Annotated in this window: 42 protein-coding genes (2 of these 42 only partly in view); 26 read left to right on the top strand and 16 right to left on the bottom strand. The window is 47.3% G+C overall.

Translation table 11 applies throughout. The features are described from left to right. Positions 1 to 275: the beginning of a helix-turn-helix transcriptional regulator gene (locus tag HB364_RS12670; RefSeq protein WP_208419942.1), read on the bottom strand. Its footprint begins 733 nt before the window's first position; the window shows 275 of its 1,008 coding nt (coding positions 1–275); the start codon lies at positions 273 to 275; the stop codon falls past the left edge of the window. Positions 276 to 487: 212 nt separating this feature from the next. Here HB364_RS12670 and HB364_RS12675 point away from each other — a divergent pair, with 212 nt between their 5' ends. The 12 genes from HB364_RS12675 to HB364_RS12735 all read left to right on the top strand — a co-directional run bounded on the left by HB364_RS12675 (position 488) and on the right by HB364_RS12735 (position 22,242). Beyond that, entirely contained in the window at positions 488 to 1,030 is a 543-nt protein-coding gene (locus tag HB364_RS12675) for a sigma-70 family RNA polymerase sigma factor (protein ID WP_167288343.1), read from the top strand. Between the two features lie 33 nt (positions 1,031 to 1,063). Beyond that, positions 1,064 to 2,215, top strand: coding sequence for a FecR family protein (locus HB364_RS12680; protein ID WP_167288344.1), 1,152 nt, complete (start codon positions 1,064 to 1,066; stop codon positions 2,213 to 2,215). Positions 2,216 to 2,338: 123 nt separating this feature from the next. Continuing rightward, positions 2,339 to 5,806 carry a TonB-dependent receptor gene (locus tag HB364_RS12685; RefSeq protein WP_246228480.1) on the top strand — a complete coding sequence of 1,156 codons (3,468 nt, stop codon included), beginning with the start codon at positions 2,339 to 2,341 and terminating at the stop codon, positions 5,804 to 5,806. Positions 5,807 to 5,826: 20 nt separating this feature from the next. Then, positions 5,827 to 7,695: a RagB/SusD family nutrient uptake outer membrane protein gene (locus HB364_RS12690; protein WP_167288345.1), complete on the top strand. Its 1,869-nt coding sequence runs from the start codon at positions 5,827 to 5,829 to the stop codon at positions 7,693 to 7,695. 31 nt (positions 7,696 to 7,726) lie between these two features. Continuing rightward, positions 7,727 to 9,040: an IPT/TIG domain-containing protein gene (locus HB364_RS12695; protein WP_167288346.1), complete on the top strand. Its 1,314-nt coding sequence runs from the start codon at positions 7,727 to 7,729 to the stop codon at positions 9,038 to 9,040. A 5-nt stretch (positions 9,041 to 9,045) separates the two neighbouring features. Further along, entirely contained in the window at positions 9,046 to 10,584 is a 1,539-nt protein-coding gene (locus tag HB364_RS12700) for a right-handed parallel beta-helix repeat-containing protein (protein WP_167288347.1), read from the top strand. A 22-nt stretch (positions 10,585 to 10,606) separates the two neighbouring features. Continuing rightward, a complete protein-coding gene (locus HB364_RS12705; RefSeq protein WP_167288348.1) occupies positions 10,607 to 12,139 on the top strand; it encodes a right-handed parallel beta-helix repeat-containing protein in 1,533 nt (510 codons plus the stop codon). 40 nt (positions 12,140 to 12,179) lie between these two features. Then, positions 12,180 to 12,620 (top strand): hypothetical protein, encoded by a 441-nt coding sequence (locus tag HB364_RS12710; protein ID WP_167288349.1) that lies wholly within the window; start codon positions 12,180 to 12,182, stop codon positions 12,618 to 12,620. A gap of 307 nt (positions 12,621 to 12,927) precedes the next feature. Continuing rightward, positions 12,928 to 14,709 carry an SGNH/GDSL hydrolase family protein gene (locus HB364_RS12715; protein ID WP_246228481.1) on the top strand — a complete coding sequence of 594 codons (1,782 nt, stop codon included), beginning with the start codon at positions 12,928 to 12,930 and terminating at the stop codon, positions 14,707 to 14,709. Between the two features lie 102 nt (positions 14,710 to 14,811). Beyond that, positions 14,812 to 16,956 (top strand): alpha-N-acetylglucosaminidase, encoded by a 2,145-nt coding sequence (locus HB364_RS12720; RefSeq protein WP_167288351.1) that lies wholly within the window; start codon positions 14,812 to 14,814, stop codon positions 16,954 to 16,956. 37 nt (positions 16,957 to 16,993) lie between these two features. Then, positions 16,994 to 20,779, top strand: a complete 3,786-nt coding sequence (locus HB364_RS32900; RefSeq protein ID WP_208419943.1) for a glycoside hydrolase domain-containing protein — start codon at positions 16,994 to 16,996, stop codon at positions 20,777 to 20,779. Between the two features lie 107 nt (positions 20,780 to 20,886). Continuing rightward, complete coding sequence (locus tag HB364_RS12735) at positions 20,887 to 22,242, top strand: alpha-L-fucosidase (protein ID WP_167288352.1); 1,356 nt, start codon at positions 20,887 to 20,889, stop codon at positions 22,240 to 22,242. Positions 22,243 to 22,260: 18 nt separating this feature from the next. Here HB364_RS12735 and HB364_RS12740 read toward each other — a convergent pair whose 3' ends face one another. From HB364_RS12740 to HB364_RS12750, 3 genes are all read right to left on the bottom strand, one after another. After that, entirely contained in the window at positions 22,261 to 22,749 is a 489-nt protein-coding gene (locus tag HB364_RS12740; RefSeq protein WP_167288353.1) for an anthrone oxygenase family protein, read from the bottom strand. A 39-nt stretch (positions 22,750 to 22,788) separates the two neighbouring features. Beyond that, on the bottom strand, positions 22,789 to 23,103 hold the full coding sequence (locus HB364_RS12745; RefSeq protein WP_167288354.1) for a c-type cytochrome: 315 nt from the start codon (positions 23,101 to 23,103) through the stop codon (positions 22,789 to 22,791). A 216-nt stretch (positions 23,104 to 23,319) separates the two neighbouring features. After that, complete coding sequence (locus tag HB364_RS12750; RefSeq protein WP_246228482.1) at positions 23,320 to 26,121, bottom strand: M14 family metallopeptidase; 2,802 nt, start codon at positions 26,119 to 26,121, stop codon at positions 23,320 to 23,322. 155 nt (positions 26,122 to 26,276) lie between these two features. On the opposite strand from HB364_RS12750, the gene HB364_RS12755 reads away from it, so the two are divergent. Further along, a complete protein-coding gene (locus tag HB364_RS12755; RefSeq protein WP_167288355.1) occupies positions 26,277 to 27,323 on the top strand; it encodes a hypothetical protein in 1,047 nt (348 codons plus the stop codon). A 53-nt stretch (positions 27,324 to 27,376) separates the two neighbouring features. Here the strand turns inward: HB364_RS12755 and HB364_RS12760 are convergent, their stop codons facing one another. After that, a complete protein-coding gene (locus HB364_RS12760; protein ID WP_167288356.1) occupies positions 27,377 to 27,829 on the bottom strand; it encodes a hypothetical protein in 453 nt (150 codons plus the stop codon). Between the two features lie 207 nt (positions 27,830 to 28,036). Further along, positions 28,037 to 29,539, bottom strand: a complete 1,503-nt coding sequence (locus HB364_RS12765; protein ID WP_167288357.1) for a flavin-containing monooxygenase — start codon at positions 29,537 to 29,539, stop codon at positions 28,037 to 28,039. A gap of 417 nt (positions 29,540 to 29,956) precedes the next feature. On the opposite strand from HB364_RS12765, the gene HB364_RS12770 reads away from it, so the two are divergent. Beyond that, a complete protein-coding gene (locus HB364_RS12770) occupies positions 29,957 to 31,756 on the top strand; it encodes a histidine kinase (RefSeq protein WP_167288358.1) in 1,800 nt (599 codons plus the stop codon). A 27-nt stretch (positions 31,757 to 31,783) separates the two neighbouring features. Then, the gene (locus HB364_RS12775; RefSeq protein ID WP_167288359.1) at positions 31,784 to 32,542 is read left to right on the top strand and encodes a LytR/AlgR family response regulator transcription factor; all 759 of its coding nucleotides are present in this window, start codon (positions 31,784 to 31,786) and stop codon (positions 32,540 to 32,542) included. Positions 32,543 to 32,596: 54 nt separating this feature from the next. On the opposite strand, the gene HB364_RS12780 is transcribed toward HB364_RS12775, so the two are convergent. Next, complete coding sequence (locus HB364_RS12780; RefSeq protein WP_167288360.1) at positions 32,597 to 34,948, bottom strand: response regulator; 2,352 nt, start codon at positions 34,946 to 34,948, stop codon at positions 32,597 to 32,599. A gap of 263 nt (positions 34,949 to 35,211) precedes the next feature. Between HB364_RS12780 and HB364_RS12785 the strand changes: the two genes are divergently transcribed. From HB364_RS12785 to HB364_RS12805, 5 genes are all read left to right on the top strand, one after another. Then, the gene (locus HB364_RS12785) at positions 35,212 to 36,057 is read left to right on the top strand and encodes an isocitrate lyase/PEP mutase family protein (protein ID WP_167288361.1); all 846 of its coding nucleotides are present in this window, start codon (positions 35,212 to 35,214) and stop codon (positions 36,055 to 36,057) included. A 73-nt stretch (positions 36,058 to 36,130) separates the two neighbouring features. After that, positions 36,131 to 36,478: a winged helix-turn-helix transcriptional regulator gene (locus HB364_RS12790; protein ID WP_167288362.1), complete on the top strand. Its 348-nt coding sequence runs from the start codon at positions 36,131 to 36,133 to the stop codon at positions 36,476 to 36,478. 305 nt (positions 36,479 to 36,783) lie between these two features. Next, entirely contained in the window at positions 36,784 to 39,120 is a 2,337-nt protein-coding gene (locus HB364_RS12795) for a GAF domain-containing protein (protein ID WP_167288363.1), read from the top strand. A gap of 82 nt (positions 39,121 to 39,202) precedes the next feature. After that, positions 39,203 to 39,655: a c-type cytochrome gene (locus tag HB364_RS12800; protein ID WP_167288364.1), complete on the top strand. Its 453-nt coding sequence runs from the start codon at positions 39,203 to 39,205 to the stop codon at positions 39,653 to 39,655. A 35-nt stretch (positions 39,656 to 39,690) separates the two neighbouring features. Beyond that, positions 39,691 to 41,058 carry a YeiH family protein gene (locus HB364_RS12805; protein ID WP_167288365.1) on the top strand — a complete coding sequence of 456 codons (1,368 nt, stop codon included), beginning with the start codon at positions 39,691 to 39,693 and terminating at the stop codon, positions 41,056 to 41,058. Positions 41,059 to 41,064: 6 nt separating this feature from the next. Here the strand turns inward: HB364_RS12805 and HB364_RS12810 are convergent, their stop codons facing one another. Next, complete coding sequence (locus HB364_RS12810; protein WP_167288366.1) at positions 41,065 to 43,509, bottom strand: outer membrane beta-barrel protein; 2,445 nt, start codon at positions 43,507 to 43,509, stop codon at positions 41,065 to 41,067. Positions 43,510 to 43,751: 242 nt separating this feature from the next. Between HB364_RS12810 and HB364_RS12815 the strand changes: the two genes are divergently transcribed. Together HB364_RS12815 and HB364_RS12820 are read left to right on the top strand one after the other, a co-directional pair. Beyond that, entirely contained in the window at positions 43,752 to 44,795 is a 1,044-nt protein-coding gene (locus HB364_RS12815) for a sensor histidine kinase (protein ID WP_167288367.1), read from the top strand. 1 nt (position 44,796) lies between these two features. After that, on the top strand, positions 44,797 to 45,510 hold the full coding sequence (locus tag HB364_RS12820; protein ID WP_167288368.1) for a LytR/AlgR family response regulator transcription factor: 714 nt from the start codon (positions 44,797 to 44,799) through the stop codon (positions 45,508 to 45,510). Here the strand turns inward: HB364_RS12820 and HB364_RS12825 are convergent. Further along, positions 45,507 to 47,084, bottom strand: coding sequence for a hypothetical protein (locus HB364_RS12825; protein ID WP_167288369.1), 1,578 nt, complete (start codon positions 47,082 to 47,084; stop codon positions 45,507 to 45,509). The two genes, HB364_RS12820 and HB364_RS12825, sit on opposite strands and share 4 nt — an antisense overlap. A gap of 200 nt (positions 47,085 to 47,284) precedes the next feature. Between HB364_RS12825 and HB364_RS12830 the strand changes: the two genes are divergently transcribed. Further along, on the top strand, positions 47,285 to 48,772 hold the full coding sequence (locus HB364_RS12830) for an NHL repeat-containing protein (protein WP_167288370.1): 1,488 nt from the start codon (positions 47,285 to 47,287) through the stop codon (positions 48,770 to 48,772). Between the two features lie 3 nt (positions 48,773 to 48,775). Here HB364_RS12830 and HB364_RS12835 read toward each other — a convergent pair whose 3' ends face one another. Both HB364_RS12835 and proB read right to left on the bottom strand, forming a co-directional pair. Then, the gene (locus tag HB364_RS12835; protein ID WP_167288371.1) at positions 48,776 to 50,017 is read right to left on the bottom strand and encodes a glutamate-5-semialdehyde dehydrogenase; all 1,242 of its coding nucleotides are present in this window, start codon (positions 50,015 to 50,017) and stop codon (positions 48,776 to 48,778) included. Positions 50,018 to 50,029: 12 nt separating this feature from the next. After that, positions 50,030 to 51,061, bottom strand: a complete 1,032-nt coding sequence (gene proB, locus HB364_RS12840) for a glutamate 5-kinase (RefSeq protein ID WP_167288372.1) — start codon at positions 51,059 to 51,061, stop codon at positions 50,030 to 50,032. A gap of 305 nt (positions 51,062 to 51,366) precedes the next feature. Between proB and HB364_RS12845 the strand changes: the two genes are divergently transcribed. After that, a complete protein-coding gene (locus tag HB364_RS12845; RefSeq protein WP_167288373.1) occupies positions 51,367 to 52,245 on the top strand; it encodes a polysaccharide lyase in 879 nt (292 codons plus the stop codon). 72 nt (positions 52,246 to 52,317) lie between these two features. Here the strand turns inward: HB364_RS12845 and HB364_RS12850 are convergent, their stop codons facing one another. From HB364_RS12850 to HB364_RS12865, 4 genes are all read right to left on the bottom strand, one after another. Next, on the bottom strand, positions 52,318 to 53,178 hold the full coding sequence (locus HB364_RS12850) for a ThuA domain-containing protein (RefSeq protein ID WP_167288374.1): 861 nt from the start codon (positions 53,176 to 53,178) through the stop codon (positions 52,318 to 52,320). Between the two features lie 92 nt (positions 53,179 to 53,270). Beyond that, positions 53,271 to 53,711 carry a VOC family protein gene (locus HB364_RS12855; RefSeq protein WP_167288375.1) on the bottom strand — a complete coding sequence of 147 codons (441 nt, stop codon included), beginning with the start codon at positions 53,709 to 53,711 and terminating at the stop codon, positions 53,271 to 53,273. A gap of 81 nt (positions 53,712 to 53,792) precedes the next feature. Further along, entirely contained in the window at positions 53,793 to 55,256 is a 1,464-nt protein-coding gene (locus HB364_RS12860) for an alpha-L-fucosidase (RefSeq protein WP_167288376.1), read from the bottom strand. 46 nt (positions 55,257 to 55,302) lie between these two features. Next, positions 55,303 to 56,235, bottom strand: coding sequence for an SMP-30/gluconolactonase/LRE family protein (locus HB364_RS12865; RefSeq protein ID WP_167288377.1), 933 nt, complete (start codon positions 56,233 to 56,235; stop codon positions 55,303 to 55,305). 131 nt (positions 56,236 to 56,366) lie between these two features. Here HB364_RS12865 and HB364_RS12870 point away from each other — a divergent pair, with 131 nt between their 5' ends. Beyond that, positions 56,367 to 57,170, top strand: a complete 804-nt coding sequence (locus tag HB364_RS12870) for a type II toxin-antitoxin system antitoxin SocA domain-containing protein (protein WP_167288378.1) — start codon at positions 56,367 to 56,369, stop codon at positions 57,168 to 57,170. After that, a complete protein-coding gene (locus HB364_RS12875; RefSeq protein ID WP_167288379.1) occupies positions 57,167 to 57,511 on the top strand; it encodes a hypothetical protein in 345 nt (114 codons plus the stop codon). The genes HB364_RS12870 and HB364_RS12875 overlap by 4 nt, the downstream gene beginning before the upstream one ends. 27 nt (positions 57,512 to 57,538) lie before the next feature. Here HB364_RS12875 and HB364_RS12880 read toward each other — a convergent pair whose 3' ends face one another. Beyond that, positions 57,539 to 57,671, bottom strand: the 3' portion of a protein-coding gene (locus HB364_RS12880; RefSeq protein ID WP_167288380.1) for a nucleotidyltransferase family protein. The gene runs 458 nt beyond the window's last position; only the last 133 of its 591 coding nucleotides appear in the window; the start codon falls outside the window, past its right edge; the stop codon is at positions 57,539 to 57,541.

Below are 57,671 nucleotides of genomic sequence, written 5' to 3' on the forward strand. Positions count from 1 at the left end.
CTGGTAATGGTTTCCCCCATTACTTCGGTATGTACCTGTGTGGGTTCATCAAACTTCATATCGGAATACAGCAGGAACAGCCCGGCGCTGCTGAGCTGGAAATTGGCCATCTTGACCGGTTTGCGTTCAATAGCTACCCGTTTCTCGTTCAGGGTATTATTGGGCGAATAGACATCCGGGATATCTTCTATAAATAGCCAATCATTCAGCCCTTTGATTTTACTTTTAATGATCATGGATACAAAGACTTTGATAGCAGGAATTAATGCAGCCAAGATACGTCTTTGCGTTTGGGCGCCTGGGTTAAATACCCGAATTCGAAACTGAATTTCTTGATAGCGTAAACTCGAAGTGACTTCCGGGGCCGGATTTTAGCTTGTTTTCTATTCAAAATAGCGCAAACGTTTGTGGCGTTTTTGTATCTAAAATGCGGGTATATTTAGGTCCATATTATTCTACAACGAAGCTGCTAATACGGAACTGCTGCATGTATTGTCAACAGGATATAGAACTCGTTCAACGGTTAAAGGAGCATGATTTGGCGGCCTATGATATCATATACCTTAAATATTATAAACTGCTCTGTGTAAATGCTTACTTTTTTTTGAAGAATGAACAGGAATCGAAAGACCTGGTCCAGAACCTCTTCCTGGATATCTGGGAAAAGAAACTGTACCTGCAATTTCATGAAGACCTGAAAGGGTACTTGTATCGCGCCATCAAAAATCGTTGTCTCAACCAGTTGGAGAAACTGCAAACACAGCAGAAGGCCAAAAAAGGATACGCCGGTTTACAGGAAGCGGAGGAGCGGCAATATGCTGAAATACAGCCGGAATATGGCCAGCAACTGACCACCGCCCTCGAAAATATGCCTGCACAGAAAAAGACAGCCATTCAAATAGTGTACCTGCATGGAAAACGTTACCAGGAAGCTGCCGCCGACATGGGGATCAGCATCAATTCTTTAAAAACCCATATCAGAACCGGGTTGAACTTTTTGCGGACCGAAATAAAAACAAGAATAGATTAACCCTTTTCCGGTTAATTGCTGTAGCATTAACAGATGAAGCATAGTTACGAGCAGGTATTTCAATTGTTCATGGAAAAACTGTCAGGCAACCTTTCTCCTGAAGAAAATGAAGAGCTGGAGAAAATACTGTCAGAGGACGCCTCATTTAGGGAAATATGGGGTTCACTGGAAGCCGAGGCCCGGCAGCTCAAAGTCAATGAATTCCTGGAAGGGGCCGATGCTGAAGCCGGATTGCACGCCTTAAAAGCGCAGATTGCTGCCGCCGGCGAAGTCCGGCGCAGGAAAAGGCGCAACATACGGAAAGCCCTTACAATGGCCGCTGTACTCCTGGTCATCCTGTCTGGCGCCTGGCTCACTTTCTTTAAAAACGACGAAATAACAGGCAAAGAGAAAATAGCAGCGATCATTCAACAGAAAAAGCAAACCGTAAACCTTGTCCTGGGTGATGGAACATCAATAGGACTTGATAAAACCAGTCATAACCAGACAATAGCGCTGGACAATGCCACCCTGCAGGCGGCCAATGGCGCCTTACAATACACATCTGAAGACACCCTGCAGAACACCTTGTCGGTACCGGCCGGAGAAAATTATAAGATCGTATTGTCCGATGGTACCGAAGTATGGTTAAATGCAGAGACCCGCTTGCGGTTTCCATTTCGTTTTGCCCTGGCCTCAAGGGAGGTATATGTGGAAGGGGAAGCTTACTTTAAAGTAGCAAAAGATGCCCGGCATCCTTTTATTGTGCATACACCGCTTACACAGGTAAAAGTAACAGGCACTGCATTTAATGTAAATACCTACCAGGCTGGTAATGTAACAACATCGCTGGTAGAAGGTAAAGTAACCACACAAAGCAAAGACGGTAAAAATGCAGCACTGGAACCAGGCATGGAGGCCGGCTATACTACCGGTAAAGGGTTTACAACCGGCAGCTTTGATGAAGAGGAAGTACTATCCTGGATCAATGGCTTATATTATTTTCACAATATGCCGGTAACAGAACTGGCCCGTGTGGCCTCCCGTTGTTACGGTGTTAAGATCATTCTGGACAAAGACAAATTTGCCGGTAAATCCATCACAGGCGTAATGGATAAAAACAAGCTCATCAACTTTTTAAACGACCTGCAAGCCGTGGCAAATACAACGTATTCCTTTTCCGGTAATGAGCTTTATCTGAAGTAACGAAACCGTTACAGGAAAAAAATATTATTTTCTTCACCCATTCTTCGCAGCAGCCTGTAGCTTCAATAATACTGCTACCTGAACAGGTACCTCACCAAACATTAACATTCTAAAACTGCTATGATGCAAAAACTCCTGGCCAAAAGTTGGGTTTCCCTGCGAAGCGTGTACCGTGTATTCATTCCGTGTTTTTTAATGATGCTCTATTGCATTACTGCTGTTGCTCAGGTGAAAGAAGTCAGCGTACTTCAAAAACCGGTTACCGTAACAGGCAAAAACATATCGCTCCTGCAGGTGTTCAAAACCATAAAAAAGCAAACAGGGCTCACCTTTTTTTACAGTAACCAGTTATTGGATGATAACGAAAAAGTAAGCCTCAACTTTGAGCAGGCAAAGCTGGAAGCAGTACTGGACCATTTATTCAAAAACAGGAATATCAGCTATGAGGTACGTGAAAACAAGCTGTTATTAAATGAAAAGCCGCCAGCCGGAAAAACAACAGCGGCCGGCTCTGGTGAGGTGGCAGATAATAAAATAACAGAGCTATACAAGGAGATTGTCAGGGGCCAGGTGCTGGCTGAAGATGGCCAGGTCATCGTAGGGGCTACGGTAGCAGTAAAAAATAAAGAAATCTATACCACTACCGATGAATTGGGGACTTTTTATATCAAAGCTGTTGCCGGTGACACCCTCGTTTTTACCATGGTGGGTATGAGTGCACAGGAACTGCGGATCATGAACGCCAAAGTGCTCAAGGTTACGCTATCGGCCAAAACAGACAAGCTGAATGATGTGGTCGTGGTAGGCTACGGTAAGCAAAAGAAAATTACTGTTACCGGTTCTGTGGCTTCCGTAAATATGCAAGACATGAAAACGCCGGTACCCAGTCTTACCAATGCACTGGCTGGAAAAGTAGCCGGCATTATTTCTGTGCAATCCAGCGGTGAACCCGGGTATGATAATTCCACCTTTACGATCAGGGGTATCGGGACCTTTACCGGCAATACTTCGCCGCTGATCATTGTGGATGGCGTGCAGCGCGATGATGTAAACAGCACCTATGGTGGTGCTTTCAATAATATAGATCCCGAAGATGTTGCCAGCATTACCCTGCTCAAGGATGCTTCTTCCACCGCCATCTATGGGGCCAAAGGAGCCAATGGCGTACTGCTCATCACTACTAAAAGAGGTGTTGCAGGTAAGCCTAAGATCTTATTGAAGGTGGAAACAGGGATGACGGGATTTACCAAAACGCCTGAAATGCTGGACGGCGTTAATTATATGAAACTCCTGAATGAAGCAAGGGTTAACATGGGGTTGCAACCGCTGTATTCAGAAGAGCTGATCAAAAAAACCGCCAGTGGCCTCGATCCCTACCTCTATCCGAATGTAAACTGGATGGATGCGGTGTATAAAAAGAATGCTTCGCTAACCAATGCCAACCTCAATATCAGCGGGGGTGGAGAAACCGTTCGATATTATTTGTCAGCCTCTTTCTATAACCAGGAGGGACCTTATAATGTATCAAAACAAAATGGTTTCAACCCCAACCTGAATTTCAAACGCTACGACTTCCGGACCAATGTGGATGTAAATATCACCAAGACCACCTTGCTGCAAATGAACCTGGCGGCTATGCTTACCAATGCACGGTATCCGGGCATATCGGCCGGCAGTCTCTGGTACCTGTCCTATGCTACCACGCCGGTAGGTTTCCCCATTGGTTATCCTGATGGAAAATGGGCAGGTCCCACCAATAATGGTGGCAGTAACCCATTGAATGAAGTACAGAACAACGGGTACACTACTGAGTTCCGTCCCTCTGTTCAATCTGTATTCACCGTTACCCAAAAATTGGATGCTGTTGTGAAGGGCCTTGAAGTATATGGGCGTTTTTCATTTGATAGTTACGGAACGTTTAACAACATCAGGAGCGGCAGGAATGATCTGTGGATCGCAACCGGGCGTAAGGAAGACGGCGGGTTGGTATATTCCCCCACAAGGACCGGGCAGCAGTTTTTAGGATATAGTCAGAGTTCTTCCGGTGAGCGCGTCATGTACCTCGAAGGGAACATTAGCTATAACAGGCACCTGGGCGATCACGAGATAGGGGTGATGGCCTTATACAATATGCGCAACCGCCTGGTGAGTACCGCGGGGGATGTGATCGGCTCCATTCCTTTTCGCAACCAGGCCATGGCAGGCAGGCTCACCTATGCATTCAATAGTAAGTACCTCGCAGAGGTGAATGCGGGGTATACAGGTTCTGAAAACTTTGAACCGGGTAAAAAGTTTGGCCTTTTCCCTTCGGTATCTGCCGGGTGGGTCATATCGAGAGAGAATTTCTTTGATCCATTGGCCAATACGTTCAGCCTGTTAAAGGTCAGGGCTTCGTATGGGGTAGTGGGTAATGACAATATCGGTACTGCCAATGGAAGCAGGAGGTTTCCTTATTTAACACAGATTGCCGGCGGCAACTCCACTGGTTTCGGTTTAAATGGCAATTGGGCAGGTGGTTTAACCGAAGCCCAGATAGGCGTAGAGAACCTGACCTGGGAAAAATCATATAAAACGGATATCGGCTTCGAGATCGGCCTGTGGAATAAGGTGAACATTATAGTAGATCTTTTTAAGGAAAGAAGGAAGGATATCCTGATCCAGCGTGCTTCCATTGCGCCCATAGCCGGGTATGGCGGTACTGCCATATTTGCCAACCTCGGCGAAATGAATAACAGGGGCATGGATGCCAATATTGAATACAACGATCGTTTTGGCAAATTGACTGTACGGCTATATGGTAATGTAACCTATAGCAACAACAAGATCGTATTCCAGGATGAACCACTCCGTAAGTATGATTATCAGCGCGGGACCGGGCACCGGTTTGGAGAATTTACCGGTTATATTGACGAGGGTTTGTTTGTTGACCAGGATGATATCGACAGACACCCCGAACAGAAGTTTAACCTGGTGTACCCCGGCGATATTAAATACCGGAACCTGAATGGAAAAGACGATGACGTGATCGATACATACGACTGGCAGTATCTTGGCAAATCATGGTTTCCGGGATGGTTATATGGAGCAGGGTTTTCATTGAACTACCGGAAATTCGATCTCTCCATGTTCTTCCAGGGTACCGCGGATGCAGCCATTATGGCCAATGGTTCCTGGATTGACGGAGGTGGCATGGGGGCCAGCGGCGTAGGTGTGTTGCCTTTCTCAGGGATCGGGCAATATCCCAACAACACCTTGGCGAATGTGCAGGACAGATGGACGCCCGACAATCCACGCCAGGATGCTTACTATCCCCGTTTAACGCAGGCCAGCCTTTCCGACAACAATTACCTCGGTAGCACCCGGTGGCTCAAAGACGGATCGTATGTGCGGTTGAAACAGGCGTCCCTTGGTTATGCACTCTCCTCACCTGCATTAAAAAGAGGCGGCCTGACGGCCCTTTACTTCTACCTCTCAGGCCAGAATTTATTAACCTTCAGCAAGTTTAAACTGTGGGATCCCGAACTGGGTTCCAATGGCGCCAAGTATCCTGTTACAAGAATGGTAACGGTAGGAGTAAGAGCTCAATTTTAGTATCCTTCAATCAAAAGAATATGAATACAATAGTCAAAAATATTTATTCTTTCAGTCTGGTTATTTGTCTGCTGCTGGTATTGGGTTGCAGCAAATACCTGGATAAGAAACCGGACAATATCATTACCTCCGACATGCTTTGGCAAACAAGGGCCAATGCAGAAGCTTACTTATACCAGGTATATGGTTATATCCAGACCTCTATGGATGATTATACCATGCTGGGTGCAAGTGATGAAAGCTCCTGCAGCATCCAGGGCGTAAATGTGCGTAAAATGGTGGTGGGCAACTGGAATGCACAAAGCGGGTATTGGTATAACTGGGGCGGTTATTATTCCGGCATCAGGCAGTCGTTTGTGTTTGAGAACAACATCGACAAAGTGCCGGCTACTGCATTAAGCGATGAACTGAAGCAGCAATATAAAGCGGAAGTGCTTTTTTTAAGAGGCTGGTTCTATTGGAAGCTATTGCGCCAGTATGGTCCTTTTGTAAAACTAACCGGTACATTAAGCCTCAATGAAGACTATAATAAATATCCCCGCGCTCCATTTGATACCTGTGTACAACAGATCAATGAGCTCATGGACCAGGCAGCACAGGGCTTGCCGGCTATATGGTCTTCTTCCGCCAACTATGGAAGGCCTACCAAAGGAGCCTGTCTGGCAGTAAAATCACAACTGGCGTTGCTGGCTGCCAGTCCTTTGTGGAATGGCAATTCCCGCTTTGCCGGTTTGAAAAATCGTGATGGTGTGGCGCTGGCGCCTGCCCAATACGATGCCAACAAATGGAAAATAGCCGCTGATGCAGCCAAAGCAGTTATTGATCTGAATGCTTATAAACTCTTTACCAATGTAGATGAAGGCGATCCGCAGTTCGATCCTTATCTCTCCTGCCGTAATGTGTTCTTAACTCCCTGGAACAGCGAATTGGTATTCTCTACCCACATGGCCGACACCTGGCAGTGGGGGCATGAAAAACGTTGCGCCCCGCAACCTGGCGGATACAATATGGTAAATGCTACGCAAAACGTGGTAGATGCCTTTTATATGCGCAATGGCAGGACCATTGATGATCCTTTATCCGGTTATACGGAAACCGGTTTTGTACAATCCAACGATCCGGCCAACTATGGAATAAGCAGGGACGGTGTGAACAGGGGCTATGTAACGGGCAACTCGAATATGTATGTAAATCGTGAGCCCCGTTTTTATGTAGACATACAGTACAACGGAAAACCGGTATTGCCGGCTCCTACCACCGACGACAGAAATTACTTTTCATCGGATGCCAACAGGGATAACAGTGGCAGGGCTGAATTTTATTACAGCGGTAAATCCGGCGTAAGTATCACCAGTAATGGAGATATAACGGGTTATAGTGTATTAAAAAATGTAAGTCCTGCAACCAATATCAGGATTGACCGGGCTGCTTATCGCCCCTTTATACACATCCGCTATGCCGAAATATTGCTCAATTATGTAGAAGCATTGAATGAATATGATCCTGCCAGTGCCGACATTTTAATTTACCTGAACATGATCAGGCAACGTGCGGGCATTCCCAACCTGGAGACTGTATATCCCACTGCCGCAGGCAACCAGGTTGAAATGAGGAAATGGATACTGCGTGAAAGACAGATAGAGCTGTGCTTTGAAAGCGACCGGTATTTTACCCTTATCCGGAGACTGATGATGGGTAATCCCGAAGTAAAGGCCATTTACAGAATGAATACCATTACCAATGATAACGGGCTGGGTTTTTCCTTTGCCGGTTATTATACCCGGACCTTGTTCCAGACCAGGTATTGGGACGATAAGATGTATTTGTTCCCTATTTCGCAGGACGATATTGATAAGGACAATGCGCTGGTGCAAAACACGGGATGGTAAATCTATTTGACAATGCTTTCAACTAACTATTATGATAAAGCAAATCATTCACTATACATTGATCGGCTGCCTGTTTTTGTTCATAGCACTGGCAGGCTGTAAAAAAGATAGCGGCTATAAACATGCAGCCGGAACACCCATGACCATTGATGACTTTACACCTACCGAAGGAGGTGGCACTACCGAGATATTGATTACCGGCAGTAATTTTTCTACAGACACTTCCGAGATCAAAGTATTCATCAACGGTAAACAGTTGGCGCTCGTGGGCGCCAATGGCAACCAGGTAATGGCAGTGGTCCCTAAAAAATGCGGATCGGGACATGTGGTCGTAAAGATTGGCAATGATAGTGTAGTAAGTACCGGCATCTACAATTATATGTTTACCAGGACCGTCACTACGCTGGCAGGTAATGGAACAGCCGGTTTTGCCAATGGACAGGGTACAGATGCCATGTTCAATTTCAACGGGGAAGCCTGGTATCGCAGTGGCGGTATCACGGTAGATGATAACCTGAACGTATATATTGCCGATCCCGGCAATCACTGTATCCGCAAAATTGACAGTACCGGAAAAGTAACCACCCTGGCCGGTAATCCAAATGTTTCCGGCTATGCAGATGGACAGGGAACGGCTGCGTTGTTTAGTCTGCCTTATGCGCTTGCCATTGATAACGACGGCAATATATGGTCGGCCGATCCCGGCAACTGGGACATCCGTAAAATAACGCCCGATGGTATCGCTACCACCTGGTTATGGGGCGCACAGGCGCCATGGAGTATAGCTTTTGATAAAGCAACCGGCTATATGTACTATTCCAGTTGCAGTAATCCCGGCAATATATACCAGATTACCGGGCAATGGACGGCCGGCGAAGTTGTTACGGGGCTTAACTACCCGGCCGGTATTGTGTTTGACAAAACCGGCAATTTATATGTATCTGTTAACGGCGATCAGGTGATCAGCAAGTTTACTGCCGGCGCCTGGGACGGAAGCATTATAGCAGGTCAGCAGGGATCTGCAGGTTACCAGAATGGTGTGGGTACTGCTGCCAGGTTTTCAAGCCCCTGGTACATGGCTTCTGATGCTGATGATAATTTGTATGTAGCGGGCAATGGCACCTGGGACGGCGGTACTTATAATCCCGACCAAAGCATACGATTCATAGAAGCCAACACCTGGAAGGTAAGCACTTTTGCAGGCAGTGGTGTGGCCGGTTTTGCCGATGCCATTGGCGCTGCTGCCGCCTTCAGCGCACCTACCGGTGTGACGGTTGATAAAAATGGTACTGTGTATGTGCTGGACAAGAACAATAATCGCATAAGAAAAATAGTATCCGAATAGCCCCCATGAAAACAAGTATAATTTTTAATAGCATCAGGAACTTATTGGTATGCCTGTTTTTAATACCGGCATGTGGCAGTAAAAAGGTAGATACCCCAACGCAGGCTACCTCCTCCAAAACCTTGTATGTATCACCCGGTGGAAACGACAGCAATGCCGGAACGATCAATGCGCCCCTGCAAAGCATCAATATGGCATTGGGCAAAGTGCTTTCCGGTGATACGGTAATGGTAAGGGCAGGTACCTACTATGAAAAAGTAAAATTCCCCAAATCAGGCCGGTTAGATAAATGTATCACCCTGAAAGCCTATCCCGGTGAACATCCTGTGATCAGCGGGGAAGGGTTGCCTATTACTGGTAAGGAAGCATTGGTTACTATTAGTAATGTGAGCTATATTATATTCGAAGGCTTCGATGTATGCAATTATAAAAGCACCATACCCTGGGTAAATATCAACGGCATACTGGTGAATGAAGGATCGGGCAATATCACCCTGCGGAAAAATAAGATATATAATATAGAGCACAATGTAAAACCTGAAGACGGAAGAAGCGGTCATGGCATTGAGATCATTGGCAATACCAGTGTGGCCATGAAAAACATTTTGGTAGAAGAGAATGAGATCCATGACTGCAACACAGGGTACAGCGAAAACCTCACGATCAATGGCTACGTGGATGGCTTTGTGATCAGGAAAAACAAAATATACAATGCGGAGAATATTGGTATTGATGCAGCAGGTGGTTACTGGGCCAACCCAACACCTGCATTCAATTATGCCCGCAATGGTATTATCAGTGATAATGAACTGTACAATATTGATATGACCACCGGCCCAATCGGCGGCAGCACCGGTCATGGCGCTATTGGTATTTATGTAGATGGGGCAAGAAATATTACCGTGGAAAGAAATAATGTGCACGAGTGCGACCGGGGCATTGGTATTGTTAGCGAAAATGATGCTTATCCTACCAGCAACTGCCTTGTGCGCAACAATTTTGTAGCCAATTGCTGGCGCACCGGCATCTACCTGGGGGGCTACCTCAATTATACCAGTGGTGGTACCAATGATTGTTATGTGATCAACAACACCCTGTATTTCAATAATAAGGTATTGGGCCATTTTGGTGAGATAGAAGGAGAGATCAGGCTCACCGAACGCTGCAATAACAATGTGATCAAAAACAATATTGTCTATGGCAGGCCGGTGGATGTGTTGGTGCATAAGTACACGGCAACAGGGACCAATAACATCATAGATCATAACCTCTACTACACTACCGGCACCCCTAAATGGATATGGAATGGTACGGAATATACCAGCTATGAAGCCTGGAAAACTGCCTGCGGTGGCGATGCCAATTCCTCTAATGGAATTGATCCTTTACTGATCAATACAACATTGCCTGATTTACATATTCAGTCCTCTTCTCCTGCAAAGAATACAGGGATCGTAATTAATGCAGATGTACATGGGAGTACGGATATAGATGGCAAACCGCGTATTGTGAATGGCAAGATCAGCAAGGGGGCACAGCAATAAAATATAATTATACAACAAACCCATGTTCACACACTTAATGACCTTCCTCTTATTGGTTGGTGCAGGTATCGGCTGTTCAAAGAGTAAGGGCGCCACTACATCTTCAGAAAATAATACAAACGTCTGGTATGTATCTGCCACCGGCAACGATGCCAATGCGGGCACCATCAATGCTCCATTCAAAAGTATTAATGCCGCCTTAAGTAAGGTACTATCCGGCGATACGGTTTTCGTGAGAGCAGGAACTTACTATGAACAGATCAGCTTCACCAGGTCCGGCCTGCTGGATAAGAACATCACCCTAAAAGCATACCCCGGCGAAAGGCCGGTTATAGATGGCAGCCATCTCTCTGTAAGCGGGTGGATGGCAATGGTCACCTTCAGCAACGTACGGTTTATATCCATGGAGGGGTTTGATATCTGCAATCTTTCTACGGCTGCCTTTAATGCTGATCCGGAAGGAATATTGATCAATGGGAATTCCCATCATATAACCATAAAGGATTGCAACATCTACAATATAAAAAGCAATGCCAGCTTAAATGACTGGCGAAGCGCCCATGCTATCCTGGTGATCGGTAATGGAACAAGTGCCATCACCAACCTTACCATCACCGGCTGCACCATTCATGATACACAAACAGGCACCAGTGAAAATGTTACGCTGGCAGGGAATATAGATGGCTTTGTGTTTAGCCACAACAAGGTATATGATACTGAAAATATCGGGATCATTGTTGCCGGTGGCGATAACCTGCACCCCGGCGGGAATGTGGCTACCAACTATGCCCGCAACGGGACCATCAGCGATAATGAATTTCACCACAATACCATGACCAGGACACCCGATGTATGGGGACCAGACAGGTATGGCGCTATTTCCATTTATGTATGCGGCGGCGCCGGGACCATTATAGAAAGAAACATCGTGCATGACAGTGACCGGGGTATCGGCCTGGTCAGCGAAAGCAATATCTATGCAACCAGGACCACTATTGTAAGAAACAACTTTGTATATAACTGTTGGCGTACCGGTATTTACATGGGCGACTATTTAAACTATACCAAAGGAGGAACTAAAAATTGTTATGTGGTGAATAACACCTTATACCAGAATGACCGGGTGGTGGGCGCCTTTGGTGAAATAGAAGGGGAGATCCGGTTAACGGAAAATTGTGACAGCAATGTGATCAGGAACAATATTGTATATGCCCGGCCCGACGATGTGTTTGTACATAAGTACACGGCAACAGGCAGTCATAATGTAATTGACAACAACCTGTATTATACCACCGGTACTGCCAAATGGATATGGAATGGTACAGCGTACACCAGTTATGCAGACTGGAAAACTGCCTGTGGGGGCGATGCTGGTTCCACCATCGGTACAGACCCTTTATTGGTGAACACCTCTTTGCCCGATTTACATATTCAATCCTCTTCCCCTGCGAAGAATACAGGCATAATTATTAACACAGAGATACATGGGAGCATGGATATAGATGGTAAACCACGTATCGTGAATGGCAAGATCAGTAAAGGTGCGCAACAGTGAGCAGCTAACTGCGTTTTTTCTTAACCTTAAATAAAAGTCTATGAAAAAGAAATGGATCCTATTCGCTTTATTATGCGTTACCACAGGAACGCTGTTCTTAACTTCCGCATTTACTGTACCGGTAAGCAATGCAAAAGAAGTACACAAACGGCTACCGGATTATCCCTTACCCTTTAGCGGAGGCGCTGTCCGTCACGGCAGCCCGTTAATTGTAACAGTACAGTGGAATGAAATTAACCTGGCTACTTATGGTATTTCAACACGTCCATTGGCAATTGTAGTGAGAAAATACGATCTCAATGGCTTCCCGATTGCAGGAACCGCCCGCACTTACTATGTAACCTCAAACAGCAATGCCAGCAACGTGTATGACACCGACTATGTTCATGTGGGCAATGAGATCATGAAGGCTACCCTATACAACCAGGGGTATGAAAATGTCAGTGGGGCCAACTCTGTTACCTTCAATGTTCAGCCGTAGTTCCGGCAGGTGATCAAAGATGTCCCTTTTAAAGCCGGTCAATTCCGGGTATAGACCGCTTATACCTGGAATTGATTTGTATGATAGCCTGTGGAGATTTCAGGCAACCGGTTGCGTGTCATTCTGTAAGAATAACGAATTACATTAGACCGGTAATACGCATTGGCTGGCAGTTGGGGTAGCTGGGCCGTTACATGCACATGCTGAACGGTCTGTTTGGCAAGCCGGGCGGACCTACTGAATACCGGTGTTGTAGATCAGAAAAAATAGACAATAGAACATGGTTCAGAAAAGGTGTAAATATATAATGCTGGTTTTTCTCTTGTGGAGTTTGTCAGTACATACTGCAGCACAAACGACAGAAACCTGGAAGTGGTGGAACCCTGCTGCTAATAACTTTCCCGTCATTGAAGGACAAGCATGGCCCGCTGAAGTCGCTGCTTCTTATGATCGGTTTCCCGCACGGGCGCAAAAAACACTCCCTCCAAATGTTTGGAATATTTCGCGCAGCAGTGCAGGCCTGTATGTAAAGTTTAAGACCAACGCTCCTGCCATTATTGTTCGCTATGTAGTGAAAGGGGAGTTGGCAATGTCGCATATGCCGGCTACCGGCGTAAGCGGTATTGACCTGTATAGCATTGATCCCAATGGTATATGGGGCTGGGCGCCGGGTAACCGTTCGTACGGTGATACCATTGAATACAGGTTTCAAAACCTGGTGGTAAGTAAGATATTCACTGGCCGTGATTATGAATACAGGCTATACCTTCCTTTATACAAGGCAACAGAATGGTTGCAAATAGGTGTTCCTTCAACGGCCTCATTCATTCCCATGCCTTTGTCGTTGGAGAAACCCATTGTGGTATACGGCACTTCCATTGCACAGGGTGCTTGTGCTTCAAGGCCCGGCATGGCCTGGACAAATATCCTGCAACAGCGACTGGATCGTCCTGTTATTAACCTCGGCTTTTCTGGTAGCGGTAAATTGGAAGCATCGGTCATTGACCTGATGGCTGAAACAGATGCCAAACTGTATGTGTTGGACTGTATTCCCAACTTAACAGCTGGAGCCGGCATTACAGGAGCGGAACTGGAAAGAAGGATACTGGCAGCAGTAAAGCAATTGAAAGCAAAGCAGCCGCATATACCGGTACTGTTAGCAGAGCATTGTATCAGTCCGGAAATCGGTATCATGGATGCTGCAAAAAACAAGGAATATGCCGAAGCAAACAATACACTGCAACAGGCATATTCAACATTGAAAGCGGAAGGTGTAAAAGGTGTTTATTACTTGTCGAACAGGGATATAGGGTTCTCCATCTACTCAACAGTAGACGGTCTGCATCCCAATGATGTGGGTATGATGGAATATGCCAATGCTTATGAAAAGATCATCAGGACCATTATTCATGAGCCTGCAGGGAAGCATGCTACAACAATGCCTGTAGTACAAAGCAGGGATGGGTATTATGACTGGCGAAGCAGACACCGGGAAATATTAATATTGAATAAAACTGATGCGCCGGCCGTTGTTTTTCTGGGCAACTCCATTCTGCATTATTGGGGAGGAAATCCAAAAGCCCCGCTGGTTCGTGGTGCAGACTCATGGAATGAATACCTGGCGCCTGCCGGTGTTGGCAATTTTGCTTTTGGGTGGGATAAAATAGAGAATGTGCTGTGGCGGGTATATCATGATGAACTGGACGGCTTTGATGCAAAACAGGTACTGCTAATGATTGGAACGAATAATTTATCCGATAACAGCGATCATGAAATAGTTGACGGGCTAACCAGGCTGGTGGAGGCCATACAATTTCGTCAGCCCAAAGCAGTCATCCTGTTGTCGGGAATATTGCCGCGAAGAGATCTGGAAAACCGTATTCTGGTATTGAATAGCCGTATCGAAAAATTAGCTAAAGCAGAAAAGGTACGCTATATCAATCCGGGTGTAGCATTGCTGAACGGCAGGCAGAAGATTGACGAGTCATTGTTCAGTGATGGATTGCACCTGAACGAAAGGGGGTACCGAAAGTTGGGAGTACAATTGAAAACGTTACTTTCCGCTGCCACATTTCGACTGAGGTATTAGTGACATCAAATATTACGAATAGGCGGCGTCGCGGGAAACCCCGCAAAGGGGGGACAAGTACTGCGACCGAAGCACATGCCTTGTCAAAAACATAATTCAGTAATGAATAAACGTCTTTTACTTTTATTATTGTTCTTTCCCCAGAGCCTGATAGCTGGAGACTTTGAAGGTATTCGGGCATTGGCTAAAAGGCGGGTACCCTGGTTAAGCAGTTCCCTGGTATTCAAAAAGCTGGAAATGGCTGGTAAGAAAGACTGCTTTGTATTGCGGTCACAGGCTGGTAAAGTGATCATTGAAGCCAATGGCCCTAATGCGGCAGCGGTGGGTTTAAACTGGTACCTGAAATATTATTGCCACCGTTCCATGTCGCATACGGGTGATAATCTTTCCCCCGTATCACCATTACCAATGGTAAAAGCGCCCGTAAAAATAACAACCAATGCCGTATATAGATATGCATTGAACTATTGCACGTATAATTATACCATGAGCTTTTGGGGATGGGAAGAATGGGAGCATGAACTGGATTGGATGGCATTGCAGGGCGTTAACCTCATGCTGGCGCCCATGGGAACAGAAGAAGTATGGCAACAGGTACTAACAGCATTGCATTTTACCCCGGCCGATATACAACGATACATTCCCGGTCCTGCCTTCAATGCCTGGTGGCTGATGGGCAATGTGCAGGGATGGGGCGGACCGGCAAGTAATGCGATGATCCATCACTGGACCACGCTGCAACAAAAAATGCTCGGGCAAATGAAGGAGCTGGGTATACAACCGGTATTACAGGGTTTTTGTGGTATGGTCCCATCCTCCATCCGGCAATATTTTCCGCATGCGCAGATCGTGGACCAGGGTAATTGGGGCGATGGGTTTAAGCGCCCTGTCTTTTTGCTGCCGCAGGATACACTGTTCAATAAAATAGCTGCCTTGTATTATAAACACTTGCGCCAATTATATGGAGAGGCGTATTTCCTGGGGGGCGATCTTTTTCATGAAGGTGGCACTACCGGCAATATTGACCTGGGGAAAACAGCGGCTTTGATACAGGCGAACATGCAGCAATATTATCCGCGTAGCACGTGGATATTGCAGGCGTGGCAGGATAATCCTAAAAAAGATTTCTTAGCGGGACTGGATAGCAGTCATACACTGATACTTGATCTTAGGGGAGATGCTGATAATAACTGGGAGCGCACCAATGGGTTTTCCGGTTATCCATGGATATGGTGTTCCATGGTTAATGGAGGTGGAACGCTGGGCATGGAGGGGCGTTTGACACGTGTACTCACAGAGCCTGCCCGGGCAGCAACCACCATGGCCGGCCGGTCAATGGTAGGAATAGGTATTGTGCCGGAAGGCATTGCCAACAATGATATCATGTACACTTCCCTGTTGCAGTCAGCCTGGCAGGCGGATACTTTTTCCATTGATGCATTTTTGCGGCATTATATCGTTGCCCGTTATGGAAAATATGATCCCGATATCTATGATGCATGGCAGTTGCTGTTGCAGTCGGCCTATATATCGCATACCAATGAGCTGACAGGTGCTTACGAATCCATTTTTTGCGCAAGGCCCGATACCAATTTCATCACGAGCGTATCTACCTGGGGGTCTAAGAAATTAGCTTATGACTCCGTCGTATTTTACAAGGCTGCTGGGTGTTTTGCCAAAGCGGCTTCCCGGTTTACCGGTTCCAACACTTACCGTTATGACCTGGTGGATATATGGCGGCAGGTTATTGCATTAAAAGCGCGGCAATCTTACGCAGGCTTTATGAATGCGTATTACAACAAAGACTTCAGGGGTTTTGAAACAAACAAAGAACAGTTTATAGCCTTGTTGAAACTGCAGGACAGGTGGACTGCCACCCATCCGGATTTTAGTATGGATACCTGGGTACAGCAGGCAAGAGATCTGTTGCCTGATGCAACTGATAAAGCAATGGCTGAATGGAATGCAAAAGTGCAAGTCACTTATTGGGGGCCTGCTACCAACCCGGCTACCCTGGTACATGATTATGCCCATAAAGAATGGAGCGGCTTGTTAAATGCTTATTACCTGCCCAGGTGGCTGCATTTCTTTGAATATGCAACAGCCAGGTTTAAAGGGACGCGGGCAGCATGGCCCGATTTCTTTTCTTTCGAAAAGAAGTGGACAGAACAACCCTACACGGTAAGTGATAAAGCAAGAGAAGACTGCATTGCCATTTTACCGGTGGTGATCAATACGTTTTTTTAACAGCTATCCGAAATGGTAATTATAATAAGGAAAGTATATGATTTTAACGGGTAAAAGAAAGATCATTGTAAGCTTTGTGTTTAGTGCATTCATGATGATGGGTGCGATGGCACAATCATACCCTGGCGTACAACAATTGGCCGCACGCCGTGTGCCCTGGCTGGCTCCTCATGTTACCTTCAGTGTAATGGCCAGGGAAAAGGGTAATGACGTGTTTGAGGTCTCCACCAAAGCCAATAAAGTACATATAGCGGCTTCAGGGCCCAATGCCGCGGCAGTAGGGCTTAACTGGTACCTGAAACAATATTGTCATCGTTCCCTCTCTCATATGGGCGACAATCTTTCCCCGGTGTCCCCCTTGCCGGTGGTGCCGCAACCCGTAAAAGTAAATGCCAGCGCTTTATACCGCTATGCATTAAACTATTGTACCTATAACTATACCATGAGCTTTTATACCTGGAAAGACTGGGAGCATGAGCTGGACTGGATGGCGCTGAATGGGGTAAATGTAATGCTGGTAGCCAATGGGGAAGAAGCTGTGTGGCAAAACGTATTAAAGCGATTGAATTATACGGAAAAAGAGATCAGTGATTTTATAACCGGGCCTGCTTACAATGCCTGGTGGCTGATGGGCAATATTCAAGGCTGGGGCGGGCCTATGCCGCAAAGCCAGATTGATAGTCGTAAAGTGCTGGTGCAAAAAATGATCGCCCGCATGGAGTCATTGGGTATAGAACCAGTAATGCCGGGCTTTTATGGTATGGTGCCTTCCACGTTAAAGAATAAAACAAAGGCCCATATTATAACACAAGGTAACTGGGGCGCTTTTACAAGGCCCGATATACTCGATCCGACAGATACCGCTTTTAAGCGCATTGCCGGTATCTTTTATGAGGAAACGAAAAGATTGTATGGTAAGCAAATCCGTTTCTTTTCCGGCGATCCTTTTCATGAGGGTGGTATTACAGCAGGTGTAGACCTGGGAAAAGCCGGTGCTGCTATCCAGCAGGTCATGCAACAGCACTTTCCCGGCGCTATATGGGTATTGCAGGGATGGCAGGATAATCCCAAAAAAGAATTACTGGCCAATGTTGACCGGTCAACTGTTCTGATACAGGAATTGTTTGGAGAGAATACCAACAACTGGGAGACCAGGAAAGGCTATGAAGGCACGCCCTTCATTTGGTGTATAGTGAACAATTTTGGTGAAAGACCGGGCCTGCAGGGCAAGCTGGAGCGTTTTGCCAGCGAAGTTCCCCGCATATATAATAGCCCCTACAATTCGTATATGAAGGGAGTGGGCATTATGCCGGAAGGGATCAATAATAACCCGCTAACCTATGAACTATTGCTGGAAACGGGCTGGCATCAGCAGCCATTGAACGTCAATGAATGGTTAAAGGACTATGCAGTTGCGCGGTATGGAAAATACAATGAAGACATTAATCAGGCCTGGAAGTTACTACTGCAAACCACCTACAGTAACCCCGGATACCAGGAAGGCCCTCCCGAAAATATCTTATGCGCCCGCCCGGCTTTACAGATAAAGTCTGTATCCAGTTGGGGCAATTTGAAGAAAGGATACAATACCACTGTGTTTTTACAGGCCGTAAAAAGTTTTGCTAAAGCAGCACCTTTGTTTGCAGGGAGCAAAACGTATAAGATAGACCTGATCAACCTTGTCCGCCAGGTATTGTCGAACCGGGCAGATAAAGTATTTGCACAGTTTGTAGGCGCTTACCAGAAAAAAGATATAACCGGGTTTGAAGAAGCAGCCCGACAGTTTTTAGCATTGGCTGCAACAACAGATTCCTTGTTAAATACGGATGCCTGGTACCGTCTGAGTACTTATCAGCAACAGGCCATGCTGGCGGGCAATACGGAGCGGGAAAAGAAGAACAACCTGCTGAATGCGATGATGCTGATCACTTATTGGGGCGAACACAATCCGAAAGAAGATTACCTGCACGAATATGCCTATAAAGAATGGGGAGGTCTGATGCAAAGTTTTTACCGCAGGCGATGGGAATTATACTTTGACTATTTACGCAAACAGTTGAGGGGACAAGCCGCCACAGCGCCGGATTTCTTTGCGTGGGAAAGGGATTGGGTTAACAGGAACCTCGTTATTCAAAAAGGCCCTGCCCCTACAAGCCTTGAAAAGATGGTACAGAGCATTTTGTATGGAACAGCAGATGCCATAATAGGATTTGCGAGTCCGGATAAGCGCTATGAAAAGACAATCGCTCCTGCTGTAACGGATATAAAAACACAATGGACAACCACTGCCTGGAAAGGGGAAAAGATACATACACAACTGTTGGTCTGGAGTGCTCAATCCCTTAAAGGGCTACAGATACAGCCAGGTCCATTACGCCATAGTAAAGGCACTGTGATACCTGCTTCGCGCATCACCGCCGGTTTTGTGCGTTATGTACTATCCAACGGCCTCAATAAAGAAGGACATGGATGTGGCATAGAACCCGGCAGCGATTCATTCCTGGTGGCAGACGGCATAGACTTCATGGCACCCAAAGAAGTGGCTGCTAATACCGCCCAACCTTTGTGGTTAAGCATCAACATACCTGCTACTATTCCTCCGGGAGAATATACAGGTAGCCTGCAGATCATAGCGCAGGGGCTGACCCGGCGCCTTGCATATACTGTAAAAGTGCAGTCCCATACGCTGCCTACTCCGGCTGCCTGGCGCTTTCATTTGGACCTCTGGCAAAATCCGTATGCAGTGGCAAGAATACACAATGCCAAAGTATGGTCGGCAGCGCATTTTGAGGCGATGAAACCCTATATGCAAATGTTGGCCAACGCGGGACAGAAAACCATTACCGTGAGTATGATCTATGATCCCTGGCGTGGGCAGACCTATGATGTTTATGGCTCCATGATCAAATGGATCAGGGAGAAAGACGGTACCTGGAAGTATGACTATACCATTTTTGATCAATGGGTAAGTTTTATGATGGGGTTGGGAATAGACAAGCTCATTAACTGTTACACCATGGTGCCCTGGAACAATAAGTTTTATTATTATGATGAAGCACTGGGAAAGGATACCCTGCTGATCGCTAAAACGGGAACGCCGGAATATACCGCTCACTGGCGTCCCATGCTTACTGACTTTGTACAGCACCTGAAGCAAAAAGGCTGGTATCACAAAACGGCCATTGCCATGGATGAGCGTCCGTTGGAAGACATGCAAAAAGTCATTGCCCTGGTAAGAAGTGTAGATAAAGCGCTGAAGATATCCCTGGCAGGAAGCTATCATACCGAAATAGCCCATGACATATTTGACTACTGCGTTGCCTCCGCCGAAAAATTTGATACAGTGGTGCTGGCCAAACGCCTGCATACAGGATTGCCCACTACCTATTATACCTATTGCTGGGAAGGGCATCCCAATACATTCACCAGTTCACCGCCGGCAGAAGCTGCCTGGCTGGGCTGGTATGCAGCAAATAAAAATTATAGCGGTTACCTGCGCTGGGCCTATAACTGCTGGCCCCGGGATCCTTTGCAGGATGCACGGTTTAGTACCTGGTCGGCCGGTGATACGTATTTAGTATATCCTGGTCCGGGCAGCTCTATCCGTTTTGAGCGACTGATAGAAGGTATACAGGATTATGAAAAGGTCCGCCTGCTGAAGGAATTGTTTACCCAAACAAATCAGCAACACCAATTGCAACAGTTACAACAGTTGACCAGTATGTTTGAAATAGCGGCGTTGGAAAAGACAACCGCCGCGGAACAATTGCAGCACGCAAAGACAGTGTTAAACCGATTATCTGAATCATCAATTAACCAATAACCTACATTGTCATTTCGAACCCACCATACGTTTTGTCGCTGTCAGCAAATAATGTGGGTGAGAAATCTGCTGTCGAAGCAATGCCTATTCATCAATCAAGTAATAATATGTATAGAACAATCAGTTTAATATTTCTTTTCGTTGTATTATCAGCAGCCACTTTACAGGCGCAAAAAAGGATATTCAACGAAACGGCACAACAAAAAGAAAAACGTATGGCCTGGTGGGTACATGACCGCTTTGGCATGTTCATCCACTGGGGGCTTTACGCCTTGCCCGCCAGGCATGAATGGGTAAAAAGATGGGAAAGGTTGAATGATACGCAGTACCAGCCTTACTTCGAACTGTTCAATCCCGATATGTTTGATGCCAAAGCCTGGGCAAAAGCTGCCAAAGCTGCTGGTATGAAGTATGCTGTGCTCACCACCAAACACCATGAAGGTTTTTGTTTGTTTGATTCCAAATACACGGATTATAAAGCTACCAATACACCGGCAAAACGCGACCTGGTAAAGGAGTTTGTAGAAGCGTTCCGGGCAGAGGGGATCAAGGTCGGGTTTTATTATTCCCTGTTAGACTGGCGTCATCCTGATTTCACGATTGATGTATTGCATCCGCAGCAACCGGCCAATGAGGCGGATACTGCCTATGCCCGGTTGAACAAAGGCAGGGATATGGAAAAATACCGGCAATACATGCGCAACCAGGTAACGGAATTGCTTACCAGGTATGGCAAAATAGATATTATGTGGCTGGACTTCTCTTATCCCGGCAACAAAGGTCATGGTAAGGATCATACCGACTGGGGTTCGGTGGAATTATTAAAACTGATCAGGAAACTGCAGCCAGGGATTATTGTAGATAACCGGTTAGACCTGGGCGCTTATGAAGATGGGGAAGATTTCCTGACGCCGGAGCAGGTGAAGGTAGAGGAGCTTGACCAGTTCAGAGGAAAAACATGGGAAACCTGCCAGACATTCTCCGGGTCATGGGGCTATTTCAGGGACGAGGATACCTGGAAAACACATAAACAATTACTGGCTTTATTGATTGGCGCTGTGAGCAAAGGAGGTAACCTGATCCTGAATGTAGGTCCCACTGCCAGGGGCGTATTTGATGCAAGAGCCTCAAAGGCGTTGGACAGTGTCAGCCACTGGATGAAATACAACAACAAATCTGTGTATGGTTGTACGTATCCGCCCACCGGTTTTGAGACGCCCGCCAATACGATGGTTTCCTATAATCCACAGACAAAGCGCTTGTACGTTCATCTGTTTGAATACCCCGGTAATACACTTACGCTGCCAGGTTATAAAGGAAAAATAAAGTATGCCCATTTCCTGCACGACAATTCGGAAATACGTTTTAAAACAGCGGAATCAAACAGCAATGATCTGGTCCTCAGCCTGCCCAATAAAAAACCGGGATTTGAGGTCCCGGTGATTGAATTGGTGTTGCAATAGGAGGTTTTGACAGGTGCTTTATTTGACCTTTGCCAGGCAACCCAGTATGGCTAGCAACGCACTTACGATATTGGCGATGGTGCGAACAGTATGGAACATGTTCCACTTTGCTTCAAACTGCAACCGGAACTGTGACAACTGTTCAGCTGAGGCGCCTGCTAGATTGAATTTATCTAATGCTTCATTAAGCGGCACATTACCGCCTATGGTTACCCCAAATACGCCCACGATGTAAACAACGGCGGCGGCGAGGAAATACCAGAACCGGATAGAAGGTTGTTCATGGTAGCTGAACCATGCGGCCAACGGTAATAATATGACGGTACCCATGAAGGTCATAAAGAATACAGGATTCAGAATGGCCCTGTTAATGGACTGCATGGCTTTCAGGTACTCTGCATCTGCCAGCCGGCCCAGGCCGGGGTTTACAGAACAAGAGTAGGCGTAGAACAGGCCGGCTATCAGGCCCGTTGATAAGGTGGCTATGGCAAATACAAGGTGAGTCATTGGTTTATTTTTCATGGTTTAATCAAATGTCGTTTAAATTTATTTACGCAAAGTTTTCACATAAGTAACTACGAGGCCCAGTTGATTGGCATCCAGCTTTTTCTCCCAGGCCGGCATTACCTTCCGCCCTTTGGCGATGGTGGTATACAAAGCCTCATCAGACAACTGGCTTGTTTGTAAGTTTTTGGCGCCAAATAAGCCCCGGGTGCCATCTTTACCATGGCATTGTTTGCAATAGCGTTCAAACAGTTCCTGGCCTGTTTTCTCCGCCCGGGGTTTTTGCTCAAAAGGGGTAAAGGAAAAGAAGGTCAGCATCCCTGCCAGGCCCGCGATAAATATTAATGATCGTTTCATATTGTATTATTTACCACAAAACTATAGACGGGGCAAGCGGGTAAATAGAACAAAACCGACAAAGTAAGGCAATGAGGCATTAAGGCCGCAAGGCAACGAGGGAACCCACCTTCGCCAAGGCTCCGGCGGGCGAAGAAGGCAGTGAGTATGAGGGGTATAAGCAAAAAGAGACCGCTCCAGGAAGGTACGGTCTCTTTGGGGGATATATTATTTCTATTAATTGGCAGTGCCCAGCAACTGGTTAAACAGCATCTTGAAGGTGCCATGTGTTTGTGCGCGGAAAGTGATCTCCGGACCGAAAGCATACAATTTGCCGGAGCCTACAGTAGCTTCAAAAGCTGTTACGCCGCCTTGTAAATAAGCTTGTCCCCAGGCCCAGCCGCTGCGCAGGGGCTTGCCATTGGAGAACCATAGGAGGGGCTTTACCGTACCTTTTGCTACTGCTTCGGGCGCCAGGTTGAATACCGGGCTAGCATCGAAATATACATCACAGGCTGCCGGCAATCCATAAGTGGCTTGCCGGGTAGAGTCGAGGCTTACCTGCAAAATGCTGCCGGGAATATAATACTTCTCATTGGGCAGCCTTTGTTCTTCGCCGTTGTTCATCTCCACCAGGGCATTGCGTACCGGCAACTGGAGATGATAGGCCAGGCTGGTGCTGGAACCAATGGTTACAATATGGCCGCCGGCTTCGAGGAATTTCTTCAGCTCCGGGACCGACTTTTCCGGCGTGATCCTGCCCCGGCGTCCCTTGTATTCGGCGGGAATAGTGCTGTCGGCAGGTTGATTGCCAAAACCACCGCCGCCAAATCCTCCGCGGCCACCCCCTTCAGCAGTAAGGCCCGGAATAGCGCCGCCTACAAACACGATCACATCATACTTTGAACGCAGGTTACCGGAATCAATGGTAGGAGGATAGATCACCTCAGCCTCAAAATGGAATTGTTCAAACAGGAAGCGCAGCCAGCCGGATGGCATGGAGCCGCCGTACGTATCCCATAAGGCAATGCGCAAACGCTTTACCACACTAAGGCCGGCGGGGCGTTTGGTGACAGTGCCTGTAGAACCCCCATAATCTGTAACACTCTTATCTATAATTGCTTTGGCTTTGGCCGATGCCGGTACGAAGAAAGAGCCTGCCGCAAAACCAGTAACGCCTTCTTTCATGCGGAATACCGGTACACCTGCTTTCAATAAATCGTTCACAACGAGGAAGGAATTATTGGCGGCGCTGTTCAATACATAACCGGCGGAGGCCTTGGTAGTCCATCCTTTGGGCAACTGGGCTTCGCCATAGGGTATACGCTGAAAAGGGCCATCGAAGTCTTCCGTAAAGCGGTCAAACTGTACGCCCATCTGGTAAGCGAGTGTCCAGCCGGCTGCATCATAAGGTGCTACGGGAGGACCGCCCGGATAACGGAAATCATTGGGGTGGTCCTGTGGTTCAAACATGTCCAGCACGTGCGGACGGAAGGCTTGGTTGGTTTTTACGATATACGAGCCCGCCGGGTATTTCTTTCCTTTCACCGTGAAATCGGCAGTAGCCTTATGCACCAGTACGCCTGTTTTGATCAGGGCATTAATGAATTTGGTAGCAGTAGGAAAATCGGCCTGGTCGGCAGGCAGGATAAAACCACGTGGATCACGGGTGGCCGGATCTTTCATCACAGAATCAAAATAACGTACCGGCATACCTGCTCCCCTGGGTCCGCCACCGCCGGCGGCTTCCGGAGTGGCGCTTGGGCCACGGCTGCTGCTGGCATTTCTCTTTTGGTCATTTTGATAGGCTGTATTAATGGCATTAATGCGCTTAGGTGAAAGGCCCCAAAAATCCTTGCTGCCACGCTCAATGGAGTTCTTGCCCATCTTGTAAAAATTATACAGCAACTCATCACGGTACCGTACGGCATAATTCAATACCGCGTAATTGAGGGAAATAGAATAGTCAATAGACTGGCGGAAATGCCATTTCTGTGGGGTTACAGGGAAAGGCGTAGCGCCATCAGGGATCAGGCGCTGAGGCACCAGGGGAACTTCTGAAGGCGTAGGGCTGCCAATGATCTCGGTAAGCAGACCAATAATATTATGAAAATAAGTGGTGGTGCGCAGGCCGCCATTATACCAGGTGGAGAAGGTAGAGCCGGTACGTTGTGTGTAGCCGGGTTTCCCTTCTGCATTCAGCCGGTTGATCATGGCCGCACCAACTGCATCAAGGCTGGTCATCAATAAAGGATCAAACACATAATTGAACGGATCGCGGTAAGGAGCGCCTGCTACTACGGAGCCGGCCGGGCCAGCCTGGTGGTGGTTATACATGATCTGGGGCAACCATTCAATGTACAACTGGCGGTTCATGTTCTGTGTTTCCTTCAGGTTCATCATGAAGAAATCGCGGTTGTTATCATGGCCGGCATATTTCTCATACAGGCGTGGCACTCCCTGTAACGTACGTTTCTTAGTATCTGATTCCCGCATATACCAATTGCTCACCAGCTCCTGGCCGTCGGGATTGGCATGTACCAGCAGGATGATGGCATTGTCGAGGATGCGTATTGTTTCCGGGTCTTTTCGACTGGTAAGCTGGTACGCGGTTTCAATCAACTGGTGCGCGCCTACTGTTTCGGTGGCATGCAAGCCGCCATCAATCCAAATGATCGCTTTACCTTCTGCTGTCAGTGCACGGGCCTGTTCATCGGTCAGGTCTTCTGCATGGGCCAGCTTTTGCGAAATGGTTTTATACCGGTCCAGGTTCTTATGGTTTTCCGGCGAAGTGACAATCAGCATCCATTGGGTGCGTCCTTCTTCGGTAAGGCCCATGTCCACCATTTTCACCCGGTCGGAGGCCGCATCCAGCTTTTTGAAATAAGCTTCTGCCTGTGTGTAGGTAGTAAGCTGGTAATCATCTCCAATATTAAATCCGAAATGTTCTTTAGGAGAGGGGATGGATTGGGCCCGGGACAGGGCGGTTGTGAGCATAAAGATCAGTGCAAACGTAAAGCAGCGTTTTGTCCAACTCATTGGATGATAAGTTTATGAATAATAGTGTTTTCTCATGTGGGCTTAAAATAACAAAAGTCTGGTTATTCGCCAGGTATTTTATGGGACGTTTCTTTAACCGGCGTCTTTTGGGGCTTGTATGGTAAGTTATTAACACTTTTTCAATAAATTGAAAAATGAAAGCATCCATTGTTCTGTTAGGTATGTTGTTCCTGTATGCCTGTAAGGGAAAGGGAGAAAAGGAGAAAACCATAATTAATAATGTGGAGGAAGTCGCATATCCCGCTGGTATGGAAGGAGTGGACAAATGGTTCTCCGCCTGGGAGTTTGTCTGCACCCATAAATTTGAACTGCCACCCGCGGCAGCACCTGCCATATTGTTGTATGATGATCAATTCCTGTATACAACGTCGACGGTAAGTGCTGCTGATACAGCCACCTCTTTTGAAGGCCCTGCCTTATTGGGACGGCCCTTGCCCTGGAAATGGAACAGGCTTTCCGGAGAGCTGACCATTCCTGATGGTAAAAAAGTGCCGGTGGGATTAATGTCATTTGCAGCATCTGATTCAAATGGTCATCCTTTTTTTGTGATGGCTGCTCCCGCATTCTGGAAAACTGCCGGTGTTGAAAGTAAAGAGCTGGGATTGGATAAACTGGTAACGGCTGTTTTCTTACATGAGTTCACCCATACCCGTCAACAAACAGGTATGGGTGCGATGGTGAATGCCATTGAGAAAAGTCATACGTTCAAAGACCCTGAACTCAGCGATGATATTGTACAGCATACTTTTCAAAAGGACAGTAACTACGTCAGGAGCTTCCGGGCAGAGGCCAATAAATTTTACCAGGCGGCATTTGCCAAAGACACGCAGGCAACAAAAAAGCTCACCCGGGAAGCATTAGCGATGTTAAAGAAGCGGCAGGCTACGTATTTCACAAAGGATAAGACCATACTGAAACCGCTGGACGATATTTTTCTTACCATGGAAGGCTTGGGACAGTTTGCTGGTTTTTATTGGCTGCAGCATCCTTCAGGGGCCAAAATACCTTTTAGTCAGGCGGTAGAAGGGATGCGCAGGAAACGCAACCAATGGTCGCAGGAAGAAGGGCTGGCTATGTTTTTGATCCTGGACAAGCTGACCAAACCTGATTGGCCGCATGACCTGTTTGGTGATAAACCAAAGTCTATCGTTGAGTTGTTAGAAGTACAGGTAAAGAAGTAGCTAAAAAAAGCCGGGTTACCCCGGCTTTATCAGTCATCGTCCTTTTGGTCCTCTTATTTATTTCTTGCGGCTGCTTCGCGTACTTTTTGTACAGCAGGTAACAACAATGATATATTAAAATCTTCGCCGCTGCTCAGATCGGTAGGCTTGCAGATGCACATACCAATAGACTGATTGTTGGGAATACCAAAGCAGGCATCCGGTATGGGGTACTTACAGGATGGCTTGGGTGCAGTGCCGGTACCGGGCTGAATGGGGGAGAGACGGGTAGCCTTTCCGGCTGCATCGGTGTATACTACATCGCTGAAACGATCGCCTCTTTTTACGAATGTAAGGGTGCCATTGTCATTGGGCACGCGCACTGTATTCTTACCTTCAGTGGATTTAAAATGGAAATCCTGATAATTAACTTTTCCAGCACCGGCGCCTGTTCCATGTGACTGGGCCATCAGGTTGCCGGTTACAGCAAATACAAGCATCGAAAGGATTAAACTTAGCTTTTTCATAATTCGGGTTGTTTAAAAATGATTATTGTTATTGATTACGATACAAAGATGTGATGATGCCAGGGCGAAAAGAATAGTTGTTTAATGAATGCCGTGGTTGACTTAACGGAATAGTGAGTAGTGAGTGGTTAGTGGTGAGTGGGCGTTTGCTTCGACAGCAGAACCGGCGTTGTTACTGGTTGCTGGTTCCGCTGGGATGCAAATACTTTAAAAGAACTGGTATCCCGGCGTGGGCACCGGTTTTACAGTCGCTTCCTTTTTACTGCGGCGCAACAATTGATGGTAATCGGCCGGGTTGATAGGCTTCAGGTATTCATGCGGCCAGCGGGTGCACTTCGTGGGCAGTCCCATATCCTTCATCAGCCTATCCAGGTGCATGTAATTGAACGGAGCAATACAGGTGCCGCTAAACTCTGCGGCAATCGGCCTTCCATGCCGGCGCCATTGATGCATGTATTCCATCTCTTCGTTACTAGCTTTTACAGATGGTAACGGTAACCTGTTTTCCATATACCGCACCAGCCAGTTGGCGGCCACTTCGGAGGTAAGCGTGGTGAACAGGCTGGAATTAAAACCTACAAAGCCCAGTTGGGGCACCAGTGGATGGATGATATTCCGGAACAGGCGGTAAGGTCCGTGTGAGGATACGATCAGCTTGCGGTAACCTTCTTCCAGGAAAGGAAGTTCCTGTGTAAAGCCTGTTCCGAAAATCAATACGTCGGGTGTAATTGTTTCGCCATTGTTTAAAATGACCTGCCTGCCTTCCATCCGCAGGATCTCCGTTTTTTTCGCCTGTATCCGCCCGCTTCTTACTTTCTCGTAAAAGCCTTCAGGCGCTACGCCCAGGCTGCAACTGATCTGGTCTTCTATGCGGTGTTCCGGCACCATGCCACAGTCTTTGAGCTTGAACTGCATCTTCAACAGTGCTTCCAGTCCGCGCCATTGCGCCCATACCAGCGGTTTACCGGCAGAATGCAGTATTTTCTGGAAGCCGGATTTATGCGGCGCATTAAAGAAGGCTTCCGACAGGCGGGAGAACAACAGGTACCGCATATTCACCTTATTGCCAAAATAACGCGGCACTTTCCATTGTGCTTTGCGATAGAGCAGGGTAGCGCTCTTGCTAAGGTCGGCAGCGAGGGTGGCGATATCTGTGGCCGATTTGGCAAAACCTACTACCGCCACCTGCTTGCCTGCCAGCAACGACATATCTTTTACCTGGCTGGAATGTAGTATCTGTCCGCCGGCCCGTATAAAACTGTCACTGCCGGGGAAGTCGGGCATATAGGGTTTATGAAAAGTGCCTGTACAGACCGCTACGAAATCAAAAACCAGGGTCTGCCGGGTATTATTGGTGAGATCGGTAATCTCCGCTTCCCAGGCCGGTTGTTTATACTGCAGGTTATTCACCTGTACATTGAACCATATATAGGGTCGTACATTAAAGGCAATGGCATACCGGTTCAGGTAAGTCTGCACCTGTACACCGGAAGGCCATAAGGGATAATCCTTGGGCATGGGGAAATCGGAAAACGCATACTCATCCCGCGTGGTTTGGGTGGCCACGCCTACATAAGAACGGCTTTTTTCCCATACACCGCCCAGGTCGGCTCCCTTCTCCAGCACCGTTACCCGGTACCCCCTTTCTATAAAAGCCTTTGCGGTAGCCAGTCCGCTGATGCCCGCGCCTATAATACCTACATGTTTCATATTGCTCGTTTTTTGATTGATGCGGCTAAATTATTAGCGGGGGAGGGCTGGCGGAAGCGAGAGTTAATGAAACCAGCCTATGGCTTAACGGATGGTAAGGGAATGCACTGGAAGTGGCAGCCAGGTACTTCAGGTTAGGGATATAAGAGCCTTATTACATATTTAACCTTCTTTACTGCTTTCCTTAAACTATCATTTAGCATAGATACAGCATACCTATATAGGGAAGTTGTATCTATGCTGAATCTATACTGTATATATGCTGCATCTATGCTGTATCCTATTATAACCCCTTGATTATCTATAAGGGCGCTTGCTGCTACCCCCAGGGCTATCTTAGTGCTATTGCAGAGCCTTCCCCTACATTCCCGGCCAGGTACGCCACCAATCGGTTAAGTGAAACCCCGGTTTCGTTAAATGAAGGGCCGGTTTTATGGTTCTTTCCCCATCTTTGCTCAAAATCAACCCAATACGATGAGGAGCCCGGGAATTGTAAGAAGGTTAAGTGTAGTAGTGCTGTTATTGACAATGGCCACGGCTGCCGTGGCCCAGTCAATCAGGGGCATGGGCGATTCCTGGCAGGAGGTCTTTAAGAATAAAAAAGGCACTGTTACCGCCTTATGGGATGATATTGAGCCGTTTATTTATGTAAACAAGGAAGGGGTGCTGGAAGGGGTGGAATATGAGATCATGGAGTCCATGAAATCGTACCTGAAACTTAAATATGGTATTGATCTTACCATTGAATGGGAACCCGCCGGCTCTTTCGACAGTATTTATTATAAGGTGAGGAACAGTGTGCAGCCCGGCATATTCGGTTGGTCTTACTTTTCTATAACGCCGACCCGGCAGAAAGAGGTGCAATTCAGTCCTCCCTATATGCCCGACCTAAATGTGCTGGTGACCAATAACCTGGAACCTATGTATGCCAGCTCACAGGAGTTTACGGCGAAAATAAAGGAGATGAAGGCCTATACAATGGCCAATACCACCATGACGGAAGACGTCCAGTCGTTAAAAAGTAATTTCTTTCCCGGCCTGCCGGTCATTTATAAAGAGCAGGATTATGATGTCATGAAGCATATTGCGGCCGACAATAAAGGCTTTGGTTATGTGCCGCTCTCGGTTTACATCGTGGCTTTACAAAAAGGGATAAAAGTAAAAAGGCAGCAGGTGCTTCCCAGCCGCCGGCAGGGATTTGCGGCGATCATGCCTTTGCATACCGACTGGAAGAATGTGGTAGATGAATATTTTGCGTCGGACCTCTTCCGGGCGAAGGCTGGCGTTATCGTTACCAAGTACCTCGGATCAGAAGTGAAGGACCTGGTTTTTGAGAACGTGCAGGAAAGCGCCCCGGCACTGGACCTGGTTTCGCTGGAGAAAGAGATCGTTACCAAAAGGCTGATGGATACGGCGGTAGAAGTACAGAAGCACCGTTCGTTCAGGAATATCATGCTGGTATTGTTTGTCTCAGTGGTCCTGTTATCCCTGTTGCTGTACAACCGTTTTCAGACCAAGCAAAAATTAAACCGGCAACTGAGCAGCAAGAATAACCAGATAGAGCAAATGAACCAGTTGCTGAAGTTAAAGATATTACAGGCGCGGATGAACCCGCATTTCCTGTTCAACTCACTCAACTCTATCCAGTATTTCATCACCGGCGATGATAAAAAAGCCACTTTGCAATACATTGGCCGCTTCTCCGCCTTCCTGCGTAAAGTGATCAACTTTGGTGATGAACTGTTCATCAACGTTAAAGATGAGGCGGCGCTGTTGACGGAATACCTCTGGTTGGAACATTGCCGCTTCCACGATAAATTTGAGTATGAGATCAAAGTGGCGCCCGGTGTGCAGGAAGCCACTACTTTGCCTTTGCTTACGCTTGGCCTGGTAGAAGAAGCTTTGTACAGGGGCGTGCTGAATATGGAAGCCGGGCAAAGGGGAAAGCTGTGCATTGAGTTCCTGGCAGAACAGGATGTCCTGGTAGTAAAAGTAACGGATAACGGCATCACCCGCAGCGAGGCGGATAAGCTGGAAAGAAGGAAAGGCATGTTGAATGGTGATGATACGATGCTGCTTCACCGGATTGACCTGTTCAATGCACAGAGTAAAAGGAAAATAACGAGGCACAAAGCAGTGGTTCAGGAGAATGGCACAACGCTCAATATGGCCACCCTTGAGATTCCACAGCCTTTGTTTGAACAGGTCCAATTTTAAAATATATTAACCGTCATAACCACTACTATGAAATACAAAGCCGTAATCGTTGAAGACGAAGTAATGAACAGTGATTTTCTCCGTCACCTGCTGCAGGAGTTTTGCCCCAACATTGAAGTGGCCGCCGCCGCCACGAACCTCGAAGAGGCAGTAGCGGCTATCAACGGGCAGCAGCCACAGATCGTTTTCATGGACATTGAACTGCAAACATCTACCGGTTTTGATGTACTGCAACAGGTACAGTACCGCGACTTTGAAGTCATCTTTACCACCGCTTATGATCATTATGCCATTAAGGCCATTAAATTCAGCGCCATAGACTACCTGCTGAAGCCTATCAGTTTTGAAGAGTTGCAAGAGGCGGTTAACAAGGCTATCGAAAGCTTACAGGTAAAAGAAAAAGAGAATAAGCTGGAACTGCTCATCAGGAACGTGCGCAGGCCGGCAGGAGAAGATTTTTCCATTAGCCTCTCCACGTCGGAAGGGGTGGAGTTTGTACCGCTCAGCCAGATCATCCGGTTAGAGGCCAAAGGTCCCTATACTACCTTTTTTATGAAGAGTGGCGCCAACCTCATGGTGTGCAAGAACCTCAAGGAATATGAGCTGTTGTTAACGGAGTATGGTTTTTTCCGCTTGCACAACTCCTATATGGTCAATATGAAAGAAGTAAAGAAAATGATCAAGGCCGATGGGGGATATGCTGTGATGAATGATGATGCGATGATTGCGATCTCTCCCAAGAAAAAGGATGAATTCCTGTCTTTGATGGCCCAAAGGCTTGTGTAGGTATTAGCAATTAGGTATTAGCTGTTAGCACTTTTGCTTCGCCAACGCTAACAGCTAAAAGCTCTTCAGGTCAGCCACTGCCTGTTTGCATACTACGCTCACTTTCTCAAATAGCTGTTTTATCCGCTCCGGATCTTCTGCAGCCATGGCCAGCTTCTCCATAGTCAAAAGTTCACCTCCAATGGCAGGCGTCAGTCCGAAAAAGCCAATTGTGTTGCGCAGGGAGTGCGTGGTTTTATAGATCGTTTTAAAATCTTCTTTGGCAATAGCCGTCTTCAGGCGGGCAAGGTCGCGGGGATTTTGTTTCCTGAAAATATTGATCATCTCATGAATGAAAGCGCTGTTATTCCTGGTTTGCTGCTTCAGGAAAGAAAGGTCAATACGCGGTACCGGACTGTCCGCTGTATGTGAGGCGCCATTACCGTTCAGTTGCAGGGCCCAGTAAGCTATCTTATCCAATAGGTCGGACTCTTTAAAAGGTTTGGCCAGGTAATCATTCATGCCTGCCTGCAGGCATTTTTCCCTTTCGCCCGATAAAGCATGCGCTGTCATGGCAATAATGGGTGTGGCAAGGTGCAGTTCATCCCTGATGAGTTGGGTGGTCTTATAACCATCCATCACCGGCATCTGGATATCCATGAGGATGAGATCGGCCGGCTTTTCTTTTAAGTACTCCAACGCTTTCTTGCCATTCCGGGCTATTGTTACCTCAAATCCCTCATTCTGTAAAATGATGGACGTTAATTTCTGGTTCATCAGGTTGTCTTCCACCACCAGTACCTTTTTAAGCGAAAAGAATTGCCGGTGCTGGTTTTCCTTTTTGGTGGAGGATTGTTGTTGTTCCTGTGCTTTGCGGTAAGGAATGATGAAGGTGCACTCGGTTCCTTTTCCTTCCTTACTGATGATGGAGATCGTGCCGCCCAGCAATTCTACCAGTTGTTTGGTGATGGCCAGTCCCAGTCCCGTACCGCCATACTTGCGGGTGATATGGGTATCTACCTGGGTAAACCTTTCGAAAATGGTGGCGATCTTGTCTTCCGGAATGCCAATGCCGGTATCCCTTACACTGAAGCATAATTCCACTTCCTCTTCTGTCTCGCGTTGTATAATACAGTTCACATATACGCCGCCCGACTCGGTGAATTTAACAGCATTGCCCATGAGGTTAACGAGGATCTGCGTCAGCCGCATCGGATCGCCCAGTACCGGAAAGTTGATGGCCATGTCTACACTGCAGCTCAGGCGCAGGTCTTTCCCGGTGGCTTTGGTAGAAAACATCACCTGCAGGGAATGCATCAGTTCCGGTATGCTGAAAGGGATCGTCTCTGTAAGGAACTTGCCGGCATCCAGTTTCGACAGGTCGAGAATATCATTGATGATGGACAGCAGGCTTTTGCCGGAAGTATGGATGGCTTCGAGGTAATCCTGTTGTACAGCATCGAGCGCTGTTTTCTGCAGCAGGTCGGTAAAGCCCAGGATAGCGCCCAGGGGGGTACGTAACTCATGGCTCATATTGGCCACAAAATCGGCTTTGGCATTGGCCGATTCCTCTGCCAGTATCCTCGACCTTTCCATTTCTTCCTCTACCTTTTTACGCTCAAAGAAGGTGGGAATATTGTATTTGCTGCCCGACTGATATTGCTGATGGTGCGTGGCATTGAACCGTTCCAGGTGTTCCTGTATTTTATGCGGGGGCGCCATGATGAAGGTGCAGCGTGCATCGCCTTTGGCGGTACAGCTTACTTCTACAGCGGTCAAATCGAGGCCGAAGCTTTCCCCGCACCAGCCGGATGAATAGCCGGCATTCATGATGCAAACGGGTTCCTTCGATGGAATCCCTCCCCGTTTCCAGGAATCAGCCTCGAAAGAATAAGGGTGGTCATAAATAAGGCAAAAGTTTTCGTCGGGAGAGGGATGGCTCTCGGGTGATATATCTACAAAAGCCCACCCCGACCAGGCAAAGTGAACAGGGCCGGCTGATAGTTTGGCGATGGGATCTGTTAAGTTCATCTTATGGTGAAATACCCGGGCATCATCCCTGCCTATCACATGCGCATAATCAAACAGGAAATTGCGGCCAATAGCAAAAGCTTCGCTTTCCCCTTTATCGGCATACAGCCGCTGAATGGTTTCCAGGAAACCTTTGGAAAAAGCGGAGGCCCTTACCAGCACATACCGTTGCTCATTGATCTCGATGGTGCCATGGGAGGGGTCCATCCGGAGATCTTTAAAATATTCCCGTACGGTTTGCTGCGCCACGTCGAACAGCGGGCGCATGTCGTTGGGTACGGTTACGGAAGGTGCGGCAGGCAGCAGGCTAAGGTCGCGCCTGAGCAGGGCATTTTCCCGTTCGAGGGCTTCCACGCGTTGCTGAAGGTCTGCTAATTCTGGTACTGATTTGGCCATACAATCTGTTTACGTTGCTGCTATCGGGTAATAGGAGGCGTAAAATTAATGGCTGCGGCACAAAATACAGGCAATGGTTAATAAAACGTTCATCTGACTTAACGGATTTTAAGATGGCCGTCCGGAGTTATTCTGTAACTTTCCTGTTGCCTTCTCCGCAGAGTCCTCCCGCAAAGCGGGACAAGCTCTACGGGAGACTCTGCGGGGAAAATAAAGGGGACGCTGCGGAGAAAAGAAGTTTCACTCAAAATAGCTATTGAAAAATGGAAGCCATTTATACAGCGTTACAGGTTAACAAAGCCGTGACATTTAAAGCCCTGCATGAACGTGCTGGTATATTCGCGTTTCCCAACCCGTGGGATGCAGGATCGGCAAAAATGCTCACGGCGCTCGGATTTGAAGCCCTGGCCACCACCAGTGCGGGGCTGGCTTTTTCGCTGGGAAAACCCGATGGGGAAGGAGCGCTCACCCGGGCGGAAACATTGGCCAATGCCCGGGCTATTGTTGATGCTACGCCGCTGCCCGTAGCGGCCGACCTGGAAAATGGGTATGGCGATGAACCCGCGGCCTGTGCAGACACTATTCTGCTGGCCGCACAGGCCGGTTTAGTGGGTGGTTCTATCGAAGATTCCACCGGCCGGCCCCAGGACCCCATTTATCCTTTTGAGCTGGCTGTGGAGCGGGTAAAAGCGGCTGTACAGGCTGCGCGTAGCCTGCCCTTTCCGTTCACGCTCACCGCCAGGGCGGAAAACCTTATTTACGGGCGTCCGGATCTGGCAGATACCGTGCGTCGCCTGGAAGCCTATGCCGAAGCGGGGGCTGATGTGCTCTTTGCGCCTGGTTTAACAACCAGGGAGGAAATAACAACCGTGGTGAAGGCGGTAGCGCCTAAGCCTGTCAATATAGTAGTAGGACTTGGTATTACCGGTTTTTCCCTGGAAGAATTGGGCCGGCTCGGGGTGAAAAGGGTGAGCCTGGGGTCCTCGCTGGCCCGTACTGCCTACAGCGCCTTTCTGCGTGCTGCGGAAGAGATCCATGGAAAAGGAACCTTTAACTTTACACAGGCAACAACTTCTTATGCTGATATAAACCAGTTGCTGAGATCATGAGGATCGAAGCAAGGTCATCGGTTTAATCAGTCTAAATAGATCATTTTAATAGTCGCTCATTAATTTAACAGACATGATGGGAAGAAAAGTAAACTCCACGAATTACCTTAACCAGGCATTCCTGGAAGAAAAGTGCTCACTCAATGAGCTATTGTACCTGCTCAGCAAGCGCTGGATCACGGAAGTACTCTTTGCCATTGAAGAAGGACATAACCGCTTCACGGCTATCAGTCAGGAACTGGGCAATATCAGTGATCATATCCTGGCCGACCGGCTGAAGCTGCTGGAGAAGGAAGGGTTTATCAGCAAACAACATTTCGATGAAGCGCCGCCGCGGGTGGAATATAGTTTAACGGCAAGAGGAGCGGAATTAAGCAATCTGCTGGATATGTTATGCACGTTTTCCGATGCTGGGAAATAGCCAGAAGAATGGATACAGGTATGGTGATAAAAAAAGAAGCCCCGCATGGAAATGCAGGGCGAACACTAATCAAATTCGTTAACCATTAAACCTTATCCTTTAATATAATAACAAGTTTTCCGGCATTTGATACTAAAAGAAAACCGGATTTATTTTTTTTAGCACATGACCGGGACAATTACCAATCCGCCTGTTCATAACTAAAGTATTCATAAATAGGCAGGTGCATTTTTTAGGGGGTAACTTCGCACCTGTTTATACTCGTCTGTGTAATTACTACACAAAACATAATTTGAATCCATGCCATGAAGAAACAGGTTATTGATTATTCGGGCGATGCCTGGCGCGCCCAGGAACTTACCTGCATCCTTTCATTCCAGCCCTTTCTTAATTGGTTGAAAAAAAGGGTGGCGGAGGAGTCTTCTGTCAAAGTGCATTTCTACCGGATGGTGCTGGAACGCTTAGAGGCCTGTCCTGCCGCCCAGGGCGATATCCCGGTGGAAAATATTTACGACTATGAGGAACTGCTGGAATGGATGTATGCCTGTCTAACCCCGGCTGCCGAACCGGAACAGGACATTATGTGGGGCCTATGGACGCCGGTGCTGCCCATCATGTTCTATGGTACAGATATTTTTTATGAGCTGATCCAATCGTATAAGATAGACCTTCGCCACCGTACGCCGGAAGATTTCCGCCGGGAGCAACTGCAGATGGTATATTCCTTTATTCTTAAAAAGCTTTACCAGTTTTCACCGCGGCAGAATGAATATGCGCATGCCTATCTAAATCCTGCTACTGACCTGCTTCAATATTATACGATTGACATTAACGCCGATTTTATTGATGTTACGCCCATTGGTCCGCTGCCGGAGCTTGACCTGCAAAAGCTGAGCAATCTCTTGCAGGAAGGGGCTGGTTATGAGGCACTGGAAAATATACTTCCCCTGCATTTGTTCCGTTTCAGGGGCATCTCTGTATCCACCATCACCGATATTACTGCCCACCACGCACTCGATAACCTGCGGCAGGTGCGGTTTACCCGTGATCCGGGCGAACGGGAAACCGCTTACCAGCATGTGATCCGCTCTCTTAAAACACTCGTGCGCAATAATAAGATCCAGTTTGATCTTTTCCCGTTGGTATTGGTGAATGGGCGCTACGTATATGGCTATGAAGTAGGGGGAACCGGTATTTTATATTCCGTGTGGGGCGACCGGACACTCACCCCCGAGGAGTTTGAGCAGCAGGCTGCAGCCTATGCCGCGCATCCGAAATCCTTCTTCTCGCCCGATGTACGGAAGGAAAGCCTGGAAGTCGACAAGTGGCTGATACATTTTATTAATGCCGGTGTATGTTCCCTCGCTACCATGCCGGTATTTTATGCGCAAAAAATGGTAGGCACCCTTTGTATGTACACACTGGGGGAAGAAACATTTGATGAACAGCGCTTTGCCTTACTGGAAACGGCGATGCCTGCCATCGGGCAAATACTGCAGGTATTCATTGATGAGTTCAACCTGGAAATAGAAGACATTATCCGCGAAAAATATACTTCTGTACAACCTGCTGTGCAATGGAAATTCAGGGAAGCCGCCTGGCAACACCTGTACCATGTTAAAAAACAACTGCCGCCGGCGAGGTATCCTATCCAGTTCAGCGAACTTTATCCTTTGTATGGGGCCGTTGATATCAGGAATTCCAGCGTAGAAAGAAATAAAGCCATTATAGCCGACCTCGGCGCCCACCTGCAGTTGCTGCACAATACCCTCGACAACCTGCAGCTTTTGCATCCTTCCATGCTGATGGAGCAAATGCGCTATACCATCCAGAAGTGGCAGCAGGCACTGACGCAGGGCATATTGTCTGCTACGGAGGAGGCCAGCCTCAATGATTTTCTTGCCCGGGAAGTAAGTGCGTGGCTCGATCACCTGGCGGAGCAGCATATGGAGTCGCGTAAGGCGATTGAACATTACCGGCAGGTTATCCAGGATAATGAAAGTGTGGTCTTTGCCAACAGGCGTGCGTTGGAAACCTCCATGCAACTGATCACTAACAGGGTGAGCAATTACCTCGATACAGAAAATGCCCAGTTGCAGCAGCAATATCCCTGTTATTTTGAGAAGTTCAGAACCGACGGCGTAGAATATGATTGCTATATAGGCCAGTCCATCGCTCCCGGCAAACACTTCAATCATTTCCACCTCAAAAGCCTGCGGTTGTGGCAGCTTTCCTCCATGGCCGCTATTGCACGGCTTACCCGCTCTCTGTTAGCCGAAATGCCGGTGCCGTTACACACTACGCAACTGATCTTCGTACATGATCAAACCATTGATATCAGCTTCCGCGCTGATGAAAGACGGTTTGATGTGGAAGGCGCTTATAATATCCGTTACCAGGTGATCAAAAAAAGGATTGATAAAGTCCATATACGGCATACCCGTGAACGGTTAACACAGCCCGATACACTGGCCATTATTTATTTCCATCGCAGTGACCTCGATGATTACATGCCCTACCTGCAATACCTCCAGGAAACGGGCGTCCTGATGCCCAATATCGAAGAACTGGAACTGGAAGACCTGCAAGGTGTTACTGGCCTGCGTGCCCTGCGCGTAGGAATTGCTTTCCTTAAAGAATAGATAAAATTAATGCCTCTCCATAAAATGCCTCAGCAATTTGACCAAAGATTTGTATTTTTCTGGAACGCTAATCAAATAATTCATGAAAATAGTTGCCGGAACACTTATCCTGTTGATGTTTATTATGGCAGTCAATGGTAAATCGATTAGACAGCAACAAGTCTGTAATATAACAGCTATGCAGACGGATACCACGCCCGTCCATGCAAAACAGGCCAAAGCGCCGAAGAAAAATTCAGCCAGGAAAACTGAAGCCATCGTGAAGGCAGACTCTGCAACTATAAGCGAAGGCCTTGAATTGATAGGTACTTCGGATTGCACCACTTGTCACAAGGTAGAAGAGAATTTCATTGGCCCCTCTTATAAAGCGATTGCCGGGAAATACAAACCCACCCAGGCAAATATCAGCCTGCTTGTTAAAAGAACCATTGAAGGAGGTTCTGGCGTATGGGGGCCGGTACCTATGACCCCTCATCCCGATCTGTCAGCAGCCGATGCGAAAAAAATGATGCAATGTATTCTTTCCATGAAATGATCCCCATTCCTGAATAATAGACTATTAATATTACGATGTCATACGAGAATATAGTTGCAGCTTCCCGGAATAGTGCAGCACTGCAGCCATCAACCAAAAAATCCTTTTTTTCCTCCCTCACTGAAGACTGGTGGGCAGTGCTGATTGGCGGTACGATTATCATTGCTGCCTTAATCATTGCGTTTGCTGCTACAGGCTTTAAATTCAGCGTGCCTGTTTACCAATGGGCCACTAAGGATGATCTGTTAAGCAAGGTATTGACGGGGTCTAATCTATTATTGATTGCCGGTATTGGAATCCTTTTTGCCGTCTTGTCTTCTGTAGCCATTGCACTATCAGGTGGTAGTGTGCGGCGATACCTTAAAGGGTTTGGCCTTGTATTCATCTTAGGTATAATTTCCATCATCATTGCCGGTAATAAAACGATCAACTACTATGGTATTGAATATGTCATATTCGCTTTGATCATTGGTCTGCTCATTGGCAACCTTACTACAGTCCCCAACTGGCTGCGGGAAGCTGCTCGTTCTGAGTTCTTTATTAAAACGGGATTGGTAATTCTGGGTACCAATGTATTGTTTACCGATATTGTAAAAGCCGGGGTGCCGGGCATCCTGCAGGCGGTGCTGGTGGTAAGCGTGGTATGGTTCTTTGCGCTGTGGCTTAGCCGCAGGCTGAAGGTTGACGATGAGTTTGGGGTGATCCTGGCCTCTGCAGTGGCTATCTGTGGTGTATCGGCCGCTATTGTAGCCAGTGGCGCTATTAAAGGTGATAAAAAGAAACTCTCTTATATTACTACACTGGTATTGCTGGTGGCCATTCCTATGATGGTGCTGCAGCCCTGGCTGGTAAAAATACTGCACATACCCGAAGTGGTGGGCGGCGCCTGGCTGGGTGGTACGCTCGACACTACGGCTTCTGTAACGGCCGCTGCTGCATTGGTAGGTCCTGCTGCATTAAAAGCGGGCGTGATTATTAAGTTCTCCCAAAACGTATTAATTGGTGTAGCTGCTTTTTTCATTGCCATCTGGTGGACATACCGGAAGGGTGCCAACGCCGATAAACAATCCCCTGCAGAAACGCCGGGTCTTGGAGTGGTATGGGAGCGCTTTCCCAAATTCGTATTGGGCTTTATTGCAGCCTCCCTTCTGTTCTCTTTCTGGATACCCCCTGATACGGCCAAATCGGTGGGGGGTATTCTCAACAGCCTGCGTACGGTGTGGTTTGCCCTGGCTTTTGTGGCCATCGGCCTGGAAGCAAGGTTTACTGACCTGGTGAAGATCGAAGGCGGGCGCCCGGCCATTGCCTTTATCGGCGCCCAGCTCTTTAATATTATTTGGACCTTATTATGGGCCTGGCTGCTCTTTGGCGGCATATTGCTGGCAGTGCCGGATATAAAATAAGAGGGGTTATTGTGCCCGTTCTTTTACATCATCGGCCGTATTATCGTTGTACCTGCGTTTGCGGGCGAAAGTTTCTTTACCAAAACTATAACTGAAAGCAATACCCACCCTGCGGGTATCATTAATGCTGGTGCGATAGGACATCGCCTGTTTTAAACCTTTGGTTTCCTCTTTCCACCGGAGGGTATAGAAGATGTCTTCTACATTGACCTTCAAGGAACCTTTGCCTTTCAGCACTTTCTTTTGTACAGCAGCATTGACCCAATACCTGGCTTTCACAATACGCTGCCAGTTAATATTGGGTGCGTTATAGGCCGCATAGATCTCCGCACTCCAGTCTTTAGGAAACCTGAACTGGCTGAGGAAGTTGGTGCGCCAGGTATATATGTGCAGGTCAAGCCTCTCTGTATATACCTGTCCGGTTGTTGAAAACCGGGCGCCGGCAATATGATAATTGAGGGTCCACCATTTGGTGGGTTTTAAATTCAGGTAAAAGAGCAGGGCCATCATCTGCCGGGCGGCAATGTTTTCCGACCGGGTGATCAGGATATTCTCCTCCATCCGGGTAGCACCATAAACACCGTCGGTATTGCGCTCAAACATGAATATGGTATTCGTCAACTGCTTGTACCGGTAGTTTACCTCTATGCGATTGCCATAAGAGGGTTGCAGGTAAGGGTTGCCGGTGGTGTAGGAGTATTGGTCTACAAAAAACAGGAAGGGATTGAGTTGCTGGTAGCCGGGCCTGTTAATTCTCCTGGCATAGTTCAACGTCAAAGTATGCCGGCCCGGGCTATCCAGTTTATACGAAAAGAAGGCCGTAGGGAACAGGCTCGTATAATCATTGGTAAAGGTGCTGGCAGGTACCATGGCATTGCCCAGTTGGCGGCCTTTGGTTTGGGTGTTTTCCAACCGCAGGCCAAGCTGCATACCGAACCGCTTCCAGTCTTTCCGCCCATTGATATAGGCCGCATTGATGTTCTCCCGGTAAATAAAGTGGTTCGATCTGCCGTAATCGGGAACAGCGGTGCTGCCATCCACCCCAAAATAATCTGATTGATTATCGTTCTCCACTATACTGGTTTTAAGACCACCGGCCAGGGAAGCCTTGTTTTTTAACGGGTGCGAATAATCGGCCTTGGCCGTATATATATCCATATTGGAAGGCAGGTTGTACAAAAACTCATTATGGCTGAGCTGTCCGGACGACTGGCTCACAAAATTCTGTAATACCTGATTGCCTTTGTTGTTGTAGTTGATGTAATTGATATCGGCTGTCAGTTCTTTACCTGCATTGTCGAACCTGTGCTGCAGGTTGATATTGCCGCCCAACTCCCGCCAGGTACTTCTGCTATCCGTATTTCCCCAGCCTATGGAGTCGGGTATATTACCTGTGCTGTAGCTGTTGCTGATGTAATCCGATAATTCTTTTCTGCGGCGGGAAGCGGTAGTTCCGATAAAACCGATGGTAGTTTTGGACGATAGGGTGTAATCCATGCCGAGCCTGCCGTTCCATTCATTACTGCCTGAAGAAGAATAGTTCTGTAATGTTACGGCTGCAATTTTTTGTGTACTACCTGTATAGAATGACCTGTTGGTGATGTCGTCATTATAACCTGCATACCTGCCGTAGCTGAAATTACCAAACAGGTTGACTTTTCTGTTGAGGTAATTCAGGTTGAGTGAATTGTAGCTTCTGGCCAATTTACCCTGGTTGTAATTGATGGTGGCGCTGCCGGCATAACCTTGTGTTCTTTTCCTTTTGAGGCGGATGTTGATAATGGCCCCGCCATTGGCATCATACTTTGCCGGCGGATTGGTCATCAATTCAATTTTGTCCAGCATGCTGCCGGGTAAAGACCTTAGGTAAGCGGCGAGGTCGCGGCCGCTCATATACGTGGGTCTTCCATCAATGAGCACATTTACACCGGTGGCGCCGTTCAGGCTGATCTCCCCATTGGCATCCACCGTTATGCCGGGTGTTTTTTCCAGCACTTCCAGGGTATTGCTGGTGGCGCTGCTGATCATAGCCTCCACATTCACAATTGTTTTGTCAATGTCCTGTTCTATCAATGGCTTTTTGGCGGTCACCACCACTTCCTTCAGGTCGATTTTCTTTTGGGGCAATAAAATGATAGCAGGAAGCACCAACCGGGCACGATCTCCTGCAAGGGTAAGCGGGGTACTGGTATATTGTTGGGTGCCGGTGGCTGTGATGGTAAGGATATACATACCATCAGGCAGGTTGGCAAATTCAAAACGGCCATTATCCTTCGCTGTTTTTGTTTGGATAAGGGCAGAGTCGCCGGCGTTCCGTAGTTGGAGGGTGGCGCCTGCTACGGGTTCATTTTGTATATCTTTGACCTGGCCGCTGATGGTCTTGCCGGTTGACTGAGCCAGTGCATGCACCGTAAGGAATACAGTGCAAAGGATAGTAATAAATGATTTCATGGCGTATTATTTAGGATGGATGCAGGTTTAGGGCAAATTTGGCCCAGGGATAGGGCCCTTTGAAATAATCATGTTGTATGCCGGTAAATCCATGACAGAAGGCCGTTTGGGAAGGACAAAAATATTCATCAGTTGACAGGGGGAGTCTGTCACAAGTGCGGCCCGGTTCATCAGGAAAGTTTTCCTACATAAATTTCGATGATCAGCTTTGCAGGTAATACATCAGCTAAAAAATAACTAATATGAAGGTTTGGAATAAAGCAGGAAATGGGCGGTCTGATTCGAATACACAGCACCTGTGGTTGATCCTTGCGGCAGGCATTCCCATCTTCCTGACCGCCGATTTCTATGTAAGTGCGCTTATGAACAGGAACTCAGAGCAGATTGCTTTTCTCATCACCATTTATATCCTGATAGGTGTTTATATAGGACGTTACGTATCCCAGATATGGATCAACAAATACCGCGTGGTTCCCCGGTGGATTTTTATACTATTTATTGTGCTCATGCTTGCCTGTACGATCATCGTGTTCATAGTTGCCGGGCTTACGATCACCGGTAGCAAGCATTTTATGGGCTTTTTATTTTTAGGATTGCCGTTGTTGATATTAAGTATTTCAACAGGCATTCTTATTAAACTGGTGCGTACCACTGTCAAGAACCAGTTGCAGGATGCCCGGGTTACTGCCGAACAAAGCCAGAGTGAACTTAAGTTGCTGCAAAGCCAGTTGAGTCCGCATTTCCTGTTCAATACACTGAATAATATTTATGGTATTTCCTTATCGCGGCACGAAAATGTGCCCCCTTTATTGTTAAAGCTGTCTGACCTGCTTCGTTATTCAGTATATGACGCACGGGAGCAGTTTGTGCCGCTGGTGAATGAACTGGAGTACATGCACAATTATATAGACTTTGAGAAAATACGGATCGGGGAGAAGTTGCAGTTGGTTACTGAATTGGAATATCATATTGATCCGAAAATAAAGATAGCGCCACTGTTGTTGATCGTGTTCATTGAGAACGCCTTCAAGCATGCGAAGAACACCACGGAACAGGAGGTTTTCATAGATATTAAACTGAAGATATGGGGTAAAAAGATATTGTTTGCTGTTAAAAATTCAAGTAACGGTGTGCGGGATGAAAAGAGTATCTTGGGTAATAATAGCGGCTTTGGTCTGGACAATGTTACAAAAAGGCTGGAGCTGTTATACCCCAGAGAGCATGACCTGCAAATAATAGAGGAAGATGGGTTTTATAGTGTCATGCTGCAGTTAAAAGTGAAGTGAAATGAACAGGTTTAATTGCCTCATTGCGGATGATGAGCCCATCGCCCGGGAAATAATCCAGGGTTATTGTAATCATTTACCTGTGCTGAACGTAGTGGCTGCCTGCGCCAATGCCCTTGAAGCCAAAGCAGTACTGCAAGAGCAACCTATTGATATTCTCTTCCTGGATATCAATATGCCGGTACTGGATGGCATTGCTTTTCTGAAAACAGTCAAAGACCCTCCGCAGGTAATATTTACCACTGCCTATAAGGAATATGCCTTGAACGCTTTCGACCTGGCAGCCTGCGATTACCTGCTGAAGCCGTTTTCCCTCGACCGGTTTATTGTAGCAGTAGATAAAGCTATCAATCAGTTGAACAAACCTGTTCCGCCTTCTATTGGCGGTCCGGTAGAGGTCAGAGGAGAGGACTTTACGTTTATCAGGACCGATAGTAAGATCTATAAAGTTTTATACAGCCATATTCTTTATGCGGAAGCTAATGGCAATTATACCAAAATTGTGATGCTGCAACATACGCTGATGCCGGGCATGACATTCTCCGCTATTGAGCAACAATTACCTCGTTCCTTATTCATCCGGGTGCACCGCTCCTTCATCGTGAACAAAGCGGCCATTTCCCATATAGAAGGCAACAGGGTATACATTGGTAAAACAGAGATCCCCATCGGCAGTAATTACAAAGACGATTTCCTGAAGCAGTTGGGGCTTTAAGGTTTTGAAGGATTTGCCATTCTTGCCGGAATTATATTTTCTGAGGCCGCCGTTGTTATCTTTACTGCTTCGATCAGTTTTCCTGCCTCTCTTTCAGGACCTATGGGAAAACGCATATCCGCAAAGCGGGAGTTCACCCTGCCATTGGCTTCTTTGGTGTCGGCCCGGTTGGCAATAATCTGGTAGCTGAAAGAAGTATTGGAAGTGCCACCTTGCAGTTCGATAACATCAAAGCCCGAAGCCGATTTATTGGTAACATACACGCCTTTGCAATCGCCTTCCAGTTGTATGAATACTTTTAAGGGCCTTTCCTTACTAACAGAAATATTGCGGGCTAAAATAGGATCAATAGTTACGTGGGCTTTACCATTCACCAGTTGTGCCGTGCCAATATCCTGAAATAATACTTCCGGTGCTTCTGTACAATACATGATGCGGTTCCTGTCCTGCTCATCCTTTACCATGGTCGATTTTGTACCGCTGGACAAAATAGCATAATCCGTATTTCCGGTGCGTCCGCCTATATACGCAAAACCATTACCTGATGGCAGGTAATCAAAATAACCAGCCCATTTTCCGTTCGTTACTGCTGCACCTGGTGAACTGGCATAAGCTGTCAGGCCAAAATTTTCACCCTGTGCTACTACACCTGCCCCGCCGCCTACATTGTTATAACTTGTTATGCCATTGCCCAGACCGATAACACCGATACCATTGCCGGCATCCAAACCGGTAGAATAAGTGCCGGCATAGCTTCCATTAGCTGCCAGGCCTGAACCGGTAGGATGGAGCGTCATAGCCGTCATGTTATTACCCGATCCCAGTACGCCTGTACCAGACATTTGGAAGTTCGTGCCGTGAACACCCGGATTGGTTGCAGCGCTGGTTCGTCCGTCTACTCCAATTCCGTTCGTCGCGGTGCCCATCACGCCGGCTCCGCCAGCACTATTACTGCCGTAAACACCGGATCCCGTACTGTTATTAGCTCCCCATACTCCCTGACCCGTGCCTTGATTTTCTCCATAAACACCGGCAAAAGCGCCTGCACTGTAACCATTGATGGGATAACCAAAGTTACTGATAGCACCATTGGCGCCTGTTCCGAATACTTCCAGCGCATCCGATGATGATCTCAGAATAGTTCCGTTGATTATCACCTGCCCACCAGCCCTTGTCCGCACACGCTCTGTGTTGTTGGTTTTGGTGATCAGGTCCTGTGCATCAGTAGTGCCAATAAAATGAGTTCCTGGCACGGTGCCGCTATTGCCTGCAGTTTGCCAGGTGGCATTGGTGGTGGTCAAGGCTATCCAGTTGGGCGTGCCGGGCGTACCGCTGTTGTAATAAAAACCAACGGGGGCATCGGTTTGAAAGACAAGCAGCCCAGTAGCGGGAGCAGTGATAGCGGCTTTCTGTGCCGCTGTCATCGATGGGATGAGCAATCCTTTGGTGGTGCTTTTAATATCCAGCATGGCGCTGGCCTCCGGTACGCTTCCATCGGTATTAATGCCTACCTGGGTAAAGGCCGCAGTTGATAAAAAGAGGCAGCCGGTGATCAGGAATAATCTCAGTCGCATAAGGGAACATTTATATAAATGTTAAAAGTATGATCTATGGCGGCCGGATGATAAGGATGTATGTGAACGACGGGATTTTGTAGGTGAACGAGAGAACTACATCATCATGTAGCTCCCTGTTCTTATAACCCACCTATCTTTGAAGGACCCTCCTTATGTAAACGTTTCCGTTTTTATTACTTCCAATAAATGATTATTGTATGAAACGTTTGATCGTATCAACCGGCCTTTTCCTGTTGTTGCTCACTTCCTGTGTCAAATGGCCTTTTTCAAAAGAGGATGCTCCCTCTGCCACTATAGAAGATGTTACGATGTATGATTCATTGGGAAAGGCTATCAAGGATTTTTATGCCGGCCGGCTGATCAGGCTTGTATCCGATAAATTTATTGCCCTTAACCAGGCGGGTGATCTGGTTAAAGAAGGGTTTATACAGTTTGATACCATAAAGGTTCCCATCCTAAAGGCAGAAAAGAACTATATCCTTACCCGAGTACCGATCATGTTGTATACGCTTTCTATTAATGTATCCATAAACCTGTTAATCGGCAATCAATTACTGAGGCTATGTCCGAGGTGCAATTTTACTTACAGACCTACTGTAAGAGGCCAAATCCTTGCCGGGTATGCGAAAGGTATGCCGGACGGCACTTTCCGGGAGCCTGCTGAGATGACGCTGGATGGAGATGGAAATATATATGTTATTGACCAGGATGCCTCGCATGATGTTATATTGAAAGTTACGCCCGCGGGAGCAGTTACACCGTTTGCGGGATCGGGCGGTGAATTCGGGAGACTGGTGGGCATCGGGCTTGACCGCAGCCGGAATTGTTTATATGTTGCGGATGCCACCGTACAGCGCATCCTGAAAATAGATATAGGAGCACCCGCAACAATTAATGTACTGGCAGGAAGCGGTATGCCTGGCAATACAGATGGTACAGGTACGGCGGCCAGCTTTAAATTTGGCAGCGAGCGGGCTTATCAGCCGGGAGGCAATGATAAAGGGCAGGGATTGGCATTGGACGCAACGGGCAATATCTATGTAGGAGAGGTGTATAGAACTGACCCGAATGCTTCCCAGATCAGAAAAATTACTCCTGAAGGTATTGTTTCAACGCTTCCCGGAAGCCGGACCAGTCCCACTGGTGATGCGGAGGTGCGAATACCTGCCGGTTTGACGGTTTCCAGCACTAATGATCTATTTTATGTAAGCGGGTTCTCCGGCGTTTTCCAGGGTATTACCCGTATCGCCCCTGATGGTACGCGTTCCTCCCTGGCTGGTTTAGTACATGCTGAAAGTTTAAACGATGGCACCGGTGCTGTTGCACAATTTTCTTATCCCAAGGCAATCGCTTCTTATGGTACGTATTTATATGTGGCTGATGGATCCAATGGAGCATTGAGACGTATTAATAACTCATCTGGTCAGGTGATTACATTGGCGGGAGTTGGTCATCGCAATACCAATTCCCAATGTGCTGGTGGTTGCCCTCCCGGAGGATTGCCTCCCGTGGAAGGATCGTATTGGATGCCGGTATCCGTGGCGCTGGTAGGACCCGATTATTTTGAAGAAGCTGCCCGCGCTATCCGCATGGACATTGTTGGTGGGGTAGCCGCACGAAATGATGGACTAATTTATGTCTCCGATGATGGTTACAGGTGTATCTGGAAGATTACGGTATATTAATTGTCATCTTACCTGCCCATTACCCCGTACTACCCATTTTTCTGTGACCAGTTTTTCCAGGGCAAAGGGGCCGCGGGCATGCAGCTTTTGCGTGGAGATACCAATTTCTGCACCGAGGCCAAACTCTTCTCCATCCGTAAAGCGGGTGGAAGCATTGGTATACACAGCAGCGGCATCCACGTCGCGGATGAAACGCTCACAGGTTTTTTTATCTTCCGATACAATGGCTTCGGAATGTTTGGTAGAGTAGGTGGCTATATGGTCCAGTGCTTCCTCTATTCCTTCCACTACTTTAATGGCGCATTTCAGGCTCAGGAATTCGCGGCCAAAATCGGCTGTTTTTGCGGGCTGTAAATGAGGATAACCTTTCAGCAGGTCATAAGCGGTCTTGTCTGCAAATATTTCTACGGCATGCGCTTTAAAAGCTGGTTGTAATTGTTGCAGGAAGGTCCTGGCGATCTTCTTATCTACCAGTATGGCATCTGCGGAATTACATACTGATGGCCGGGATGTTTTCGCATTGACTACAATATCCACTGCCTTCTTCAGGTTGGCTTTACCTTCTACGTATACATGGCATACACCGGCGCCTGTTTCAATAACCGGCACCAGGCTGTTCTTACGCACATATTGTATCAGGCTGTCGGAACCACGAGGTATTAATACATCAATGTATTTGGTGGCGGTAAAAAGCTGGTCCACTACTTCCCTTGCAGGAGGCAACAAGGTTACTACATCGGGGTTAACGCCGTGTTCTTTCAATACTTTTTTAATGAGCTTAACGCCCAGTTCATTGGTATCGGCTGCTTCACTGCTGCCTTTGAGTACGCTGGCATTGCGGCTGCGCAGGCAAAGGGCGGCAATGTCAAAGGTTACATTGGGCCTTGATTCATAAATAGCGCCTACCACACCCAATGGCACACTTATTTTTTGTAGCTGCAAGCCATTGGGCAACGTTCTTTTCTCCAATACTTTGCCCGTAGGGTCGGGTAGTTTGGCTACCTTTTTTATACTGTTGGCAATGTTCTTTATCCGTTGTTCCGTTAAGAGCAGCCGGTCGTTACGGGGATTATCAGGGGCCTGCCGGGCCAGGTCTTTCGCATTGGCTTTCAGTAAGGCCTTTGTTTGCAATACGAGTTCATCGCCCAATGCCCGCAACAACTGCTGTAATTGCTGGTTGGATAGTGCCTGCAGACTGGTTGCTGCCCGGTGTGTTTTTATCAGTAAGGGTAATACTGTTTTCATTTCCTGCGATCATTAAAATAAAACGATGTCATCAGCATGCGCTGCAATTACATTCTTCACGGTAAGCTGGGTATTGATGGCTTTCGCATCAGCTTTGGTTTTGGCTACGCCAAGCAGATTGCCTTCCTCATCAATCAATTGCACCACCTCTCCGGTTGCAAATTTACCGGCCACGGAGGTAATACCTACTGTGAGCAGACTTTTCCTGGACAGTAAGGCTTTAGCCGCACCTTTATCTACATAAATTGTTCCCAGGGTAATAGAGCCACTGGCCAGCCATTTCTGGCGGGCGCCAAGGGTAGAGGATTGTGGTACAAAACAAGACCCGTTGCGCTCTTCCAGTGCTGCTGTAAGCGGCGCTTCTCCCTTCAAACCACAAATGATCACCCGTATGCCCAATGAAGTGGCCAGCCGGGTAAAGGTGAGTTTGGAAAGCATACCGCCCAGGCCCACGCCACTGGTCTCTGTGCTTACATATTTCATGACGGATGTTACCTTCTCGATACGAGGAATGATCTGTTTCTGATCGTCCAGCAAACCACCGGTGGAAGTGCATAAAATAAGAGAACTGGCATCGAAGCCAATTGCTATCAGGGTAGCCAGTTCATCATTGTCAGAAAACTTGATCTCCACATTGCTCACCAGGTCATTCTCATTCACGACGGGTATAATCCCGTTTTTCCAGAAAGTAATAAATGTTTCTTTTAACTGCAGGAACTGGTTGCGATTGGAAAAGTGCACGCGCTCACAAAGGGCCTGGGCCACCGTAATGCCATGCTGACTAAAATACCGGGCATATAGTTGTATGAGAATGGGATTGCCCACCGCTGCTGCTGCCTTGCGTTCGGATAAAGTGCCTTTATAATCCTGCAGAAATTTCTTACCGCTGCCCACTGCACCACTGGAAACCAGTACCAACCGGTATTTACGGCTCAGCAGGGCTATCTCATCGGCTACTTTTTTGATAATACCTGTGTCTATATTCCCTTCCTGGTTGCTGATCACCGCTGTTCCCAGCTTAACCACTAAAACTTTCGCGGACATTTCTACACTTCTTTTATAGAGTAATGGCGGTAAAAATAACAAATAACCCGGTAATGGCGGCTCTTTAATTCAGGCTATAGGAATATACAGCTTACTAAAATGCCAACTGGTGTTATCATTGGCAAGTAGTAGTTGTGTATCTTCCCTAAGATCGTGTGACTGAATGCCTCATTGGCACCCCATGATCTTCTTTTTCTCCAAGTGATTTGCTGCTAAAACGCCTGCCTGGGCGTGGTCAAGACCACCGATCTGTTGATGATCGCTTGTCCTTATTTTATATTTTCTATCCAATTAAATGAAAAGAAATGCAAATCAAAATCAATGCACATTATGCAGCTATGCTACTCCTATTTCTGGGCATGGCCACTCTATCCTGTAAAAAGCAACCTGTTCAGGAACCGGTTACCAATGAAACGCCCACTATCGGCGCTACACCGGAAGAAACGGGCCTGGATGCCATTAACAGCACTTTCTCTGAAAACTGGGACGGTTATGCCCACGGCAGTACTTATACTACCGCGCAGGCATCAGGCGATTTTGGAAATATCAGCGGGTGGAATGAATCCCGTTCTATGATCTCCAATGGCAACCTGCGGGTAACGCTTGAGCCCAATGCCCTTTCAGGGGCCGGCGGGATTGTGAGCAATATTGATGTTTCTGACGGCTCTGCTTATGAGCTGGATTTTTCCATTCGTTTTCACAGCCAGTTCGACTGGAGCCGGGGAGGAAAAGTTGGCTTCGGCTTTGCCATTGGTGAAGGCAATGCCGGCGGCGATCCTGCCTGGGATGGTAATGGCGGTACCCTGCGCCTGATGTGGTACAATAACAATGGCCGCGTTTATTTCCATCCTTATGTGTATCACAGGGACCAGATTGATGAGTATGGAGATAATTTTGGTAAGTCTTACCCTTCTTCAGGAAGCCTTGTCAAGGGACAAACCTATAATGTACACATGTATATTAAGAGCAATACCGGCAGCAGTACCAATGGCCGGGCGCAGATACTGGTAGATGGCAATACGCTGCTGGATATTCCCATACGATGGACTACCAATGATGCACAACGCTTAATTAAGAAAGTGACCTTCCATACCTTCCGTGGCGGCAGCCAAAGTTATTGGATGTCACCCACTGTTGGGTATATCTATTACGATAACCTGTCCGTACACAAGATCAGTAATTAGGAATCGTTAACCCGGCAAGCGACCAACCTGCAATCCCTGGCCCTAAGGCCGGGGATTGCAGGTTTATATGGGTTAATTATTTTTTATGACGGCCGTTTTACTCCTGCCCAGCCATAACAATGCATCGAGGATAAACCTGTTTTGTGTTTCATTGGCGAAGGTGAATGACAACTCCTTATTGGTCTTGTTCTCATAGTCGATATCATTGTGTCCCATGTTCACATACAGCATCCTGTACCGGGTATTGGTCCAGGCAACGGGATAATAACCACTGTGCCATATTTCATGTTGCTTGGGACCAGTGCCCAGGGGAAAGCTGGTGGAATCAATAGACAACAGGATCTTTATAGCGGGATTTTTGCGCAGGTCTTTCTGCCAGCTATACCATTCATTGGGAGCCGATTTAAAAGTGGCCGGTAAATGTTTGGTGAAAGGATGCTTGCCATCTTCCACCCGCAGCACGGCTGCTGTTGGCCGCCAGGTATTACCCTTGTATTCTCCGCAGCCGAGGAACTGATTGTGGTACCAGTCCCAGTTTTGCGGAAAAGCAGAGGGAGTGAGCGCAAAGCCGGCAAAATGAAATCCTATCCAGGCGCCATCCTGTTCCATGTATTGCTGAAAGGCAGTCCGCTGGGCTGGTGAATCGGGCCGCGTATCTAAAAAAAGCACGACCTGGTATTGCGCCAGGAACCGGGCATTCATATTATCCCAGTTGTTGGTGGAGTCGTAGACAAAATGATTGTCCACGGCTGCTTTGGCCAGCCATTTATTGGCCTCCTGCACATAACTGATGTGTGCGGGATCGTTTTTGGCGGTATAAAACCCAATGACTTTAAACGGGGAGGTGCTGTTCTGCGCCAGGCCATTCAGTAAAAGGCTAAGGCTTAGGACGCAGCAAATGAATGTTTTATGGGGCAGCAGGTTCGTCTTCATGTTCCGATGACAGGTTTGCTCCAAATTAACGCTTTTTCACATCCCCTATCACTACCATTCCCAGGCAATCTTTCTGGCAGCCCTCCGAGGAGCTAGGCAAAAACATCGAGCTTGTCTTTATTCAGTATTTCCAGGTAGTGCGGGTTCGTCATGATGCCCAGGATATTACCAAAGGGATCTATCACGGAGGCTGTAATGAAACCTGCTCCCCGGGGAATGATGGGCTGGTGTTCTTTGGCGCCCATGGCTTTCAGTCTTTCAAGCGTGCCTTCGAGGTCATCCACATGCCAGTATAATACGGCGCCACCCGGATTGGCCGCCGGACCGCCCGGCATGAATTTACTGTCTATAATGCCAAATTCATGCTGGTAGTCGCCAAGGCGCCATTCTATATAAGCCGGGTTATCGGCATCCGGACGCTGGAAATAGGGTTCCACGCCAAAAAGTTCGGAATACCATTTCCCTGCCGCCTTCATATCGCCGGCAAAGAAATTAATAGTGGCAAATCCGCGGAATGAGTGTGTTGTAGCCATTTTCTTACTTTTAGATGATTAATGTGCTACAAACCTAATACCACCCCCTGACAGCCTTATGTCAGGAGCCGGCAGGGAATATTAATATATTTCTACGTTCGAGATGACCGGGCAGGCCTTGGCATCTGTTATGTTTACCCTGATCTTATTGGTTTTTGTGGGAGCGATTTTTAATATGCGTTTGTATCCGATGGTAGTACCTTCTGTTATCTTTTTCCAGTCACCATCCTGCCAGGCTTCTACTGTAAATGTCTTCACACGTTGTCCCAGCTTAATGTATTCCTGCAATACAATGTATTGTACCGTGGAATTGGCAGGCAGTGTAATTTCAAAGTTGCCGGTAGTTTTATCATCATCAGTAGCCCAATAAGTTGCTTTGTTGCCATCAGTAAGATTGCGGGCAGCAAAGGCCGGCTGTTTACCCCGGTAGCTGTCTGCTTTTACCGGTGCTTTCAGTGCCAGGTTCTTTGCAAATTCCTTCTTCAGCAGGGCCGCAAATCCGCGCAATGCTTTCACATCATTCTCATGAAACAGTCCGCGGCGGTCAGGAGGAACATTCAGCAACAAGGTAGAACCACGTCCTACGGAGGTCAAATAGATATCAAACAATTCCTCCGGTGTTTTTACCTCGCTGTCTTCTTTGGCATGATAGAACCAGCCGGGCCTGATAGACACATCCACTTCAGCAGGCACCCATTGCTTGCCATCGGGTGAACCGGTATTCAGTAATGTATTGATATTGGGTTTGCCGGCATATAAAGTATCAGTGGAAATGGTATTCCAGTTGGTTTCTCCTGCCACACCGCGTTCATTACCTACCCAGCGTACACCGGGTCCTGCATCGCTGAAGAAAATAACATTGGGTTGTATACCACGCACCATCTGTAACGTAGTGGGCCAGTCGTAATAGGTAGCGCCATTGATCCTTCTTCTTTCCCGCGCGCCGCCATAGTAACCGTCACCGCCATTGGCGCCATCAAACCACATTTCAAAAACAGGACCATATTGGGTGAACAGTTCCTTCAACTGGTTACGGTAGTAAGTAACATACGAGGGAGAACCATAATCGGCCCGGTTCCTGTCCCAGGGGGATAAATACACGCCAAACTTCAATCCATATTTCTTACAGGCATCGCTGGCTTCTCTTACAATATCGCCCTTTCCGTTTTTATAAGGACTGTGTTTAATGGAGTGTTCTGTGTATTTACTGGGCCACAGGCAAAATCCATCGTGGTGCTTACAGGTCAAGATCATTGTCTTGAAACCTGTTTCCTTCAGGGTTCTTGCCCATTGTCCCGCATCTGTTTGCGTGGGATTGAAAATAGCAGGCTGCTCATCGCCATAGCCCCATTCAAGATCGGTAAAAGTGTTGGTAGTAAAATGCACAAATGCATTCATCTCCATCTCATGCCAGGCCAGTTGCTGTGGGGTAGGGAGGGGCAATACCGGCGCAGGAGGAGCTACTTTAGTGGTTTGTGCCAATAATCCTGCCGGCAACAACAGGCAGGAGAGGTGCAGTAAACGGAGCCTGAATGATCGGAGCATTTTTACAAGAATGATTAATAATTGATAAAAATAGGGTGAATATGTTTTATTCTATTCCTTTCACACGCATACGCAAAGTATAGATGGCAGTAGATGCAGTGATGAACAATTGATCCCTGTTCTTACCACCAAAACAAAGATTGGCAGTCCACTTTTCCGGTATATCAACATGCGCAATCTGCTTTCCCTGGGAGTTGTACACGGTTACGCCATTGCCGGCAGCATACAGATGCCCTTCCTGGTCCAGCGTCATACCATCTGCTGCCTGGGAGGCAAAGAGCTCGCGGTTGCTCAGCGTAGCATCTTTATTGACCTGGTATTTATAGATCTTGCCTGCGCCTATATCCGCTACATACAGGGTTTTACCATCCTTGCTGCCTACAATGCCATTGGGCCGGGTGAAATCGCCGGCTACCATTACAGGGTCTTTTGTTCCGGGGGCCAGGTAATATACCTGTTGTTTATCCAACTCTGCCTTCTGGCGGGTCCAGTATTTACGTTGATAATAAGGATCTGTAAAGTAGATACCTCCCTTGCGGTCAAGCCACAGATCGTTGGGGCCATTCATTTTCTTTCCTTCGTAATTACTCATGAGCACGGTGACTTTACCATCAGGTGCAATGGACCATAATTCATTTTCCGCATCAGCACAGGCAATGAGATTTCCCTTTTTATCAAAGGATAACCCATTCGACCTTCCTGTTTTATCCAGGAACAGGGAGAGCTTTCCCTCTGTATCATATTTCCAGATCTTATCATTGGGCTGATCGGTGAAAAAGATATTACCCTGTTTATCTACAGCAGGCCCTTCTGTAAAACTGAATTGACGGGCAATCAACGTTGGACTGGCATTTTCATATACCGGTGATAGTGTATCTGTAACAAGAGGAGCGGAGGCTTTTCCCGCGGTGCTGCAAGAGACAGAACACAGGGCGCAACTTATTGATACAAGTAGCAAAAAGGAGCGGTTGATGATCATGATGGCGGCATTTGAGAATACAATGCTAAGCAATTCAGGAGATTATTTATTGGTTTTAGGCTTATATTAATTGTTGTTATTTAGAACAATTGTTTGTTTTATTATAAAACTTTGTATATTTGTGGGGAGTTATGAGATCAAAACTGTCACAAAAGCTGATTGGCCAACGCCTTACAGCACTCAGGAAATTAAAGGGATTATCACAGGAAGACCTTGCCAAAAGAGTACAGCTATCCAGGCCCTCTCTTGCCCAGATTGAATTGGGTAACAGGAGTGTAGATGTACTGGAGCTGCAAAAATTTGCTGAGGTACTTGGTTTTTCATTAGATGATTTTGTATCCAAAGATTTTTCTACCACTGAACAACCTGAAGAAATGATGACAATTGATCCGCAACAAACTACCATGCGTGTTTCCATTCCTGCCCTGCAGGTGGATAAATTCAGGCATGTATTGTTATACGTCCTGGAACGTTGTGCCGGAAAACCGAATGTTGGTGAAACCGTATTATACAAGCTGCTCTATTTCGCAGATTTTAATTATTATGAATTATATGAAGAGCATCTGACCGGGGCCAGGTACCGCAAGTTGCCTTACGGTCCGGTGCCACAAAAGCTGGATACCATTGTAAATCAGATGGTAGATCAAAACCAGTTACAGCGGATCAAAACGGATTATCATGGCTATCCTCAAACCCGCTATATCCCCCTCGAAAAGCCCGATCTTACACTACTAAAAGCGAGTGAGAAAGAAGTAATTGATAAAGTGATCGCCCAGTTTTCCGATTGGTCTGCTGCTGCTATCAGTGCCTGGTCACATAAAGACATGCCCTGGCTTGCCTCCAAAGAAGGAGAAGATATTGACTATGAGCTGGCCTTTTACCGGGAAGCGCCGTTTACAGTACGGAATTATGGTAACGAAATAGAGGAACCATGAATTTTGATGAGTTGCCGGAGTATAAGAAAGACCTGAAAAACCTGCTTAAGAAATACCGCACCCTGGCAGAGGACATGGAAGTAGTGAAAAAAGTACTGCGTATATCACCGGATGAGCGTCCTCCCTTCAGTTTCCGGATTGATAACCTGGGTATTGAAACCTGCATCATAAAAGTAAAAAAGATTGCCTGCAGGTCATTAAAAGGGCGGGGCGTTAACTCCGGAATGCGATTGATCTATGCATTATTCAAAGAAGAACAGAAGATCGTCTTCATAGAGCTCTACCATAAAGGCGAAAAAGAGTGTGAAGACAAGCAACGGGTTATTAAACATTTCAAATAAGCATTTATAAAAGCTCCCTCGACAAGCTCAGGGTGACAAATTCTTCAGCCGCTCATAATCTTCCGGCGTATCAATGTCTATACTTCCCAGGGGAAAGGGAATGGTGGCCACTTCTTCCGGGAATTGTTGTAGGAGGCGTTTAGCGCCTTGTTGTCCATTC

This window comes from Paraflavitalea devenefica, from assembly GCF_011759375.1.
Classification (GTDB): Bacteria; Bacteroidota; Bacteroidia; order Chitinophagales; family Chitinophagaceae; genus Paraflavitalea; species Paraflavitalea devenefica.

Excerpts from the sequence above, each read along its gene's own strand:
- HB364_RS12690 (WP_167288345.1), top strand. The coding sequence starts at position 5,827 with ATGAATACAATAGTCAAAAATATTTATTCTTTCAGTCTGGTTATTTGT.
- HB364_RS12815 (WP_167288367.1), top strand. The coding sequence starts at position 43,752 with ATGAAGGTTTGGAATAAAGCAGGAAATGGGCGGTCTGATTCGAATACA.
- HB364_RS12765 (WP_167288357.1), bottom strand. The coding sequence starts at position 29,539 with ATGAAACATGTAGGTATTATAGGCGCGGGCATCAGCGGACTGGCTACC.
- HB364_RS12680 (WP_167288344.1), top strand. The coding sequence starts at position 1,064 with ATGAAGCATAGTTACGAGCAGGTATTTCAATTGTTCATGGAAAAACTG.
- HB364_RS12735 (WP_167288352.1), top strand. The coding sequence starts at position 20,887 with ATGTATAGAACAATCAGTTTAATATTTCTTTTCGTTGTATTATCAGCA.
- HB364_RS12705 (WP_167288348.1), top strand. The coding sequence starts at position 10,607 with ATGTTCACACACTTAATGACCTTCCTCTTATTGGTTGGTGCAGGTATC.
- HB364_RS12795 (WP_167288363.1), top strand. The coding sequence starts at position 36,784 with ATGAAGAAACAGGTTATTGATTATTCGGGCGATGCCTGGCGCGCCCAG.
- HB364_RS12800 (WP_167288364.1), top strand. The coding sequence starts at position 39,203 with ATGAAAATAGTTGCCGGAACACTTATCCTGTTGATGTTTATTATGGCA.
- HB364_RS12710 (WP_167288349.1), top strand. The coding sequence starts at position 12,180 with ATGAAAAAGAAATGGATCCTATTCGCTTTATTATGCGTTACCACAGGA.
- HB364_RS12845 (WP_167288373.1), top strand. The coding sequence starts at position 51,367 with ATGCAAATCAAAATCAATGCACATTATGCAGCTATGCTACTCCTATTT.
- HB364_RS12675 (WP_167288343.1), top strand. The coding sequence starts at position 488 with ATGTATTGTCAACAGGATATAGAACTCGTTCAACGGTTAAAGGAGCAT.
- HB364_RS12810 (WP_167288366.1), bottom strand. The coding sequence starts at position 43,509 with ATGAAATCATTTATTACTATCCTTTGCACTGTATTCCTTACGGTGCAT.
- HB364_RS12715 (WP_246228481.1), top strand. The coding sequence starts at position 12,928 with ATGCTGGTTTTTCTCTTGTGGAGTTTGTCAGTACATACTGCAGCACAA.
- HB364_RS12860 (WP_167288376.1), bottom strand. The coding sequence starts at position 55,256 with ATGCTCCGATCATTCAGGCTCCGTTTACTGCACCTCTCCTGCCTGTTG.
- HB364_RS12720 (WP_167288351.1), top strand. The coding sequence starts at position 14,812 with ATGAATAAACGTCTTTTACTTTTATTATTGTTCTTTCCCCAGAGCCTG.
- HB364_RS12830 (WP_167288370.1), top strand. The coding sequence starts at position 47,285 with ATGAAACGTTTGATCGTATCAACCGGCCTTTTCCTGTTGTTGCTCACT.
- HB364_RS12855 (WP_167288375.1), bottom strand. The coding sequence starts at position 53,711 with ATGGCTACAACACACTCATTCCGCGGATTTGCCACTATTAATTTCTTT.
- HB364_RS12740 (WP_167288353.1), bottom strand. The coding sequence starts at position 22,749 with ATGACTCACCTTGTATTTGCCATAGCCACCTTATCAACGGGCCTGATA.
- HB364_RS12790 (WP_167288362.1), top strand. The coding sequence starts at position 36,131 with ATGATGGGAAGAAAAGTAAACTCCACGAATTACCTTAACCAGGCATTC.
- HB364_RS12805 (WP_167288365.1), top strand. The coding sequence starts at position 39,691 with ATGTCATACGAGAATATAGTTGCAGCTTCCCGGAATAGTGCAGCACTG.
- HB364_RS12700 (WP_167288347.1), top strand. The coding sequence starts at position 9,046 with ATGAAAACAAGTATAATTTTTAATAGCATCAGGAACTTATTGGTATGC.
- HB364_RS12825 (WP_167288369.1), bottom strand. The coding sequence starts at position 47,084 with ATGCGACTGAGATTATTCCTGATCACCGGCTGCCTCTTTTTATCAACT.
- HB364_RS12820 (WP_167288368.1), top strand. The coding sequence starts at position 44,797 with ATGAACAGGTTTAATTGCCTCATTGCGGATGATGAGCCCATCGCCCGG.
- HB364_RS12775 (WP_167288359.1), top strand. The coding sequence starts at position 31,784 with ATGAAATACAAAGCCGTAATCGTTGAAGACGAAGTAATGAACAGTGAT.
- HB364_RS12695 (WP_167288346.1), top strand. The coding sequence starts at position 7,727 with ATGATAAAGCAAATCATTCACTATACATTGATCGGCTGCCTGTTTTTG.
- HB364_RS12755 (WP_167288355.1), top strand. The coding sequence starts at position 26,277 with ATGAAAGCATCCATTGTTCTGTTAGGTATGTTGTTCCTGTATGCCTGT.
- HB364_RS12785 (WP_167288361.1), top strand. The coding sequence starts at position 35,212 with ATGGAAGCCATTTATACAGCGTTACAGGTTAACAAAGCCGTGACATTT.
- HB364_RS12760 (WP_167288356.1), bottom strand. The coding sequence starts at position 27,829 with ATGAAAAAGCTAAGTTTAATCCTTTCGATGCTTGTATTTGCTGTAACC.
- HB364_RS12875 (WP_167288379.1), top strand. The coding sequence starts at position 57,167 with ATGAATTTTGATGAGTTGCCGGAGTATAAGAAAGACCTGAAAAACCTG.
- HB364_RS12850 (WP_167288374.1), bottom strand. The coding sequence starts at position 53,178 with ATGAAGACGAACCTGCTGCCCCATAAAACATTCATTTGCTGCGTCCTA.
- HB364_RS12750 (WP_246228482.1), bottom strand. The coding sequence starts at position 26,121 with ATGAGTTGGACAAAACGCTGCTTTACGTTTGCACTGATCTTTATGCTC.
- HB364_RS12770 (WP_167288358.1), top strand. The coding sequence starts at position 29,957 with ATGAAGGGCCGGTTTTATGGTTCTTTCCCCATCTTTGCTCAAAATCAA.
- HB364_RS12835 (WP_167288371.1), bottom strand. The coding sequence starts at position 50,017 with ATGAAAACAGTATTACCCTTACTGATAAAAACACACCGGGCAGCAACC.
- HB364_RS12685 (WP_246228480.1), top strand. The coding sequence starts at position 2,339 with ATGCAAAAACTCCTGGCCAAAAGTTGGGTTTCCCTGCGAAGCGTGTAC.
- HB364_RS12865 (WP_167288377.1), bottom strand. The coding sequence starts at position 56,235 with ATGATCATCAACCGCTCCTTTTTGCTACTTGTATCAATAAGTTGCGCC.
- HB364_RS12870 (WP_167288378.1), top strand. The coding sequence starts at position 56,367 with ATGAGATCAAAACTGTCACAAAAGCTGATTGGCCAACGCCTTACAGCA.
- HB364_RS12745 (WP_167288354.1), bottom strand. The coding sequence starts at position 23,103 with ATGAAACGATCATTAATATTTATCGCGGGCCTGGCAGGGATGCTGACC.
- HB364_RS12780 (WP_167288360.1), bottom strand. The coding sequence starts at position 34,948 with ATGGCCAAATCAGTACCAGAATTAGCAGACCTTCAGCAACGCGTGGAA.
- proB (WP_167288372.1), bottom strand. The coding sequence starts at position 51,061 with ATGTCCGCGAAAGTTTTAGTGGTTAAGCTGGGAACAGCGGTGATCAGC.
- HB364_RS32900 (WP_208419943.1), top strand. The coding sequence starts at position 16,994 with ATGATTTTAACGGGTAAAAGAAAGATCATTGTAAGCTTTGTGTTTAGT.